At 62.1% G+C, this 56,334-nt stretch carries 57 protein-coding genes, 1 tRNA gene and 1 riboswitch (1 of these 59 only partly in view); of the genes, 30 read left to right on the forward strand and 28 right to left on the reverse strand.

Annotation, left to right across the window (positions count from 1 at the left end):
* On the forward strand, nt 1-254 hold a 254-nt coding region (locus tag H2510_RS20655), incomplete at its 5' end, for a hypothetical protein (RefSeq protein WP_222438958.1).
* A 34-nt stretch (nt 255-288) separates the two neighbouring features.
* On the opposite strand, the gene H2510_RS19760 is transcribed toward H2510_RS20655, so the two are convergent.
* Nucleotides 289-594 carry a GNAT family N-acetyltransferase gene (locus H2510_RS19760; protein WP_186629998.1) on the reverse strand — a complete coding sequence of 102 codons (306 nt, stop codon included), beginning with the start codon at nt 592-594 and terminating at the stop codon, nt 289-291.
* Nucleotides 595-727: 133 nt separating this feature from the next.
* Here H2510_RS19760 and H2510_RS19765 point away from each other — a divergent pair, with 133 nt between their 5' ends.
* Entirely contained in the window at nt 728-1,501 is a 774-nt protein-coding gene (locus H2510_RS19765; RefSeq protein WP_186629999.1) for a hypothetical protein, read from the forward strand.
* Between the two features lie 239 nt (nt 1,502-1,740).
* Nucleotides 1,741-2,049 (forward strand): homoserine dehydrogenase, encoded by a 309-nt coding sequence (locus H2510_RS19770; RefSeq protein ID WP_186630000.1) that lies wholly within the window; start codon nt 1,741-1,743, stop codon nt 2,047-2,049.
* Between the two features lie 7 nt (nt 2,050-2,056).
* Here H2510_RS19770 and H2510_RS19775 read toward each other — a convergent pair whose 3' ends face one another.
* Entirely contained in the window at nt 2,057-2,422 is a 366-nt protein-coding gene (locus tag H2510_RS19775) for an excisionase family DNA-binding protein (RefSeq protein ID WP_186630001.1), read from the reverse strand.
* 57 nt (nt 2,423-2,479) lie between these two features.
* Between H2510_RS19775 and H2510_RS19780 the strand changes: the two genes are divergently transcribed.
* Nucleotides 2,480-3,121 (forward strand): FMN-dependent NADH-azoreductase, encoded by a 642-nt coding sequence (locus H2510_RS19780; RefSeq protein WP_186630002.1) that lies wholly within the window; start codon nt 2,480-2,482, stop codon nt 3,119-3,121.
* 2 nt (nt 3,122-3,123) lie between these two features.
* Here the strand turns inward: H2510_RS19780 and H2510_RS19785 are convergent, their stop codons facing one another.
* The 4 genes from H2510_RS19785 to H2510_RS19800 all read right to left on the reverse strand — a co-directional run bounded on the left by H2510_RS19785 (nt 3,124) and on the right by H2510_RS19800 (nt 6,407).
* Nucleotides 3,124-3,849, reverse strand: a complete 726-nt coding sequence (locus H2510_RS19785; RefSeq protein ID WP_186630003.1) for an ABC transporter ATP-binding protein — start codon at nt 3,847-3,849, stop codon at nt 3,124-3,126.
* Nucleotides 3,846-4,586: an ABC transporter permease gene (locus tag H2510_RS19790; RefSeq protein WP_261393086.1), complete on the reverse strand. Its 741-nt coding sequence runs from the start codon at nt 4,584-4,586 to the stop codon at nt 3,846-3,848. Before H2510_RS19790 ends, H2510_RS19785 begins: the two co-directional genes overlap by 4 nt.
* A 70-nt stretch (nt 4,587-4,656) precedes the next feature.
* Complete coding sequence (locus tag H2510_RS19795; protein WP_186630005.1) at nt 4,657-5,670, reverse strand: ABC transporter substrate-binding protein; 1,014 nt, start codon at nt 5,668-5,670, stop codon at nt 4,657-4,659.
* Nucleotides 5,667-6,407, reverse strand: coding sequence for a TenA family protein (locus tag H2510_RS19800; RefSeq protein ID WP_186630006.1), 741 nt, complete (start codon nt 6,405-6,407; stop codon nt 5,667-5,669). Before H2510_RS19800 ends, H2510_RS19795 begins: the two co-directional genes overlap by 4 nt.
* Nucleotides 6,401-6,500, reverse strand: a riboswitch (TPP riboswitch). (Overlaps the previous gene by 7 nt.)
* 145 nt (nt 6,501-6,645) lie before the next feature.
* Here H2510_RS19800 and H2510_RS19805 point away from each other — a divergent pair.
* Nucleotides 6,646-7,053 carry a hypothetical protein gene (locus H2510_RS19805; RefSeq protein WP_186630058.1) on the forward strand — a complete coding sequence of 136 codons (408 nt, stop codon included), beginning with the start codon at nt 6,646-6,648 and terminating at the stop codon, nt 7,051-7,053.
* A gap of 42 nt (nt 7,054-7,095) precedes the next feature.
* Here the strand turns inward: H2510_RS19805 and H2510_RS19810 are convergent, their stop codons facing one another.
* Nucleotides 7,096-7,749, reverse strand: a complete 654-nt coding sequence (locus H2510_RS19810) for a hypothetical protein (protein WP_186630007.1) — start codon at nt 7,747-7,749, stop codon at nt 7,096-7,098.
* A gap of 88 nt (nt 7,750-7,837) precedes the next feature.
* On the opposite strand from H2510_RS19810, the gene H2510_RS19815 reads away from it, so the two are divergent.
* Both H2510_RS19815 and H2510_RS19820 read left to right on the forward strand, forming a co-directional pair.
* Entirely contained in the window at nt 7,838-9,397 is a 1,560-nt protein-coding gene (locus tag H2510_RS19815) for a carboxylesterase/lipase family protein (protein WP_186630008.1), read from the forward strand.
* A gap of 43 nt (nt 9,398-9,440) precedes the next feature.
* Entirely contained in the window at nt 9,441-10,958 is a 1,518-nt protein-coding gene (locus tag H2510_RS19820; RefSeq protein ID WP_186630009.1) for an ATP-dependent DNA ligase, read from the forward strand.
* Between the two features lie 17 nt (nt 10,959-10,975).
* Here the strand turns inward: H2510_RS19820 and H2510_RS19825 are convergent, their stop codons facing one another.
* From H2510_RS19825 to H2510_RS19835, 3 genes are all read right to left on the reverse strand, one after another.
* Nucleotides 10,976-12,358 carry an FAD-binding oxidoreductase gene (locus H2510_RS19825; protein ID WP_186630010.1) on the reverse strand — a complete coding sequence of 461 codons (1,383 nt, stop codon included), beginning with the start codon at nt 12,356-12,358 and terminating at the stop codon, nt 10,976-10,978.
* Between the two features lie 67 nt (nt 12,359-12,425).
* Nucleotides 12,426-12,938, reverse strand: coding sequence for a DUF3558 domain-containing protein (locus tag H2510_RS19830; RefSeq protein ID WP_186630011.1), 513 nt, complete (start codon nt 12,936-12,938; stop codon nt 12,426-12,428).
* 9 nt (nt 12,939-12,947) lie between these two features.
* On the reverse strand, nt 12,948-13,541 hold the full coding sequence (locus H2510_RS19835) for a DUF3558 domain-containing protein (protein ID WP_315901453.1): 594 nt from the start codon (nt 13,539-13,541) through the stop codon (nt 12,948-12,950).
* 124 nt (nt 13,542-13,665) lie between these two features.
* Here H2510_RS19835 and H2510_RS19840 point away from each other — a divergent pair, with 124 nt between their 5' ends.
* Entirely contained in the window at nt 13,666-13,977 is a 312-nt protein-coding gene (locus tag H2510_RS19840) for a hypothetical protein (RefSeq protein ID WP_186630012.1), read from the forward strand.
* On the opposite strand, the gene H2510_RS19845 is transcribed toward H2510_RS19840, so the two are convergent.
* The gene (locus tag H2510_RS19845) at nt 13,974-14,612 is read right to left on the reverse strand and encodes a Type 1 glutamine amidotransferase-like domain-containing protein (RefSeq protein WP_186630013.1); all 639 of its coding nucleotides are present in this window, start codon (nt 14,610-14,612) and stop codon (nt 13,974-13,976) included. The two genes, H2510_RS19840 and H2510_RS19845, sit on opposite strands and share 4 nt — an antisense overlap.
* Nucleotides 14,609-15,049 (reverse strand): HIT family protein, encoded by a 441-nt coding sequence (locus H2510_RS19850; protein WP_186630014.1) that lies wholly within the window; start codon nt 15,047-15,049, stop codon nt 14,609-14,611. Before H2510_RS19850 ends, H2510_RS19845 begins: the two co-directional genes overlap by 4 nt.
* 335 nt (nt 15,050-15,384) lie before the next feature.
* Between H2510_RS19850 and H2510_RS19855 the strand changes: the two genes are divergently transcribed.
* From H2510_RS19855 to H2510_RS19865, 3 genes are read left to right on the forward strand one after another with little or no spacing between them, the layout of a single operon-like run.
* Complete coding sequence (locus H2510_RS19855; protein ID WP_186630015.1) at nt 15,385-16,461, forward strand: Re/Si-specific NAD(P)(+) transhydrogenase subunit alpha; 1,077 nt, start codon at nt 15,385-15,387, stop codon at nt 16,459-16,461.
* Nucleotides 16,461-16,799 carry an NAD(P) transhydrogenase subunit alpha gene (locus tag H2510_RS19860; protein ID WP_084346471.1) on the forward strand — a complete coding sequence of 113 codons (339 nt, stop codon included), beginning with the start codon at nt 16,461-16,463 and terminating at the stop codon, nt 16,797-16,799. The genes H2510_RS19855 and H2510_RS19860 overlap by 1 nt, the downstream gene beginning before the upstream one ends.
* Nucleotides 16,799-18,220, forward strand: a complete 1,422-nt coding sequence (locus H2510_RS19865) for an NAD(P)(+) transhydrogenase (Re/Si-specific) subunit beta (RefSeq protein ID WP_088945496.1) — start codon at nt 16,799-16,801, stop codon at nt 18,218-18,220. The genes H2510_RS19860 and H2510_RS19865 overlap by 1 nt, the downstream gene beginning before the upstream one ends.
* 66 nt (nt 18,221-18,286) lie before the next feature.
* Here H2510_RS19865 and H2510_RS19870 read toward each other — a convergent pair whose 3' ends face one another.
* Entirely contained in the window at nt 18,287-18,991 is a 705-nt protein-coding gene (locus tag H2510_RS19870; protein WP_186630016.1) for a hypothetical protein, read from the reverse strand.
* A gap of 90 nt (nt 18,992-19,081) precedes the next feature.
* Complete coding sequence (locus tag H2510_RS19875) at nt 19,082-20,239, reverse strand: MFS transporter (RefSeq protein ID WP_186630017.1); 1,158 nt, start codon at nt 20,237-20,239, stop codon at nt 19,082-19,084.
* Nucleotides 20,240-20,568: 329 nt separating this feature from the next.
* Here H2510_RS19875 and H2510_RS19880 point away from each other — a divergent pair, with 329 nt between their 5' ends.
* Both H2510_RS19880 and H2510_RS19885 read left to right on the forward strand, forming a co-directional pair.
* The gene (locus H2510_RS19880; RefSeq protein ID WP_186630018.1) at nt 20,569-20,946 is read left to right on the forward strand and encodes a hypothetical protein; all 378 of its coding nucleotides are present in this window, start codon (nt 20,569-20,571) and stop codon (nt 20,944-20,946) included.
* 70 nt (nt 20,947-21,016) lie between these two features.
* A complete protein-coding gene (locus tag H2510_RS19885; protein WP_186630019.1) occupies nt 21,017-22,042 on the forward strand; it encodes a phosphotransferase family protein in 1,026 nt (341 codons plus the stop codon).
* Here H2510_RS19885 and H2510_RS19890 read toward each other — a convergent pair.
* The 5 genes from H2510_RS19890 to H2510_RS19910 form a co-directional block, all read right to left on the reverse strand.
* Nucleotides 22,039-22,503: a thioesterase family protein gene (locus H2510_RS19890; protein WP_186630020.1), complete on the reverse strand. Its 465-nt coding sequence runs from the start codon at nt 22,501-22,503 to the stop codon at nt 22,039-22,041. The two genes, H2510_RS19885 and H2510_RS19890, sit on opposite strands and share 4 nt — an antisense overlap.
* A gap of 6 nt (nt 22,504-22,509) precedes the next feature.
* On the reverse strand, nt 22,510-23,751 hold the full coding sequence (locus H2510_RS19895) for a benzoate/H(+) symporter BenE family transporter (protein ID WP_186630021.1): 1,242 nt from the start codon (nt 23,749-23,751) through the stop codon (nt 22,510-22,512).
* 83 nt (nt 23,752-23,834) lie between these two features.
* Nucleotides 23,835-24,647 carry a shikimate 5-dehydrogenase gene (locus H2510_RS19900; RefSeq protein ID WP_186630022.1) on the reverse strand — a complete coding sequence of 271 codons (813 nt, stop codon included), beginning with the start codon at nt 24,645-24,647 and terminating at the stop codon, nt 23,835-23,837.
* A gap of 34 nt (nt 24,648-24,681) precedes the next feature.
* Complete coding sequence (locus tag H2510_RS19905) at nt 24,682-25,347, reverse strand: HNH endonuclease family protein (protein ID WP_186630060.1); 666 nt, start codon at nt 25,345-25,347, stop codon at nt 24,682-24,684.
* A 115-nt stretch (nt 25,348-25,462) separates the two neighbouring features.
* Nucleotides 25,463-26,380 carry an NADP-dependent oxidoreductase gene (locus H2510_RS19910; RefSeq protein ID WP_186630023.1) on the reverse strand — a complete coding sequence of 306 codons (918 nt, stop codon included), beginning with the start codon at nt 26,378-26,380 and terminating at the stop codon, nt 25,463-25,465.
* A 184-nt stretch (nt 26,381-26,564) separates the two neighbouring features.
* Here H2510_RS19910 and H2510_RS19915 point away from each other — a divergent pair, with 184 nt between their 5' ends.
* The 7 genes from H2510_RS19915 (at nt 26,565) to H2510_RS19945 (ending at nt 35,596) form a co-directional block, all read left to right on the forward strand.
* Nucleotides 26,565-29,378 (forward strand): DEAD/DEAH box helicase, encoded by a 2,814-nt coding sequence (locus H2510_RS19915; protein ID WP_186630024.1) that lies wholly within the window; start codon nt 26,565-26,567, stop codon nt 29,376-29,378.
* Entirely contained in the window at nt 29,378-30,136 is a 759-nt protein-coding gene (locus H2510_RS19920) for an SWIM zinc finger family protein (protein ID WP_186630025.1), read from the forward strand. The genes H2510_RS19915 and H2510_RS19920 overlap by 1 nt, the downstream gene beginning before the upstream one ends.
* A 75-nt stretch (nt 30,137-30,211) precedes the next feature.
* On the forward strand, nt 30,212-31,717 hold the full coding sequence (locus H2510_RS19925) for a CoA-acylating methylmalonate-semialdehyde dehydrogenase (protein WP_186630026.1): 1,506 nt from the start codon (nt 30,212-30,214) through the stop codon (nt 31,715-31,717).
* Between the two features lie 6 nt (nt 31,718-31,723).
* A complete protein-coding gene (locus H2510_RS19930; RefSeq protein ID WP_186630027.1) occupies nt 31,724-32,863 on the forward strand; it encodes an isobutyryl-CoA dehydrogenase in 1,140 nt (379 codons plus the stop codon).
* Nucleotides 32,860-33,918, forward strand: a complete 1,059-nt coding sequence (locus H2510_RS19935) for an enoyl-CoA hydratase/isomerase family protein (protein ID WP_186630028.1) — start codon at nt 32,860-32,862, stop codon at nt 33,916-33,918. Before H2510_RS19930 ends, H2510_RS19935 begins: the two co-directional genes overlap by 4 nt.
* Nucleotides 33,915-34,823, forward strand: a complete 909-nt coding sequence (gene mmsB, locus H2510_RS19940; protein WP_186630029.1) for a 3-hydroxyisobutyrate dehydrogenase — start codon at nt 33,915-33,917, stop codon at nt 34,821-34,823. The genes H2510_RS19935 and mmsB overlap by 4 nt, the downstream gene beginning before the upstream one ends.
* Nucleotides 34,820-35,596, forward strand: a complete 777-nt coding sequence (locus tag H2510_RS19945) for an enoyl-CoA hydratase (protein ID WP_186630030.1) — start codon at nt 34,820-34,822, stop codon at nt 35,594-35,596. Before mmsB ends, H2510_RS19945 begins: the two co-directional genes overlap by 4 nt.
* A gap of 81 nt (nt 35,597-35,677) precedes the next feature.
* Here the strand turns inward: H2510_RS19945 and H2510_RS19950 are convergent, their stop codons facing one another.
* From H2510_RS19950 to H2510_RS19970, 5 genes are read right to left on the reverse strand one after another with little or no spacing between them, the layout of a single operon-like run.
* Nucleotides 35,678-36,211, reverse strand: coding sequence for a MarR family winged helix-turn-helix transcriptional regulator (locus H2510_RS19950; protein ID WP_136171401.1), 534 nt, complete (start codon nt 36,209-36,211; stop codon nt 35,678-35,680).
* A gap of 52 nt (nt 36,212-36,263) precedes the next feature.
* Nucleotides 36,264-36,854, reverse strand: a complete 591-nt coding sequence (locus tag H2510_RS19955) for a bifunctional 2-polyprenyl-6-hydroxyphenol methylase/3-demethylubiquinol 3-O-methyltransferase UbiG (RefSeq protein ID WP_186630031.1) — start codon at nt 36,852-36,854, stop codon at nt 36,264-36,266.
* Nucleotides 36,855-36,902: 48 nt separating this feature from the next.
* Nucleotides 36,903-38,048, reverse strand: coding sequence for a sulfotransferase (locus tag H2510_RS19960; protein WP_186630032.1), 1,146 nt, complete (start codon nt 38,046-38,048; stop codon nt 36,903-36,905).
* Between the two features lie 8 nt (nt 38,049-38,056).
* A complete protein-coding gene (locus tag H2510_RS19965; protein ID WP_186630033.1) occupies nt 38,057-38,839 on the reverse strand; it encodes an SDR family oxidoreductase in 783 nt (260 codons plus the stop codon).
* The gene (locus H2510_RS19970) at nt 38,836-39,996 is read right to left on the reverse strand and encodes a hypothetical protein (RefSeq protein ID WP_186630034.1); all 1,161 of its coding nucleotides are present in this window, start codon (nt 39,994-39,996) and stop codon (nt 38,836-38,838) included. Before H2510_RS19970 ends, H2510_RS19965 begins: the two co-directional genes overlap by 4 nt.
* 91 nt (nt 39,997-40,087) lie before the next feature.
* On the opposite strand from H2510_RS19970, the gene H2510_RS19975 reads away from it, so the two are divergent.
* The 4 genes from H2510_RS19975 to H2510_RS19990 all read left to right on the forward strand — a co-directional run bounded on the left by H2510_RS19975 (nt 40,088) and on the right by H2510_RS19990 (nt 44,937).
* On the forward strand, nt 40,088-40,984 hold the full coding sequence (locus H2510_RS19975; protein ID WP_186630035.1) for an IclR family transcriptional regulator: 897 nt from the start codon (nt 40,088-40,090) through the stop codon (nt 40,982-40,984).
* A gap of 94 nt (nt 40,985-41,078) precedes the next feature.
* A complete protein-coding gene (gene cysD, locus H2510_RS19980) occupies nt 41,079-41,990 on the forward strand; it encodes a sulfate adenylyltransferase subunit CysD (protein WP_186630036.1) in 912 nt (303 codons plus the stop codon).
* Nucleotides 41,990-43,831 (forward strand): adenylyl-sulfate kinase, encoded by a 1,842-nt coding sequence (gene cysC / locus H2510_RS19985; protein ID WP_186630037.1) that lies wholly within the window; start codon nt 41,990-41,992, stop codon nt 43,829-43,831. The genes cysD and cysC overlap by 1 nt, the downstream gene beginning before the upstream one ends.
* A complete protein-coding gene (locus tag H2510_RS19990; RefSeq protein WP_397517398.1) occupies nt 43,825-44,937 on the forward strand; it encodes a 3'(2'),5'-bisphosphate nucleotidase CysQ in 1,113 nt (370 codons plus the stop codon). Before cysC ends, H2510_RS19990 begins: the two co-directional genes overlap by 7 nt.
* Here H2510_RS19990 and H2510_RS19995 read toward each other — a convergent pair.
* Entirely contained in the window at nt 44,934-45,815 is an 882-nt protein-coding gene (locus H2510_RS19995) for a hypothetical protein (protein ID WP_186630039.1), read from the reverse strand. The genes H2510_RS19990 and H2510_RS19995 overlap by 4 nt on opposite strands.
* Nucleotides 45,816-45,865: 50 nt before the next feature.
* Nucleotides 45,866-45,938, reverse strand: a tRNA-Arg gene (locus H2510_RS20000).
* A gap of 119 nt (nt 45,939-46,057) precedes the next feature.
* Here H2510_RS20000 and H2510_RS20005 point away from each other — a divergent pair.
* Entirely contained in the window at nt 46,058-48,472 is a 2,415-nt protein-coding gene (locus H2510_RS20005) for a phosphoketolase family protein (RefSeq protein ID WP_186630040.1), read from the forward strand.
* A 19-nt stretch (nt 48,473-48,491) separates the two neighbouring features.
* Here H2510_RS20005 and H2510_RS20010 read toward each other — a convergent pair whose 3' ends face one another.
* Nucleotides 48,492-49,187, reverse strand: a complete 696-nt coding sequence (locus tag H2510_RS20010) for a DUF305 domain-containing protein (protein WP_186630041.1) — start codon at nt 49,185-49,187, stop codon at nt 48,492-48,494.
* Nucleotides 49,184-50,101 (reverse strand): DUF3105 domain-containing protein, encoded by a 918-nt coding sequence (locus tag H2510_RS20015; protein WP_186630042.1) that lies wholly within the window; start codon nt 50,099-50,101, stop codon nt 49,184-49,186. The genes H2510_RS20010 and H2510_RS20015 overlap by 4 nt, the downstream gene beginning before the upstream one ends.
* 222 nt (nt 50,102-50,323) lie before the next feature.
* Between H2510_RS20015 and argS the strand changes: the two genes are divergently transcribed.
* The 5 genes in view from argS to thrB are tightly spaced (at most 17 nt apart) and all read left to right on the forward strand, a layout consistent with a single transcriptional unit that may run on beyond the window.
* On the forward strand, nt 50,324-51,976 hold the full coding sequence (gene argS / locus H2510_RS20020) for an arginine--tRNA ligase (RefSeq protein WP_186630043.1): 1,653 nt from the start codon (nt 50,324-50,326) through the stop codon (nt 51,974-51,976).
* Nucleotides 51,973-53,394: a diaminopimelate decarboxylase gene (gene lysA, locus H2510_RS20025; protein WP_186630044.1), complete on the forward strand. Its 1,422-nt coding sequence runs from the start codon at nt 51,973-51,975 to the stop codon at nt 53,392-53,394. The genes argS and lysA overlap by 4 nt, the downstream gene beginning before the upstream one ends.
* Nucleotides 53,391-54,695, forward strand: a complete 1,305-nt coding sequence (locus H2510_RS20030) for a homoserine dehydrogenase (RefSeq protein ID WP_186630045.1) — start codon at nt 53,391-53,393, stop codon at nt 54,693-54,695. The genes lysA and H2510_RS20030 overlap by 4 nt, the downstream gene beginning before the upstream one ends.
* Complete coding sequence (gene thrC, locus H2510_RS20035; RefSeq protein ID WP_084346439.1) at nt 54,692-55,759, forward strand: threonine synthase; 1,068 nt, start codon at nt 54,692-54,694, stop codon at nt 55,757-55,759. The genes H2510_RS20030 and thrC overlap by 4 nt, the downstream gene beginning before the upstream one ends.
* 17 nt (nt 55,760-55,776) lie before the next feature.
* Nucleotides 55,777-56,334: the 5' portion of a homoserine kinase gene (gene thrB / locus H2510_RS20040; protein ID WP_186630046.1), read on the forward strand. 375 nt of this gene lie beyond the right edge of the window; 558 of the gene's 933 nt are visible here — the first part of the coding sequence; the start codon lies at nt 55,777-55,779; the stop codon falls past the right edge of the window.

Here is a 56,334-nt window from a genome sequence, read left to right on the forward strand (position 1 = left end):
TCAACCTTATGGTTGGGGGCTTCACTGCGTTCACCACTTTCGCGTTCAACGCCTCTGCGTTCACCGCCTCTTCGTTCATCACCTCTTTTTATTGCTGCCGCCGGCACTGCTTCGATGGCGCACCGAAGCTATCTGATCGTATGAATGGACCATTCAAGCGGTCGGTGGGGACACCATTGACGCGGTCGGTGGGGACACCATCGACACTGTTGCTGCCGCCGACACTGCTTCGATGGCGCACCGAAGCTATCTGATCGTACGAATGGACCATTGAAGCGATAAGTGGTCCTATTTCTTGCCGGGAGATTCGGACGACTGGAGTAGATCGTCGTAGCGACCTGCGCTCGACTCGATGAACTCCCGTACGAACCAGCATGCTGGGATTACGGAGAACCCTCCTGCGCGGCTGTCTTCGAGGACGTGTTCTGTCAATATCGCCGCGAGCCCGTTACCGCGATATTCGGGGAGTGTCACGGTGTGGTTGAACGTTCGTACGCCGTCTGCCTCTAGGTAGTCGGAGAATCCGGCGAGTGATTTCCCGAGATAAATCTCGAATCGATGCTGCTCTGGTAGGTGTTCGATGCGGTGTTCCATAGTGATCGATTGTGCACGGGTTCCTGTCGGGGTGGTTGGGCGACTAGGCTGAGGTGGACATACGAGTCGTGCGCGCCACCCGTCGTAGGCACTTCTCATCATCTGCACGGGTAGCAGACCAGAGGTGGCATAGGTGGAAGATGTATCGGAGCAGGGAATCAGGGCCTTCATCGGCGCTGTTGTATTGCGCGGCGGTCGGGCCGAACGGCTGACGACGTCGCGGCGTAATCCAGTTCAGGTTTGGGGTGTAGACGGTTCGAGCTGCGTCGTTCGGGTGCGGTCCAAGGCCGTAGGCGATTGGAAAGCTCGTCGTCAGGACGAGTCTCTGGCAAGTGACGACACCGGATCGTCTTACTGGGTGTTCGTCGATCTTGGTGCTTCCGAGCCGTCGTTTTTCATGGTGTCTTCCGAAGAGATGGCGGCTGATATTCGCGGCGAAGTCGACCTTTGGGTACAGGATTCGCCGCTTCGCACTCGAACTGGTCACCACGCTATTGCGGTGGGACGAGTCCAACACGGACATAACAAGTGGTCGCTGTTGGGTCTCCATGCCGCTGCCGATCCGAAGCTCGAAGAGGAAGCGCGCGCTGCTGCCGTTCACCGGGCCAAGCCGGCCGTGCGTCGTGGCCCGTCGAAGAAAGCAGTTGCGGCTGAGGAAGAGATCCCAGACCTGCGGGTCCGGGTCGTCGCCGATTTCGACGGTTACCGTCTCAGTGCCCGATTCGACCCGTCCAACAAGCGCCTCGAGATCATGCAGGGGCCGATGGAGGGTCGACGGTTCGACGATCCCACGCAAGCTGCCAGCGCCGTAGCCACACATATCAGCGGCGATATCGAGGTCAGGGATGGCTGGAAATTCTGGGAATTGGATACTCCAGAGCGGCTTCCGCTAGGGACTCTGCAGTAACGTACGCGAATCCGCTGATCTGGTTATTGTGATCGCTCACAACGATCTCAATAACCGGCATCGGGTCGTGTTTAGGTCGCTATCGTTGGGCGCAAGTCAGGTTTTAGCATTCGAATCTCGACACCCCCACTGATGCGATCTTTCTGATGGCGGAGTTTCGTCAGCACTGTCGTCGGTCCGGCCCGGCAATGTTTGTGGCGACAGTGGCGGGTTGTCGACCCGCAGGAGAGGTCAGCCCAGTGGAGCAGTCGTCCCTTCACGCATCACGTTTCGTGATTCTGGTAGCGCAGTTCGTCGACCATCGGATTACGGCCGACTACTTCTCTTCGCAATTCCGGAACCTGGAACGATCGGATGCCGAACACCTCGATCGGGATATAGCGACCGTTGTGGGCAAGCTGTCGGTGGACGTGGGGGCATATCGCGGAGACGTCAATCTTCTCGGTGTCGACTACATCGATGCAAACCAACTGTGGCGAGCATCAGGGGAAGCGTTTCGTGACCTCTTGACATTGCAGTCGGAGTTGCTCGGACGCCAAGCGGGCTGACACGACGCTAGGGTGTGAACTTCTCTCGATGTCGGATGAGGTCTTCCAGTCGAAAGCGTCGGTGGGTTCCGCGCATCTCGATGGTCAGTGACCCTGCGTCCGCGAGTTTGCGAACATATGTGTCGGATACTCCGAGAAGGTCTGCCGCCTGTGACGTGGTGAGCAACTCGCTGACCGGTCCGATGGTCACTGCGGTCCCTGACGCGAGTTGACGGAGTAGCTCCATCACGGCACGCCGACCGGACTCGTCGATATCGAGGTCGACTCCGTCCAATGCAAGGTGCGGAGTTCGTCCGTCCGCATCGGAGATCGACGAAGTAACTCGACGCGCGTCCGAAGACGAGAGCGCCGCTGCGATGTACCGGTGGTCCATGTCTGAACCCTACTGCGGCATATCCTGTTCGGTACCCCACGATCTCAGGAGTGCTTTATGCCGCAGTTGCTGCATCTCGATTCGTCCGCTGACTTGAATAATTCCGTTTCACGCGCGGTCACAGCACATTTTTCGGATGTGTGGCATGAGCAGAGTCCGGACCACTCGGTGATCCATCGCGATTTGCACCGAGATCCGTTGCCCCATCTCCCGACGTCGGCGATGCATTGGGCCCCACATCTGCGAACGCCGGACGAGGTCGTGGGGTCCGATGCCGAGGCACTACAGAAGACGTTGATCGATGAGGTGGTCTCGGCTGACGTCGTGGTGATCGGTGCTCCGATGTACAACTGGTCGGTTCCGTCGACGCTGAAGGCATGGATCGACTATGTCCACGTTCCCGGTGTCACCGTTCCGTTCGACGGCCCAACTCGTCCGCTCGAAGGCAAGCCGGTGGTAGTGGTGTCGAGTCGCGGCAACGAGTACGGGGCGGGGACGCCCGACTTCGGTACCGATCACGCCGTTCCGCTGTTACAACAGGTTCTCGGTGCCGCGCTCGGAATGGATCTGTTCGTTGTCGTCGTCGATCTGACGTTGGCGACCCGTGTTCCCGCGATGGCGCCCCTGGTTGCTCGGTCCAGAGACAGCTTGGACACCGCGTGGGTTACGGTCGCGGATCTGGCGGCACGGCTGGGCTGAGATCAGCAGCCGGGACTGCCGATCAATACCTCCATCAGTTCGGCTTCCAGCGCAGCGAAATGTGGTGTCGTGACGACGTCGAGCTTTCGTGGCCTCGGCAGCGATACCGTCACTTGCCGCCGTACATGTGCCGGCTTGTCGGATAGTACGATCACCCGATCCGAGAGATACACAGCTTCCCGTATGTCGTGGGTGATCATCAGCACGGTCCATCGGTAGTCGAGCCAGACGTCCTGCAGCCACGCTTGCATTCCGGTGCGGGTCAGTGAATCGAGGGCTCCGAACGGTTCGTCGAGCAGTAGCACCTCGCGTTCTTGAATCACCGTGCGCAGCATTGCTGCTCTCTGCCGCATGCCACCGGACAATTCGGAAGGCCTCGCCTTCTCGTATCCCTCGAGTCCAAAGGCGGGAAAGAGTTTCTGCGCCTGGATCCGCGCTTGCTTCTTGCTCATCCCGCGAACCTCGAGGCCGAGTGTCGTGTTGTCGAGCACGGTGCGCCACGGAAACAGCAGGTCCTTCTGTGGCATGTAAGCGCACGGGGGTGCCTCGACGATTCCGCTGTCGGGGGTGTCGAGACCAGCAATCATATTGAAGACTGTGCTCTTGCCCGAGCCGCTAGGACCGATGACGGAAACGAACTCTCCGGGTTCGACGTCGAAGCTGACTCCGTCGAGAATTGTCCGGTCGCCGTAGGACTTCGTGAGTCCGGACAGATGCACGGCCGTCATCGCGGCCGACTGTCCTGCGCCCATGGGGCGACGACGCGTTCGACGACGTAGGTCAGCAGGAAGAGCGTGACACTGATGACGGCGGTGACGAGCACCGCCGCCAGGACGAGGTCGGTGCGGAACGAGTTCTTCTGCTGGCTCATGTATATCCCGAGTCCGGCGCTGGCTCCTGCGTATTCGGCGAAGATGGCACCCACGACGGCGTACGTGATTCCGATACGAAGCGAGGTGAAGAAGCGCGGCATCGCAGAGGGCAGACGAATATATCGAAACTGCTGCCAGCGGGTTGCGCCCATGCTCGCCAGGAGTGCGCGCGCATCTCGATCGGCTGCCGCGAATCCTTCGATGAGGCCGATGGCCATGGGGAAGAACGTGGCGAGCGCGATCACGAGAATCTTGGGAAGTAGTCCGAACCCGAACCAGATGATCAGTAGCGGGGCAATAGCGATGATCGGAAGCGTCTGCGAGATCACGAACAGCGGCACCACTGCTCGTCGGAGCCATGGTGAGAAGTCGACTGCGACGGCAAGTATCCAGGCAACTACCAGGGATACTGCAAATCCGAAAACGGTGACTTGCAGAGTTGCCGCTGCGTTCTCGGCGATGGCGTCGCGCTGCGCCCAACCCTGAGCCACGATTCTCGACGGCGAGGGCAGTACCTGTGGTCGGATCCCGCTGAGCTGGACGTAGACCTGCCATCCGATAACGAGCACCACGACGATGGTGACCGACGGCATGGCCCAACGGATTGCAGCCCCGATTCGCGGTCTACGCTTCGCCGGCCGTTCGACAGCGCCGAACGCCGCGCTACCGAGCGCCGAGGTAGTCATCGGTGAAGTAGGTGGACCAGTCGGGCTCGGTGTCGACGGCGTTGCCGCCTTGATCGACCAGGACACCGTTCTCGTACAGGAATTTCGAATATTCGGTCCATTTGTCGAGGTTCTGTCGCCCGACTACTCCCGACTCGTCCAGCATGTAGCGGTCGGCGAGCATCTGCTGGCTTTCGAAGACCAATTGCTCGTCCGTGAAGGCTCCTGGATTCGCATCGATGATGTCCTGCGCGGCGCGGACCGGATCGTCTGCCGCGAGTTGGTAGCCGCGTTGAAGCGCCTGGACGAACTTCTTTGACTCGTCGGGATGGCTTGCCAGCCAGTTCTCGTTACCGTTGACCGTGAGGGCATACGCGTCGGGGAAGCCGTAGTCGGTGTAGTCGAAGTACTTCATCGGTGTACCGCTGTGCTCGGCCTCGATACCCTCCCACGCCAGGTAGGACACGGTGAAGTCCGCTGTGCCCGAATACACGGCCTCGTAGGCCGATGTTCCGAGCACGACGGTGTCGTACTCACCTTTGCCGCCGTCGTTTTGAATGACTTGGCGCAGTCCGGCCTTCTCGCCGGTATCACCGAAGCCTGCGTAGACTTTGCCGTCCAAGGCTTTCGGGCTCGGTATGTCTTCGCGGTCGGCTTTCACGCCGATTCCGGTGGCCCAGTGTTGCAGCGGGGCCAGTACCGAAATGATTTGAGCTCCGGCAGTTTTCGCGAATGTAGTCGAGCTCTGCGTGCTGATGCCGAACTCGGCGTTTCCCGCGTCGACCAGAGTGTCCGGGGAGGTGCTGTTGTACGGCAGAATTTCGACGTCGAGTCCGGCGTCGGCGAAGTACCCCTCCTGTAAAGCGACGTACAGCCCGGTGTGGTTGGTGTTCGGTGTCCAATCGAGTGCGAAACGGATGGTGTCGGAGTCAGTGGATTGTGCACACGAAGTCAGCGATGTGACGGTGGCGACGGCTACCGCGAGGGCACCTATTCTTCGGGAAAGTGTCACGGTGTTACCTCGGAAGCAGCAAGCTCGGAAGAGGAAGTTGGCCACGGTGTGGGGTGAAGTGCGCTGTCCCAGAACATCGATTCGTACCGCGTCGCGATCACGAATGCGTCGATCATGGCGCTTCGTTGAGTATCGGTAGCGAGCCGAGCGGCGTCGTCCACCAGGAGACGTGCACAGTCGACGACATCACGGAACTCATCGGAGTCGTATGTTGAAACCCATTGTGCGTAGGGATGATTCGGATCATGGTGGAGAACCCGTTTGGCCGATGCCGAAAGGCGAACGGCCACGTCGGCATAGATCCAGAAGCATGGCAGGATCGCCGCCGCAGCAACGGGATAGGGCTCGGTGGCAGCGGTTGCTACCAAGAACGAGACGTACCCGAGGCAGGTGGGTGAATGCGTTGCCCGCGCGCTCGTCGTGGGGAGCGCGTCACCGGAGAGCAGCGACTCGTGGAGCGTCGCCTCCTCGACTGCGCTCGCCGCGGAGGTGGCCCAAAAGGCGGCAGTAGCAGGGTCCGGCGCTTTCGATGCCAGAATGGCCAGCGCCTTCGCGTATCCCGCCAGATACAGGCGATCCTGTTCGAGATATGTCCGGAACGCGTCGAGCGGCAGGGTGCCCTCGCCCAGCAGCGTCAGAAATTCGAGTTGGTCGATCGAGTGACGCAACGAAGTCGTTGCGGTCCACATCAGATCCGTGTGGCGGACAGAGTCCATCGAGTTTACAGGCGCAGTCATCGCCTTGACATCCCTTCGTCAGCATTACCTGCATCAGGTTCGACGGGTGTGATCTCAGCATCCGTATGTACGGACGCACCCCGTGTCAGAACATCGCCGACCCTAGCACCCTTGGTCGGCGATGCAGTGTGAGCGGGACGTAGACCTCTCCGCGAGCAACCCTGTCGACTACGACCGAACGGCGAGGTGGTGGTCCGATCCTGTAATCGTGAGCACATCGGGCGCTTACGATGGCGGCATGAATGCACCGAGGAGATGGACTAAGTCAGCAGCGGTCTTGGGTTTCACGGCCGCGGCGTTACTCGCAGGAAGCGGAATTGCGACTGCCGACGAGTGGCCGCCGATACCGAATTACCCGAGCCCGAGCGTTCCGTTCGAGACAAAGGGATTCCTGACTCCGACCGATCCGGCCTATTGGAATCCCTTACTCGCCGAAAATCGGCTGACGTCGCCGTACGGAACGAGCACCAGGATCGTCTGCACCGCCTTCCATGGAGTGCTCACCGGATGCTGGCAGGCCGATGCGCAAGGTTACCCACACAAGTTGGTTGCACTGCCGTTCGACTTCCCGAACGTCACCGGGTCCTCGATGCCTGGTGGTGGCGCGCAACATTTCGTCTACCCAGGATTCATACCCGGTATCTGATGTGAGGTCGCGCGCTGGCGAAACGCTCTTTCGAAATTGCGTCTACTTCAGCTCGAATGCCTTGTCCGACACCGTGAAGCCATGGCCGACCTGATCCAGGCAGGTGACCCCGGACGACTCCTCGACTCGGCATTCGAGCCCATTGGAACGTCCACTTCCGGGTACGGCGAGTGTGAGCCCGTACGGCAGTTCCTTCGCAGGCCCGTCGAACCGATGAAAGCGCGGATCGCCCGAGCTGAGAAACCTGGCAGGGGATCCGGCAGTGATCTCGACGGTGTTGGGAGCCACCGAGGACTCCGGAGCACCACTTCCCGCCACCCGCGGGGCCGAGCGAGGGAACTCGCCGTGACACCCAGCGACCGAGGTCTCGGTGACGACGATCGCGCATTCGAACTTGCCACTCGGGCTGGTGAAGTAGAAGAACCCGGCAGTGCTCTTGTACTGGGACGGGTCGGCGGTCGGCGGGGGACTGATCGTCGTCGATTTGTCGGGGGTCGTCGACTCGGTTGTTGTCGGGGCAGCCGAGGTCGTCGGTGAGGGCCGAGTTGCGGGCGTCGTGCGGACCACCGACGGTGGGTCGGTGTCGACCGTGGCAAGCGGCGCCGTCGCGCTGCCGTCGACATCGGACCCGCATCCGGCAAGAACCAGGAAGGACGCGGCAGCAACGGCTGCGCCGTATGCGCGTAGTCGGTTCATCTTGCCAGCTTAAAGCGGACGGATCGATCTCAGGAATTGGTACCTTGACCAGGATCGGATGGGTCTACGTCGGATACGGAGGAATGCCATGACCGAAGTCGAGCAAGCCGGCATTTGGACATGTCAGGTACACACTCCGGACGGCGATGTGATCGGGTACCGCGACGGCACACACTTCGTGTGGAAGGGAATCCCATACGCGGCGGCGACCGACGGTGAACATCGCTTCAGGTCGCCCCGGCCCGTGGAACCGTGGGCAGGAGCCCGGGATTGTCGAAGTTTCGGTGATGTCGCACCCCAGGGCAAAGATAATCCGGTGCCGATCGACCCGGCGATCCCGATGTCGGAGGACTGTCTGTCGGTGAATGTCTGGGCCCCCGAGCCCGACGGTCGACCTCGGCCGGTGATGGTGTGGATTCACGGCGGTGCCTACTCGCTCGGGTCCTCTGCACAGAGCGTCTACGACGGCAGGAGGCTGGCCGAACTCGGTGACCTGGTGCTCGTCACCGTCAACTATCGCGTCGGTGCTTTCGGATTCCTCGACTTGTCGTCGTTCTCCACAGCGGAGACGGTCTTCGAGACGAATATCGGCTTGCGTGATCAGATCGCGGCACTCGAATGGGTGCAGCGTTGCGTGGAATCGTTCGGTGGTGATCCGTCGAACGTGACCGTGTTCGGCGAGTCCTCGGGTGGCGCGTCGGTCACGACACTGATGACCTCGCCGAAGGCCGAGGGACTGTTTCACCGCGCTATCGTGCAAAGTGCGCCCGCGACGTCGGTGTACGGACCGGAACGCGCGGCGGCCGTGGCCGCGAGATTCCTCGAACTCGTCGATATCACTCCGGATCGAATCGGGGAGTTGAAAACCGTCGACTTCATGCGTCTCGTCGAGGCGGGCGACACCCTGTGTTACGAGGTCCCGACGCGGGTGCCGGGCACGTTGGGGCTCGCGCCGGTTGTCGACGGAGATATCGTCCCGCGGTATCCCGTTGCAGCGTTCCAGAAGGGATACTCGCACCGCATCCCGTTGATCATCGGAACGAATCACGACGAGGCATCGATCTTCCGTTTGATGAAGTCACCGTTGATGCCGGTCACGTCGGACACCGTCACGGAGATGTTTCGTGCGATCGCGAACGATCACTCGGACCTGCCGGCGTTCCGGATCGCGGAAATCATGTCGGCCTATCCGGATCGATCGAAATCAGCTGGTGCACTTGCGATGTCGAGAGATGCCGGATTTCGAATGCCGACCATGTGGATCGCGGACGCGCACAGTAGATACGCGCCGGTCTGGATGTATCGATTCGATCATGCGACACCGATGCTGAAAGCTGCTCGTATAGGTGCGGGACACGCGACCGAGTTGCCTTATGTCTTCGGCAATTTCGGAACGTTGAACAGAGATCCGACATTCTGGCTCGGCGGCCGCAAGGCAGCGACGGCAGTATCGCTGCGTGTGATGAAGAGATGGGTCGCCTTTGCCCAGCACGGAGTCCCAGCCACCCTCGACGGTGCGAAGCATTGGGCGCCGTACGTCGAGCCGACCCGTTCCACACTTGTCATCGACGCCCAGGATTCTCTTGTCGAGGACCCGGATGCCGCTCTACGTGCGGCCTGGGGAGATCAGGTGCTCGGCTTCACCTGACTACGGTGGATTGAGGTGGGCTTCTTCTGGATACTCACCTCTGGTGCTGTTCATCCGAATCGTCGAGACTTCGTTGGCCGTGGGCGCCACTCGCTCCCGTAAAGCCAAGACCGACGCACTGAGGCTCTTGCTCACCGAGGTCGACCCATCGGAGATCGCCACCGTCGTGGCGTGGTTGTCCGGTGAATTGCCGCAGGGCCGAATCGGCGTGGGCTGGCGGACCTTGGCCGATATCGAAGGTGATCCGTCCGCCGCAGGCACACTCACTGTCGCCGAGGTCGATGCGAAGATCACGACGGTTGCCTCGACGTCCGGTCCGGGTTCGACCGCCCGACGTCGCGAGGTCCTGACGGATCTTCTTGCGCGGTCGACCAGTGACGAGCGAGTGTTTCTGGTTCGGTTGCTGACCGGCGAGTTGCGCCAGGGTGCACTCGAAGGTGTCATGACCGACGCAATCGCTGCAGCGGCAGGATTGAAAATCGACCCGGTCCGGCGTGCTTTCATGCTCTCCGGGAATCTATCGGCAACGGCGTCAGCTGCGCTCGCCGGAGGTGCGAGCGCGTTGGCGGCCTTCGAACTCGAGGTGGGTCGCCCAGTGCGTCCGATGTTGGCCTCGCCTGCGGAGTCCTCGGACGCGGCGTGGATCGAATTCGCCGGGAAGGTGAGTCTGGAGTACAAACTGGACGGTGCTCGCATCCAGGTCCACCGATCGGGTGAAGATGTGCATATCTACACCAGGACGCTGCGGGAGATCACGGACAGCGTGCCGGAGCTCGTCGAGTTGATCCGGGCGTTGCCGTGCACCAGCGTCGTACTCGATGGGGAAACCCTCGCACTCACCGACAGCGGGAGGCCGCGTCCTTTTCAGGAGACGATGAGTCGGTTCGGTGCCCAGAGTGCCCACGAGTTGCTTCTGCAGCCGTACTTTTTCGACTGCCTGCATCTCGACGGCGTGGATCTGTTGGATGAACCTCTCGAACGACGGCTGGCCGCGCTCGAGCAGGTTGCCCCCAGGCATCGGATTCCATCACTGGTACGCCCGGACGCCGACGCCGTGGCCGGGTACTTCGAGGAGGCGTTGGCAGCCGGACACGAGGGTGTGATGGTCAAGTCGTTGTCGGCGCCTTACGCCGCGGGCCGACGCGGCCGCACCTGGCAGAAGGTCAAGCCCGAGCACACGTTGGATCTGGTGGTGCTCGGTGCGGAATGGGGTTACGGCAGGCGGACGGGTCGGCTGTCCAATCTGCATCTCGGGGCGCGTGATCCAAGCGGTGGGGATCCCATCATGGTAGGCAAGACGTTCAAGGGGCTCACCGATGCGCTGCTGCAATGGCAGACCGAGGAGTTTCCGAAACACGAAAGTTCACGTGACGAGCACACCGTGTACGTGCATCCCGATCTTGTCGTCGAGATCGAACTCGACGGTGTGCAGAAGAGCAGCCGCTATGCAGGCGGAGTGGCGCTGCGATTCGCCCGGGTGCTTCGCTACAGACCCGACAAGACACTTGCGGAAGCCGACACGATCGATGCCGTTCGCGCGCTCCTTCTGCCGTCCACCTGAGCGAATACCGCGCTGTGTCAGAGGATTGCGCCGGGATTGAGAATGCCGCTGGGATCGAGGGCGGTCTTGATTCGCTGAGTGAGCTCCATGACGTCCGCTCCCACCTGGTCGGGTAGCCATGCCTTCTTCAGCCTGCCTACTCCGTGCTCGCCGGTGATGGTGCCGCCCAGGGTCAGTGCCAGGTCCATGATCGCTCCGAAAGCGATGTTGGCCCGACGTGTCATATCGACATCGGCAGGATCGAACACGATGAGCGGGTGAGTGTTTCCGTCTCCGGCGTGGGCAATGACAGCGACGAGTACGGCGTATTTTTCGGAGATTCGTTCGATACCCTCGACGAGATCGGGTAGCGCGGGGAGCGGAACACCGACATCCTCGAGGAGCAGACTACCGAGACGTTCGACAGCGGGAATCGCGAATCGCCGTGCAGCAGCGAAAGCCTCACCCTCGTCCGGATCGTCGGTGGTGAAGACTTCGGATGCACCAGCCTCGGTGCACGCGGCCGCCATGATCTCGATTTCATGCGCGCGGTCGTCACCGGGGGAGTCCGAACGGGCAATCAGCATCGCTGCGGCTCCGCGGTCCAGGCCCATGTTCATCGCGTCCTCGACTGCGCCGATCGACGCGCGATCCATGAACTCGAGCATCGACGGCCGTAGCGAGCGGGTGATCGCGAGGATAGCGGTGGTCGCGTCACGAACCGAGGAGAACGATGCAACGACGGTGCTGGCCGGCGGTTGGGCCGGAATGAGACGCACGGTGATCTCGGTGATGATGCCGAGAGTTCCCTCGCTGCCGATGAATAATTTGGTCAGTGACAGGCCTGCAACATCTTTCAGTCGCGGTCCACCGAGTCGTACCGCGGTGCCATCGGCGAGAACGACCTCGAGACCGAGCACATAATCGGCTGTCACTCCGTATTTGACGCAGCACAGACCGCCCGCGTTGGTGGCGGCATTCCCGCCGATCGAACACATCTCGAACGATGATGGATCCGGCGGGTACCAGAGCCCGTATTCGGCAGCAGCCTTCTTGACTTCGACGTTGAGTAGTCCGGGTTGGGTGACCGCGATGCGGGTGACCGGATCTACCGTGATGTCACGCATCAGTTCGGTGCTGAGCACGATTCCGCCGTCGACGGCCGTCGCGCCACCGGACAGCCCGGATCCAGCTCCGCGAGGAACCACCGAAATACGATGTGTGCTGGCCCATTTCATGACGTTCTGAACATCGACGGTGCAGGTGGCCCGGACTACCGCCAGCGGAGTTCCGGCATCCGGGTCCTTGGCCCAATCGCGGCGGTAGCCCTCCATCAGATCAGGATCGGTGAGCACCGCGCCGTCGGGTAACGACCGCTCCAACTCGAGCAGCCGCGGATCCAGTTCGATCGGTGCACTCATCGCTCATCCTCGTCTCGATCTCGGCTCTCGCTGTCGAGGGTATGGGTCGGATGGGGATCGCGAGTCGTTATTGATTGCGTTGCAGCGTCAGTTCGGCGAGCTTCGTCGCACCTACGCAGGGGTCGACGGCCCCGCCGCGATACTGCACCCACCAGGTAATGGTGCCGGTGTACGCGGCGGTGATCCCACACGATGCGCGATCACCCGGCCGGCGTGAGAGAAAAGCGTTCGTTCCGGCAACCGTGACGGGTTCGATTGCGTAGTTCAGCTGTTCTGCCAGTGCCCGCTCGCGACCGAGCGAATTGTTCTCGAACCAGGCGAATGTGACGTCGACCAAGCCTGCGGCCCCGGTGCCCGTCCACATGCAGACTGCGCCGTAGAAGTATTGGTCCACGACATCGGCTTGGACGGATTCGGCGATCTTGTCGTTCGGGACGGCCGTGCATTCCTGCAGCAGTTTGTCGAACTGTGAATCGCCGCCCAATCCGGCAGGAGTGGGGGTTCCTTCGATGGTGGTACTGCAGCCGGCAAGTAGCAATGTTGCTGTCACCGCGGCAATTCGCGTGCGAGTTCGGTTCATCGCTCGCACCTATTTCGCGTTCGCTACGGTTGCGCGGGCCAGGTCCTCGACAACCTCGCAGCTATCCCGAGGAGGTACTGCAAAGGCATAGTTCAGCGACCAATGCAGAAATCCGTCACCGGATTCGACTCCAGCTTCACATGAAGTGTCGGCACCCTTTGCGGTGAAACCAGAATGTCCGTCTACGTCGATGTCCGCGATCTCGCGACCGATCTGTGCGGCGACGGATCGTTCGCGGTCGATCGGGCTACCTCGATACCACGTGAACATGGCGTACGCGCCGGAATCGGACGCCTCCCACCTGCATCGGACACCATTTTTGGAGGAGGAGGCAATGCCGGGGACTCCGGTGATCGAACCCAACTGCTCGTCTGTCATCGAACCGCACTCTCCGACGAAGAGTTCCTCGGTGGCCGGTGTCGGGGCCGCCGTAGAACTGGTCGAATCGAGAGTGGATGCCGAGTTCTCCGCAGAACAACCGGTGGCAGCAAGGACCAGCACTGCGACACCGAACGGGATTCCGCGCTTCCACACGTGCAGAACCATACCGAGGCGGCAGATTCGACGCGGAGAGGACCTGGCCATTGGAGTCACATCTGTCACATCAGCCACTCTGTTACCTGATTGATGCAGCGACGACACGAAAACGGGTGGCTGTTGAGGCTAGCGTCCACCACTAGTGGTAGCTGCTCGGCGACTCGGCCGGGTACCAAGGAGGGTGAGAAACATGATGGATTCCACCAGCAAGTCCTGGACATTCATCGCCGCGATCTTCTCGTACGAATTCCAAGGCGGCGGAGTCGATTACGACACCATCGAGATGATCCATCGCGGCGACATTCAGGAGTGGATCGTTGCGCTCGAACTATCCGGACTCTTCGATCGAGCGGTCGTCGAACAAGTGGAGATCACGTGGAAGCGACAACCTCGGCTACTCCTGGACACTCTTCTCGTCGACGCGGACGAGATGACCCGCAAAAGATGCGATATGGCATGGGCGTCGCTCGACCGTCTCGCGCCCATCGCCCAGTCCGGTTAAAGAAGGATAGGTAGTTCGCCGTCGATCACGACGACCTGCTCGTCGGTCAGAGTCCGGTACGGGATGTTCTCTCGCTGATACTGCGAGACCATCTTCGGTCCGGAACCGTTGTCGTCGAGGATCGATCCGAAATGTGGAACTATCGCGAAATCGATCAGACCCAGCCCGTTCCACACAACTTCGGTGCCGGTGGCCGGTAAGACCTCGTCCGGATCGTCGGCCGCCTCGATTCCGCGCAAGGTGGTCGACACGACACACGCGCCTGCGCTGTAACCGCCGTAGGTGAGGGTCCCCTCGCGCACTCGACGTGCGATCGCGAAGTCCGCGCCGCTGCGTCTCAATTGCGCACGTAGGACAAAGGTGTTGCCACCGCGAACCCAGACGGTGCCGTAGCGATCGAGCTCCTTCGCCAGTTGCTCAGGGCGGTCGATGAACGAACGGAGGTCGAGTTCGTATGGATCGAATCCGAGCGCCCGCAGATCTCGTACTTCGGTGGTGACTGCCGACTGGCGGGCGGCGCTCGGCCATCCGTCGGCAGCTGAGGCGATGACAGCAACGCGTCCCGGCGTTCCCGTCAACGCGAGGAACTTCTCGACGTGATCACCGAATCGATACGACGCCAAAAACATTTTCATGGTCGACCCTCTCGGGACAAGCGAACGATGCCCTCCCTGATCGCGTCCGCGGTCTCCTCCGGTTTGCGCAACCGTCGAAAGACGAACCCTCCCGCGAAGCGCAATTTGTCACCCGTCCACCTGGGAACGACATGAAGATGGGTGTGGAAGACGGTCTGGAAAGCGGCCCGCCCATCGTTGACGACGAGATTGGCGCCGTCGGTATTCAGATCCGAACGTCGAAGTGCGCGTGAAAGTCGATGACCGGCTGCGAATAATGCCGCGCCGAGTGTTGGATCCAACGAGTCGAGATCAGCTGCGTGCAGTTTCGGGACAACCACGATGTGGCCCCTGGCGACAGGGCGAATATCCAGAAACGCCAATACGTCGTCGGTTTCGAACACGATCGTCGCCGGTAAGTCGCCTTCGACGATGCCGCAAAAAACGCACTCGATCATTGGGTCTACAGTAGGCGAGCCTCTACCTGTCGGGCACCTATGACGTCGATCACGTTGGGTGGCATACCCGCACGTCGCGATACATCGCGGTCGCTTCCGGGTGGAACTTACTGTGGCGTGGGTTACCTAAGATCTATCGACTCTGGCTATCATCAGAAACCTTGTGCCTTGTCGCATGGATTCGCCTCCTCGTCGCGCGGATGAAGTAACCATTCGACGAAACAGTAGGCGCCAATCAACTCACGAAAGTCGGAGATTTGGAAACATCGCAGAGCACTGAGAACAATCCGAGCACACCGGGCACCAGCGCTGAAGGAACGAGCACAGGTAAACCGGTGCGAGTGGGCGTAGTCCGCGAGTCCGGAGAGGGTGAGCGTCGCGTCGCGTTGGTTCCGAAAATCGTGGCGTCGCTGATCGGCAAAGGCGTCGAGGTGATCGTCGAGTCCGGTGCAGGCCTGGGCGCACTGATTCCGGACGAGCTGTACGTTTCGGCCGGCGCGACGATCGGGGACCCGTGGGGTGCCGATGTCGTCGTCAAGGTAGCACCGCCCACCGATGCCGAGGTCGCGAAGCTCTCTTCGGGTTCGACGTTGATCGGATTCCTGGCGCCGCGTAATGCGGAGAACAGTATCGGTGCGCTGAAGGCAGCGGGCGTGCAGGCGTTCGCCGTCGAGGCGATTCCCCGTATCTCTCGTGCGCAGGTCATGGACGCATTGTCTTCACAGGCGAATGTCGCGGGCTATAAGTCAGTGCTGCTAGCGGCGTCCGAGTCGACCCGATTCTTTCCGATGCTCACCACCGCGGCCGGCACGGTCAAGCCGGCAACAGTCCTGGTCCTCGGTGTCGGTGTCGCCGGATTGCAGGCTTTGGCGACAGCCAAACGTCTCGGCGGTCGTCCGACCGGGTACGACGTGCGCCCCGAGGTTGCCGATCAGGTCCGCTCGGTTGGTGCTCAATGGCTCGACCTCGGGATCGACGCAGCAGGCGAAGGCGGTTACGCCCGCGAACTGACCGAGGAGGAGCGTACTCAGCAGCAAGACGCCCTCGAAGAAGCAATCAAGGGTTTCGACGTCGTCATCACGACCGCGTTGGTGCCCGGACGTCCGGCGCCACGTCTGGTGACGGCCGCGGCCGTCGAGGGCATGAAGCCCGGCAGCGTCGTGGTCGACCTCGCCGGTGAGACCGGCGGAAACTGCGAGTTGACCGAGCCCGGTCAGACCGTCGTCAAGCACGCTGTCACCATCGCCTCGCCGTTGAACCTGCCTGCCACCATGCCCGAGCACGCAAGCGAGTTGTACTCGAAGAACATTTCGGCGTTGCTCGAACTCATGCTCGTCGACGGCAGCCTCGCTCCCGATTTTTCGGACGAGGTCCTCGCCGGTGCATGCGTGACACGTGAGAAGGAGAACTGATGTACACCCCGCTGTTGGCGAATATCGCGATCCTGGTGTTGTCCGGATTCGTGGGCTTCGCGGTGATCTCCAAGGTGCCCAACACCTTGCACACCCCGCTCATGTCCGGCACCAACGCTATCCACGGCATCGTTGTGCTCGGCGCACTGGTCGTGCTGGGCAAGGTCGAGGATCCCTCGATCGGTCTGCAGATCATCCTGTTCGTCGCCCTGGTGTTCGGAACTGTCAACGTGATCGGCGGATTCGTCGTCACCGATCGCATGCTCAGCATGTTCAAGTCCAAGCCTGTGCCCGCCGCAGTTGCCCCTGGATCCGTCGAGAAGGGTGCTGACTCCTGATGGACAATCTCGTCAACATTCTCTACATCGTTGCCTTCGGCATGTTCATCTACGGTCTGATGGGTCTGACCGGTCCGAAGACAGCTGTTCGCGGTAACCAGATCGCCGCGGTCGGCATGTTCATCGCAGTCGTCGCGACGCTGATCGCGATTCGGGATACCGAGAATTGGATCCTGATCATCGTCGGCCTCGTCGTCGGTGTCGCTCTGGGTATTCCGCCCGCACGCCGAGTGAAGATGACCGGTATGCCTCAGCTGGTGGCACTGTTCAACGGTGTCGGCGGCGGCACGGTCGCGTTGATCGCTTGGGCAGAGTTCCTCGACACGTCGGGGTTCTCGGACTTCAACCACGGCGAGTCGCCGACGGTGCACATAGTCATCGGTTCGCTGTTCGCAGCGATCATCGGTTCCATCTCGTTCTGGGGTTCGCTCATCGCGTTCCTCAAGCTCCAAGAAACACTGCCGGGCTCTCCGATCACGATCGGAAAGCTGCAGCAGCCGATGAACGCGCTTCTGCTCATCGGCGCCGTCGCCGCAGCGGTAGTTATCGGAATCAATGCCACCCCTGGTGAAGGTGTTTCCCAGTGGTGGATCGTTGCAGTCTTGGTGCTGGCGGGCATTCTCGGTCTGACGGTGGTGCTGCCGATCGGCGGCGCGGATATGCCAGTGGTCATCTCGCTGCTCAATGCGTTGACCGGTTTGTCGGCCGCGGCAGCAGGCTTGGCTCTGAACAACACGGCAATGATCGTGGCGGGCATGATCGTCGGCGCGTCGGGCACAATCCTGACGAACTTGATGGCCAAGGCCATGAACCGGTCGATCCCTGCAATCGTCGCCGGTGGGTTCGGTGGCGGCGACGCTGCTGCTGGACCAGCGGGGGCCGCTGGTGGCACCGCGAAGGCGACGTCGGCTGCCGATGCTGCTATTCAGATGGCATACGCAAACCAGGTCATCGTCGTTCCCGGTTACGGTCTCGCCGTGGCGCAGGCGCAGCATGCCGTCAAGGACATGGCCAAGTTGCTCGAAGCGAAGGGTGTCGAGGTCAAGTACGCGATTCACCCGGTCGCCGGCCGTATGCCGGGACACATGAACGTGTTGCTCGCCGAGGCCGACGTCGAGTACGACGCGATGAAGGAAATGGACGACATCAACGACGAGTTCTCTCGCACCGACGTCACCTTGGTGATCGGCGCGAACGATGTCACCAACCCAGCTGCTCGCAACGACCCGTCGTCTCCGATTTACGGGATGCCGATTCTGAACGTCGATCAGTCCAAGTCGGTTATCGTGCTCAAGCGTTCGATGTCCTCCGGATTCGCGGGCATCGAGAATCCGCTCTTCTTCGCCGAGGGCACCTCGATGCTCTTCGGCGATGCCAAGAAGTCGGTGTCCGACGTGACCGAGGAACTCAAGGCGCTGTAGCAGTTATGTAGCTGGAGCCCGAAAAACGACCGAGCCTCGAAGTAAGGCTCGGTCGTTTTTCTCGGTTCAGCGCAGCCGACGCTGTACTGCCATGGCTGCGGTGTCGAGCGGGTTGCACGCTTCCCTCTGGGCGGCCACGGGTGAGTACAGCATCACTGCGGACGCCGCAGCCCACCATCCGGCGACTATCAGCAGGGTTGTGGTGACGCCGACGATCGTCGCCGCTCCGCTGATGATTGCAGCGCTGCCGACAGCTAGCACTGCGACAGTTCCGAGGCCCCACACGATCGGTAGATGCCGGGTGGCGGCAACGAGGGTTGCAGCGCACATCAGTGCTGCGCACGCTGTCACGTAGCCGTTGGGGAGCGCGGAGGCAGGAACCCAGCCTGCCGCCCATGTCCGAACGGCAGCAGTGGTCAGCGAAGCACCGATCGTCAGTGTGATCACTGCGCCGATTCCGTAGTGAAGTTTGCGAATCAGTGCGACGACCGTCAGCGCAGCGACGGCAATCAGCACGGGTGTGATGCCGAAGGACTGGAGCACTTTCTCCGACGGGCCGACAAGTTCGGTCACGACTACGCGTGAGTGCGGGTAGGTGAATCCGAGTGTCGGTAATACGACCAGGGTGGTCAGCAACATCAGAGCTGCTGCTCCCGCCGCGATTGCTCGCGCAGTCGTGCCACGTCGGCGAAAGACTGCGTCCAGTTCCTCTTCGTTCGATTCCGCGTCGTTCAGTTCGACAAAGTCCATGCTGTCGGTGTTCGTGGTCATAGGCCCAGAGCCGCTTGGTCTGCACGATTCATGGCCACGACAATGCATCATGACCCTGAGCGCTCGATGTGAATTGGCCGTGAACGCCGTTCAGGTGCTCTTTATCCCGACGTGAGGCGAACGAACGGTTCCGGCGGTTGCGGCCGCCAGCAAGGTAAGGGTCAAGGGAACTGCCATCGCGGCCGTGAGCGGAACGACGTGCGACAACCAGCCGATGACGGCAGGACCGGCGAGGAACCCCACATAACCCATGCCGACGACGCGCGACATATTGGTCGCCGGCGCGCCTGACCCGAGGTTGCCTGCGCTGGTGAATATCTGAGGGATGCTCCCGGACAATCCGAGACCGAAGGCCGCCCAGCCTGCCAACGTGAGCGGTAGCGACTCGGACACGAGCACAAGGAGCACTCCCGCTGCGGCCACTAGGCTGCCGTAGCGAACGACGGCGACCGGGCCGAATTGCGCGCTGATGCGGTCGGCGCAGAAGCGGCCGACGGTCATCGCCGATGCGAAGAACCCGAACGCGAGCGCCGCGATCCCGTCCGAGGTGTCGAGATGTTCCTTCACCTGCAACGTGCTCCAGTCGTTTGCGACGCCCTCGGACAGAAACAGCGCGAACGCCAGTGCACCCAGGCCGAGTACTCGCGGAGAGAACCAGCCGAGCGGGGTCGCGTCGGGGTGATTCGGTGATGTCGAGGTGTGCGTCGCGCGCAGCAGAAAAGAACTGCACGACGCGATGGCGATCAGCCCAAGTAGCGCAGCGCAGCCCATCGACACCTCGATCGGAAGTTCGGCTTCCAGTGTCGCAGCACCAATCAGTGATCCGAGTACACCGCCTACAGAGAACAAGGCGTGAAAGGCCGACATGATCGGTCTCGGATACTTGCGCTCGACCTCGACTGCTTGAGCGTTCATTGCTACGTCGAGAGCACCGTTGCACATTCCCAACACGAACAGTGACGCGCCGAGAGTGACGACGCCGGTCGACAGCGCCGGCCCCATCAATGCAACGGCCAACATCGAAGCCGAAAGCATAACGAGTCGGTTACTGCCGAAGCGGTCGGAGAGGGGTCCGGAAGCCTGCATTCCGAGGATCGCGCCGACCGCAAGAAGCAGCAGCAACGATCCCAGCGTGGCGTGCGAGGTGTCGGTGCGGCGTTCGACAATCGGAATGTGCACGACCCAGACGGCAAAGAGGAAGCCGTTGACGGCGAATATCGTGAAAATTGCGACGCGTGCACGTCTCATGCGCGGAGATACGCCAACGGGAACATCGACCACGAAGCCCAACGTTACCTGGCGATTGTCGGTTCAGTCGGGCCCTGGTGCGCGGCAGACAGGGTTCGGAACACGTATTCGTTGCTGAGTTTGGTGCGGATTGGGCGGATGGTGTGACGCTGGTCACAACGCCTGATTTCGCCTGGCGGCGCCATGGGGCGAGAGCGTAGTTTCTTTCCATCGGCCATGAGCGGGTTTCGTTACAGATGGAGCGTAACGATCCTGAAACGGTCTCGACCAGGTCAATGTCTCTTGGGTCTCATCAGCATCACGAGGCGGAGCCGCTCGAAGGAGAAATCATGACGCTCGCAGACGTTCGCTATTCGGATGCTGTTTCTACGGCCAGCGGTGAGGCACAGACCCTTTCGCGAAGTCAGCTCGACATGATGCGTGCATTCTTCTGCTATGAATTCGAGGTTGCTCGACTCGATCGCACCTCGCTACCAGAGGCCACTCCCGAGGTTGTGGCCGAGTGGGTCGACGCCCTCGAGATGAGCGGGCTGTTCGCTCGAGCAGAACTGCGCACAATGGCAGATGCCTGGCTCCGTGAGCCCGAATCGCTTGTGTCTCTTCTGATCGGCGACGTCGACGAGATCGCTGCCCGCCGCGAGGTGGGTTCGACGGTAGAAAGCGTGACCTCCAGCGATGCCGATACAGATTTGATGCGCGCCAGCTGATCCCACCCCCGCTGTCGGGGTCTTGGCTACCATCCTCCCAACCGAGTAAGTGCTGGAGGGAAGGAAGCAAATGACCACAGCAGGTGTTGACGAACCCGCAGTCGCCGAGTGGATCGGAAGTCTGGGAATCGGTGCGGTGTCGCCGTTGAATTTCGAGCGCGTCGGCAACGGCCAATCCAACTTGACCTACTCGGTCAGTGATGCGGGCGGAAGTCGGTGGATCATGCGTCGGCCACCGCTCGGTCACCTGCTGGCGTCGGCGCACGACGTCGTGCGTGAGCATCGAATCATGTCCGCGTTGCAGAACACACCTGTTCCGGTACCCAAGATGCTGGCTGTATCGGATGATCCTCGGATATCGGAAGTACCTCTCGTACTGATGAGCTTCGTGGACGGCGTGGTCCTTGACTCCGTGAACACGGCAGAGCGGTTACCACAGGATGTTCGTAGAGCAGTCGGCCTCAACATGGTCGGGGCCTTGGCCTCCATCCATCGCGTGGATCTCGAGAGCGTCGGCCTTCTCGACCTTGCAAGCCACGGCTCGTACGCGGCCCGTCAACTCAAGCGCTGGACAAAGCAATGGGAGCAGTCCAAGTCTCGTGAGGTGCCCGCAATCGATTCCCTCGCCGAGCGATTGGCCGCAAATATTCCCGAGCAACACGAACTTTCGCTGGTACATGGCGATTTTCATCTCAACAACGTGATCGTGTCACCGACCAGGGGTTCGATCCTCGCCGTGGTCGACTGGGAGCTCAGTACGCTCGGTGATCCTCTCGCCGACCTCGGCGGGCTTCTGGCCTACTGGCCCGAGGCAGAAGACGCCGTCGAGGGGCCCTTCATGGCGTCCACTGCGGCAGGATTCCCGACGCGCGATGAATTGACCGCCGAATACGCGGCAAGGACGGGCCGTGACGTCACTTCGGCAGGATTTTGGCAGGTGCTGGCGCTGTGGAAGCTTTCGATCATCGCCGAGGGCGTCATGCGTCGGGCCGAGGCCGATGTCCGTAACCGCGCCGACGCCGGATCGCCCACGACTTCGTTGATCGACGACATCGTCGGGCGGGCCGTGTCCACCGCGGACGCTATCGGTATCTAGCTCGGTATCACCAGAGTGCGTGCTGCTGCTTCGATTTCGGTGGGAATCGGCACAGGTCGACGGGTCTGGGCGTCGACGTAGACGTGTACGAAGCGGCTGGTTGCAGCAAGCTGCAACTCGTCGCCTACGGCGTCACGAAAGAGGGCGAGCTTGTAGACGATGCTGCGTGTTCCGAGTTTTTCGACCGACAGTCCGACCTGGAGTCGATCGGGGAACGACAGTTCGCGGTGGTAGTTGCATGAAGTTTCTGCGACGACGCCGATCGCGGACAGTAGCCGAATGTCCAGGCCGGTCGTGGCCATCAGCCACCCATTCACCGCAGTGTCGAAATACGAGTAGTACGTGACGTTGTTGACGTGGCCATAATGGTCGTTGTCGTCCCACCGCGTACCGATGGGCCACAGAGCGGGGTATTCAGATGCCGGGTTGTGCTCGGCGCGCTGATCGGCGGAGGCAGTCATGCATGCTTACTCTATCGGCTTCCGCGCTAGAACCCAGCGCAGGATCAAGCCGACAACGAGAGCCCAGAATGCCGATCCGATACCGAAGATCACCACGCCCGAAGCGGCGATGAGGAAGGTGAGGATTGCAGCCTCACGGCCGGTCTCCGCTTTCAGAGCGCCGGCGAGCGATGCGCCGAGTGTTCCGAAAAGCGCAAGACCGGCAACCGTTTCGACGACGCCGGGCGGAGCAATCGCGACGAGGGTAGCCACGGCTGCCGAGCACAGTGCGAGTAAAAGGTAGAACCACCCTGCCGAAGAAGCTGCGATCCAGCGCCGTTTCGTGTCCGGATGGGCACTGGGTCCAGCTGCCAGCGCAGCGCTGATGGCGGCCAAGTTGATTGCGTGACCGCCGAATGGGGCACCGAGGGCGGTGCCGATTCCGGTGATACTCAAGACTGGTCGCCACGGGACTTGATAGCCGAACGAGGCCATCACGGCCACTCCCGGGATATTCTGCGACGCCATGGTCACGATGTACAACGGGAGCGCTATTCCGATGATTGCCTGCCATGTCCAGTGCGGCATCGTCGGATCGATTCGTGGAATCAGATCGAGTGCGCGGGGAATTCGATCCTGACTCGACACATCGATGGCGATGACGATCGCAGCCGCGCCGAAGGCGGCAGGAACCGCCCAACGCTGGGAGAATCGTTGCAGGACAAGCCATACCAGAATTACTGGAGCGATCGCCGCCGGGGTAGCAGCAAATGCTGTGACCGGTTGCAGGCACAACGGCAGCAGTACCCCGGCGAGCATCGCCTGGGCGAGTGATGTCGGAATCGCTTGGATCAACTTCCCCAGTCGGGGCCACAGCCCCGTTGCGACGATCAGGACACCCACCACGACGAAGGCTCCGACGGCTGCAGGCCAGCCGCCGACGACAGTTCCGGTGCCCGCCAGCAGCGCTGCGCCAGGAGTCGACCAGGCGAGCGTGATGGGCGCTCGATAGCGGCGCGAGAGATACACCATGCCGACACCTTGTGTGATCATGACGGCGAGGAGTCCTGAGGCTGCTTCGGTCGGCGTTGCTCCGACGGCCCGCAGTCCGGTGAGGACGACGGCGAACGAACTGGTGAATCCTACGAGCGCGGCGACGATGCCTGCGAGGATCGGCTGCACGCGACCCGCATCGGGCTCAGTAGTGGTGTCTGGGTGATCGGGCACGAATGTAGATGATGCCCTGTGAAATGCGATGTCGACCGACATTCGTCGATATGTTCGACCAGTTCGTACCGGCGCACCCCAACGCTGCTGGAGAGGCCGCAATGGCCGCGGAAGTGGAGAAAGCGTTAGCGTCGTGAGAACTCGGATGCACGGGCGATGAGATCGCTGGTAGGCCGAACACCGGTGTAGAGGAAGAATTGCTCTGCCGCCTGCAGTGCGATGACCTGTGCGCCCGTTACTACCGGCTTGCCTGCGGCACGCGCTGCGGCAATGAACGGCGTCTCCGACGGCATCGCCACGACATCGAATACTGCTTGCGCCGAATGGATTTGGTCGTCGGTGAACGGTGACGCGTCGGCATCGGATCCACCTTCCATGCCGATGGGAGTGACGTTCACCAGAAGTTCTGCAGCCACGGGCTCCGGCGCCCAGTCGTAACCGTATGCCTCTGCGAGCGCATTTCCGGTCTTGGAGTTGCGCGCGACGACGGTTCCCTTGGTGAAACCGGAATCGCGAAGTGCCGCGACGACAGCTTTCGCCATCCCACCGCTGCCGGTGACTGCGACCGTGAACTGGGATGAAAAGCCCGAAGCAACAAGGAGATCCGCGACGGCCTGGTAGTCGGTGTTGTAAGCGTGCAGGATGCCGTCTTCGTTGACGATGGTGTTCACCGACTCGATGGCGCGCGCCGAATCGTGCACCACGTCGACCAGCTCTATGACAGCTTCCTTGAACGGCATGGAGACGGCGCAACCACGGATACCGAGCGCACGGACACCCCCGATTGCCGCGGGCAGGTCGGTGGTGGTGAAGGCCTTGTACAGGTAGTCCAGGTCCAACTCGTCGTAGAGGTAGTTGTGGAATCTGGTGCCGATGTTGCTGGGACGCCCGGACAGTGAGATGCAGAGTGTGGTGTCCTTGGTCAACGAGCGAGTCATGATCCCAAGTCTATTCCGGCCGGCCGAAGCGGTATCAGCAGTTCTCGGCGACCGCGGCCAGGGCGCGCTGATCCGCCTGTGTGATGGGTAGCCCGTATTGCGCCGCCACGGAGAGATATTTCCCTGCGTAGAAGCAGTGATATGCCTTGTTCGGGGGCAGCCAGTGTGAAGGTGTGTCGTCACTCTTCGATTGGTTGTCGTGTCCGTTGACAGCGAGAAGGTTGAAATCGAGGTCGTTGGCGAATCGCACTCGCTTGTCCGGGAGCCACCCGTTGGCGCCCATGTCCCAGGCTGCGGACAACGGATACACGTGATCGATCTGAACCGCGCTGGCGTCCGATTTGCTGAACTTCACGACCTCACCCGAGTAGGGGTCGGCAAGAGAGCCTTCGAGGACCACACAGTTATGGGTGCCTTCCCGGAACACCAACGCGCTCATGCTCAGAGCCAGGACGTTGTTGCGGGTGTCGCAACCGTCGTGACCGCCGGGTCCGTCGTAGTCGTCGGTCCATGCCGGACCGAAGACACACCCTTCACTCTTTTTGCACCCGCGCTCGTAACCGAGGGCATCCGGCCTCGCGGCAACGACCTGCACCTGAGCGAGAAGTTCTTCGATCTGTACGCGTGTGGGGCTACCCGGAGCAGGAGGAGGAGGTGCGAAACCGGGTATCCCGCTATCGCAGGAACCGAATGCCGCCATCGCAAAAGTGGCCGCTACCAACAGCAGCGCGATACGCAGCTTCTTCACACACACCCAATCCTCGAACCACAGTTGACTCTCGAGAGTGTGCCGTATGGCACCGACAAAGGTGCAATCAGCCGACTTCCAGGACGACTTTGCCCGCAACATGCCCATCTTCTACGAGCGCCAGTGCCGTGCCTGCTTGCTCCAGAGGAAAAACATGATCGATACGCGGACGCAGAACTCCCGAGGCAACGAGTTCTGCCAGACGTGTGAAGGTGACCGCAGTGCGATTGCGCACCACCGAAGTGCCGCCCAATGAACCCGCGAGTGTCGGGTCGGCCACGCTGATGATCGGGGCACCAGGTTTCGCCAGCTTGGCCGCGGCTCTCAATGTGTCGCCCCCGACCAGGTCGAAAATGCCGTCAACTCCCTCCGGCACGGCAACCCGGATCTCGTCGGAGAACGTGTCCCCGGACTCGATGAACTTCGCACGCATACTCTCCACCCACTCACGCTTTGCCGAGCTCGCTACTCCGACCGCGGCGATTCCGTCGGCGTGAGCCAACTGCAGCGCCGAGGATCCGACGCCACCGCCCGCACCGAGCACCAGCAGAGTGTCCTTCTTGTGCAGCCCCAACTGATCGAGCGCGTCGTACGCCGTGCCGGCGGCGACTGCGAGTGTGGCGGCGGAGGTGAACGGAACGCTCTCCGGCTTTTGCGCTGCATTCGCTGCGTTCAACACGGTGTACTGCGCATAGCCGCCATGACCGGATGCCGTCGCGCCGAAGACGTGATCGCCGACCGAGAATCCGTCGACGTGTGGGCCGATCTGAACGACGGTCCCCGCCACCTCTCTTCCCAGAACCGCAGGCAGAGGCGTGCGAACAGTGTCCTTGCGGTTACCTGTCCTTACCTTCCAATCTGCCGGATTGACTCCAGCGGCATGGACAGCGACGAGTAGTTGTCCCGGCCCAGGATCGGCGATGGGAATGTCGAGAAAGTACTCGGTTTCGGGGCCACCGTACTCACTGAATCCGTAAGCGATCATCTACATACTGTGCCTTAATGTCCGGTTCTTCCGTTACCGAAGTCGCCTCGATTCGCCGATTGATCGGTCTCCGAATGGGCATGGTGTTCCGATCACGCACGGAACGGACGGGATCCCGTCGGAAATGGCTGCAACTGGAACACCACACCCAACTGCGCTGATACCTCCCTGCTTGGATGGACCAATGCTGCATGGTCTCTGGTCTCCAGGTTCGGGGCTGATGCTGTGGCAGGAAGAGGCGTCCGGCAGTGAGCCGGATCTTCCGGCCACGCACGCCCGGGCGGTGGCCCGGACCTTCCGTCACAAGGTCGAGGTCGCGTTCCCGCCTGCCGGTGCGGGCGACCCACGAGTGGTGCGAGTGCCTGCCCTTGCGCTGGCGCCGGTCGATGCTGCCGAGCTTCTACTGCGCACCCCGGCCTTGCACGCCGCGATGTCCGGGGACCTTCGGTATCTGGGGCATGTTGCGCGGGGAGTCGAGCGATGGGTGCGAGCCGGACGCGTCGTGCCTGCGCTGATCCTCATCGACGGGCATTGGTGGCCCAGGTGGCGTCTCGTCGGTGGGGAACGGCAGCGCGCGTGGCTCAGCGAGCTGGCTGTGACGATGCCTTCGGTTCAGTGCCACGGCAACAGGCCGAAGAAGTTGCTGGAGGACTTCCTCGAAGAGATCACCGATCCGATCGTGAGATCGATACTGGGAAAGCCTGATTCGGATCATCCGTTGTTGGCTGCCCTCGTTCGCGACGATTCCGTCGAAGACGGTACGACGCAGACCGCAACGTTGTTGGACAAGTGGCGGGCAAGCCTCACTGTCGACGAACCCGCGCTTGTGTTGCGTCTGCTGGAGCCGGACGACGAGGCCGCGGAGGCAGACGAGAGCGAAGGGGCGTTGTGGAAGCTGCAGGTGTGCCTGCGGGCCGATGGGGAAGCTCCGATTCCGGTGCCCATGAGCCGAAAGGTCGACGCGAGCCTGTTGAGCACGGCTGTACGCAAGCTCGGTGAGGCGGTCGCGGCGTACCCGCGGTTGCGTGACCTCCCGTCCCACCCTGGGACCCTGGATCTTCTGCTGCCCACCTCTGTTGTGATCGATCTCGTCGAACACGGCGCGAAAGCCCTTTCGGAGTCGGGGACGACCGTTCTGCTGCCCAGGGCGTGGAGTCGACTGGACCCGTCGATGCGACTGCGGGTCGATTCGCCTGCCGTGACGAAGGCCGCCGAGAATCGCGCCGTCGGGATGGATGAGCTCATTTCGTACGACTGGCAACTGCAACTCGGCGACATGGTGCTGACCGAGGCCGAGTTGAATCGGCTGGCAGTGTCCAAGGGCGACCTGGTTCGTCTTCGTGGGGTGTGGGTGCTGGCCGACGGAAGCCAGCTCGCCGCCGCCGCCAAATACGTTGCGCAGCATCATGGCGACGGAACCGAACTGGGCAAGTTGATGCGCGAAATGACGATCTCCTCGCCGCCGCCTGCACCCGTCGAGGAGATCACCGCCACCGGGTGGGCGAAGACGCTGCTGCAGCCCGACGCCGTCCCGGAGCGGATTCCGTTGCCAGCTGGGGTGAATGCTGTTCTGCGGCCATATCAGGAACGTGGTTTGGACTGGCTGACATTCATGTCTCGGCTGGGGTTGGGCGCAATCCTGGCCGATGACATGGGTTTGGGGAAGACGCTGCAGGTGCTGGCTCTGCTCGCGCACGAGAAGAGCCCGACGCCGACGCTGTTGGTCGCACCTATGTCGGTCGTCGGCAACTGGCAGCGTGAAGCCGCGAAGTTCACTCCTGACTTGCGGGTCCTGGTTCATCACGGTCCTGCGCGGTTGCGGGACGACGCCCTCGAGCAGGCGATCAATGAGCACGACCTTATTGTCACGACTTACGCCCTGATGGCCAAGGACCGCGCGCAGTTCGCGGCACGGACGTGGCGCCGGGTGGTTCTCGATGAGGCTCAGCACATCAAGAACGCAGGGACGGTTCAGGCCAAGGCTGCTCGCGCGATTCCCGCCGATCTGAAACTGGCATTGACCGGCACGCCCGTCGAGAACAGGCTGGACGAGCTTCGATCCATTCTCGATTTCGCGAACCCTGGAATGCTCGGTGCGCCTGCCGATTTCCGCAAGCGGTTCTCGGTGCCGATCGAGCGTGAGCAGGACGAGAGTGCGGTCACACGCTTGCGCGCGATCACCTCGCCGTTCATTCTTCGTCGCGTCAAGACCGATCCGACGGTCATTGCCGATTTGCCGGACAAGGTCGAGATGACGGTTCGCGCGAATCTGACGGCCGAGCAGGCGGGGCTCTACAAGGCAGTGGTGGACGAGATGATGGCTCAGATCGCGGACGCGAAGGGCATGAAGCGTAAGGGGGCAGTGCTCTCTGCCCTCACTCGCTTGAAGCAGGTCTGCAATCATCCCGCGCATTTCCTGTCCGACGGTTCGCCGGTGCTCAAGCGTGGTCAGCATCGGTCAGGCAAGGTCGGATTGGTGGAGGACATTCTCGATTCGGTTCTCGGGGACAACGAAAAGGTGCTGCTGTTCACGCAGTTTCGGGAGTTCGGTGAACTCGTCGCACCGTATTTCGCCGAGCGTTTCGGTACCGAAGTGCCGTTCCTGCACGGTGGCGTCAGCAAGACGAACCGTGATGCGATGGTCGAGAAATTTCAGGAGGACGGCGGGCCGCCGATCATGATGCTCTCCCTCAAGGCAGGCGGCACCGGTCTGAACTTGACTGCGGCCAATCATGTTGTGCATCTTGATCGGTGGTGGAACCCGGCGGTGGAGAATCAGGCTACCGATCGTGCGTTCCGAATCGGCCAACGCAAGAACGTTCACGTGCGAAAGTTGTTGTGCGTGGGCACCGTCGAAGAACGTATCGATGGGATGCTGGATTCGAAACAGGATCTAGCGGACCTCGCCGTCGGGACGGGTGAGAACTGGGTGACCGAGATGGACACCGGCGAATTGCGTGAGTTGTTCCGCCTCAGCGAAGATGCGGTGGGGGAGTGATGGCGGACTTCGGTCAGTACGGTAGACGTCGTAAAGTCAAGTGCGGCATAGAATCACAGAACAAGCGTGGAGCTTTCGGGCAGACCTGGTGGGGCCGTCACTTCGTCACCGCCATGGAAGAGCTGGCAGATCCGGGTCGGATTGCGCGGGGGCGTACGTATGCCAGAGGTGGTCAGGTGCTGACGCTCGGGGTTGAACGCGGTCAGATCTACGGCGAGGTTCAGGGAAGTCAGCTCGAACCGTTCTCGGCATCGGTGACCGTGGATCCGCTTTCACAGGGCGAGGTTTCGGCTCTGGTGGGCAGGGTGCGCTCCAATCCGGGGATGCTCGCGGAACTTGCGTCCAATGCGATCCCGCAGGAGCTTGCCTCGACGCTTCTGCCGCACGACAAGGGGCAGCTCGATTTCGATTGCACATGCCCGGATGACGGGTGGCCGTGCAAGCATGCGGCCGCGCTGATGTATATCGCGGCCGAGCACATCGATGCTTCGGCGGCGACGATACTGACGTTGCGTGGCGTCGATCTGGAAATGTTGATCGAGGATGTCGGGGAATCCGAGGTCGAGTTCGATCGTGAGGACTGGTTCGGCAACGAGATGCCGTTTCCGTCGTTGCCGCGTGTGGAATTTTCTCCGGCGATCGACGATCTCGACCCGCTGATCCTGCGCCGCGCCTTCCGCTCGGGCGGCTACGAGGAGTTCGAGGTCAGCTCCGCTGTCGCCGATCTCGTGGGCTTCTATCGGAGGTTGGGCGAGTAAGCCTCTAGACATACATGGATGTCCGACTATAGGATGACAACACATCATCTTCTCGTATCGGTTAGGACGGATCTCATGACTCGCGAGCTCTCGCACTTCATCGGCGGCAAGCACGTCTCCGGCACCTCGGGCAACTTCGGTGACGTTTTCGATCCGAACACCGGCGAGGTGCAGGCACTCGTGCCGCTGGCCAGTGATGCCGAGGTCGAGGCTGTGATCGCGGACGCAGAGAAAGCCCAGGTCGAATGGGCCAAGTGGAATCCGCAGCGTCGCGCCCGCATCCTGATGAAGTTCGTCGAGCTCATCAACCGGGACATGGACGAGCTGGCCCGGTTGCTCTCGAGCGAGCACGGCAAAACCGTCGCAGACGCCAAGGGCGACGTCCAGCGTGGGCTCGAGGTGATCGAGTTCGCGATCGGTGTTCCGCACCTGCTCAAGGGCGAATACACCGAGGGTGCCGGTGGGGGCATCGACGTCTACTCCATGCGTCAGCCGCTCGGCGTTGTTGCAGGTATCACCCCGTTCAACTTCCCCGCCATGATCCCGCTGTGGAAGGCCGGCCCAGCCATCGCTACCGGCAACGCATTCATTCTCAAGCCTTCCGAGCGAGACCCCTCGGTGCCGCTCAAGCTGGCCGAACTGTTCCTCGAAGCGGGTCTGCCGCCGGGCGTCTTCAACGTCGTCAACGGTGGCAAGAACGCCGTCGACGTTCTACTGAACGACGATCGCGTCAAGGCCATCGGCTTCGTCGGCTCCACGCCGATCGCGCAGTACATCTACGAGACCGCCGCCAAGAACGGCAAGCGTGCGCAGTGCTTCGGCGGCGCCAAGAACCACGCCCTGATCATGCCCGACGCCGATCTCGACCAGGTCGCCGACGCACTTCTCGGTGCCGCGTACGGCTCGGCGGGTGAGCGCTGCATGGCGATTTCGGTTGCTGTTCCGGTCGGTGAAGAGACGGCCGACGCACTGGTGGCCAAGTTGACCGAGCGTGTCAAGAACCTGAAGATCGGCCGCAGTGACGACGAGAACGCGGACTTCGGTCCACTCGTCGGTAGCGATGCACTGAAGCGAGTCAACGACTACACCCAGATCGGTGTCGACGAGGGGGCCGAACTCGTCGTCGACGGGCGCGGTTTCAAGCTCGCGGGTCACGAGAACGGATTCTTCGCCGGCGCAACACTGTTCGACAAGGTGACGACGGACATGCGCATCTACAAGGAAGAGATCTTCGGACCCGTCCTGATCGTCGTCCGCGCCAAGGATTACGAGGATGCACTGCGTCTGCCGTCCGAACACGAGTACGGCAACGGTGTCTCGATCTTCACTCGCGACGGTGACACCGCGCGTGACTTCTGCTCACGCGTTCAGGTCGGCATGGTCGGCGTCAACGTCCCGATTCCGGTGCCGATCGCTTACCACACCTTCGGTGGTTGGAAGCGTTCGGGATTCGGCGATCTGAACCAGCACGGACCCGATTCGATTCGCTTCTACACCAAGACCAAGACGGTCACGCAGCGTTGGCCTTCGGGCAAAAAAGAAGAGACTGCGAACCACTTCGTCATCCCGAACATGGACTGACCGCCGATGTTCACATTGACCGAGGACGAACGGGCGATCAACGAAACGGCACGCGACTTCGCCGACGAGTTCCTGGCTCCGAAAGCCGTCGAATGGGATCAGAACAAGCACTTTCCCGTTGACGTACTGCGCAAAGCTGCCGGCCTGGGTATGGGCGGAATCTATATCGGTGAGGATGTCGGTGGGTCGGGTCTGACGCGCGTCGACGCCGTGCGCATCTTCGAACAACTCGCCACCGGTGATCCGTCCATCGCGGCCTACATCTCCATCCACAACATGGTGACGTGGATGATCGACACCTATGGCAACGACGAGCAACGTCGTCAGTGGGTGCCGGGGCTCTGCGCGATGGACCAGCTCGGAAGCTATTGCCTCACCGAACCAGGTGCCGGATCCGATGCCGCAGCACTTACCACCAAGGCTGTGCGCGACGGCGACGACTACATCCTCAACGGAGTGAAGCAATTCATCTCCGGAGCAGGGGTATCCGAGATCTACGTCGTGATGGCTAGAACGGGTGAAGCCGGCCCCAAGGGAATTTCGGCAATCGTCGTACCGAAGGACTCCGCGGGCCTGTCGTTCGGGGCGAACGAGAAGAAGATGGGCTGGAATGCCCAACCGACCAGGCAGGTCGTCTTCGAGGATGTCCGTGTTCCGGCCGCCAACGTGCTCGGAAACGAGGGCGACGGTTTCCGCATCGCGATGAACGGGCTCAACGGCGGACGCCTGAACATCGCCGCCTGCTCGATCGGTGGCGCACAGAGCGCTCTCGACAAGGCGGTGTCCTACCTCGCCGAGCGCAAGGCCTTCGGCAATCGATTGCTCGACGCGCAGGCCCTGCAGTTCCGACTGGCAGATATGAAGACCGAGCTCGAAGCCGCCCGAACTCTGCTGTGGCGAGCTGCCGAGGCGTTGCAGACCGGCGCCGAGGACAAGGTCGAACTCTGCGCTATGGCAAAGAGATTCGGAACCGACACCGGATTCGACGTCGCCAACGCAGCGTTGCAGTTGCTCGGTGGCTACGGCTACCTCGCGGAGTACGGTGTGGAGAAGATCGTCCGAGACCTTCGTGTCCATCAGATCCTCGAGGGGACCAACGAGATTATGCGAGTCGTCGTGGCTCGCTCGATTGTGGGAGCAGCATGAGCGAACCCGAGGTGTTGTTCGACCTGCGCGGTGGCGTCGGCCGAATCACGCTCAACCGTCCGAAAGCCATCAACGCGTTGAATCACGCGATGGTGCTCGACATCGCGCCGCAGCTCGAGAAGTGGGCCGTCGACGACGAGGTCGAACTGGTGCTCCTCACCGGCGCAGGCGAACGTGGCTTGTGTGCCGGTGGTGACATCGTCTCGATCTACCACGACGCAAAAGAGGGTGGTAGCGGGTCGAAGGTCTTCTGGCGCGACGAGTACATCCTCAATGCGGCTATCGCTCGATTCCCCAAGCCGTACGTGGCAATCATGGACGGGGTGGTGATGGGCGGCGGTGTCGGCCTGTCCGCCCACGCCAACACCCGAATCGTGACCGACCGCTCGAAGATCGCGATGCCCGAGGTCGGTATCGGTTTCATCCCCGACGTCGGCGGGACGTTTTTGCTTTCCCGTGCACCGGGAGAATTGGGAACGCACCTCGGCCTCACCACCGCCCGAATGGGTGCAGGTGACGCCATCGCGGCAGGGTTCGCCGATCACTACATCCCATCCGACAAGTTGCCGGACTTCTACGCTGCACTCGAAACCGGAACCCTTGCCGATGCGTTGGCTTCGTTCACCGAACCGGCACCCACATCGAGTCTCGACGCGGCACGCAGCTGGATCGACGCCGCGTACAGCGCCGATACCGTCGAAGAAATCGTGGACCGCTTGCGGCGCAGTGAGGTACCCGACGCACACAAGGCCGCCGACGACATCGAATCGAAGTCACCGGTCGCCCTGAAGGTCACGCTGAAGTCGCTGCGGCGGGCCGCCGATGCCGCCTCGCTCGAGGAGGTGCTCGACGATGAATATCGGGTGTCCTCGGCAAGTCTGGATTCACATGACCTCGTCGAGGGAATCCGAGCACAGGTGGTGGAGAAGGACAGAAACCCGAAGTGGTCTCCGTCGACGCTCGCTGATGTCACCAGCGAGGACGTCGATCGCTATTTCGCCCCGTTGGGTGCCGCTGAACTGGGATTGAGCAACGAACTTGGAGGGCAGCGATGAGTGAGAACACGATCGGTTTCGTCGGTCTCGGCCATATGGGCGGACCGATGGCAGCGAACCTGGTGAAAGCCGGATACACGGTTCAGGGCTTCGATCTCGTCCCTGCAGCGCTGGAGCAGGCAACGAAGGACGGCGTGACCGTCGTCGAATCGGCCGTGGCTGCAGTGTCGAACGCCGATGTCGTGATCACGATGCTGCCCAACGGCAGACTCGTGCTCGATCTGTACAAGGATCTACTTCCAGTTGCCGCGCCTGGAACCTTGTTCATCGATTCCTCGACCATCGATGTCGCCGACGCACATGCTGCGCACAAGCTTGTCGACGACGCGGGCCACCGCGGTCTCGACGCTCCGGTATCGGGTGGTGTCGGCGGTGCGGCTGCGGGCACGCTGACGTTCATGGTCGGCGGGTCCGAAGAGGACTTCACCTCGGCTGCAGCTGTTCTCGACGTCATGGGTCGCAAAGTTGTGCATTGTGGCGCTGCGGGCAACGGCCAAGCCGCCAAGATCTGCAACAACATGATCCTCGGGGTGTCGATGATTGCGATCAGCGAGGCCTTCGTGCTCGGCGAGAAGCTCGGCCTCAGCAATCAAGCGTTGTTCGACGTCGCATCCACCGCGTCCGGGCAGTGCTGGGCGCTGACTACCAATTGTCCTGTGCCAGGACCGGTTCCGACCAGTCCGGCCAACAACGACTACACACCCGGGTTCGCGGCAGCATTGATGGACAAAGATCTCGGTCTTGCTGCCAATGCACTGCGCGCCAACGGTGTCCACGGCGTTCTCGGACTCAAGGCCGCTGAGCTCTACTCGGAGTTCAAGGAAACATCCGGTGGTGGAACGGACGTGGACTTCTCCGGCATCATCAACGACATTCGCGAACGTTCGACGGAGGAGAGCAAGTGAGTGACTACGAAACCATCCTGCTGGAGCGGCGAGGCCGCGTCGGGATCATCACGCTGAATCGTCCGAAGGCGCTCAACGCGTTGAATTCTCAGCTGATGCACGAGGTGGTGTCCGCGGTCGAGGACCTCGACGGAGACCGCGGTATCGGGGCCATCCTGATCACCGGCTCGGAGAAAGCCTTCGCTGCGGGTGCCGATATCAAGGAAATGCAGCCGAAGTCGTACATGGATGTTTATGCCGAGGACCTGTTCAGTGCCTGGGATCGACTGTCGGCAGCGCGCACGCCGATCGTCGCGGCCGTATCGGGATACGCGCTCGGTGGAGGCTGCGAGCTGGCGATGCTGTGCGATGTCCTGATCGCTTCCGACACAGCGGTATTCGGTCAGCCGGAGATCAAGTTGGGTGTAATCCCCGGAATCGGTGGGTCGCAGCGCCTGACTCGCGCCGTCGGTAAGGCCAAGGCGATGGAGATGGTCCTGACCGGGCGAAACATGAAGGTCGAAGAGGCTGAGCGAGCGGGGCTCGTCTCGCGAATCGTGCCCGCCGCGGACCTGCTCGACGACGCTATCGCAACCGCGACGACCATCGCCGAGATGTCGCTTCCGATTGCGATGATGGCCAAGGATGCGGTCAACCGCTCGTTCGAATCCTCGTTGGCCGAGGGCATTCGGTTCGAGCGTCGGCTGTTCCATTCGACCTTCGCGACCGAGGATCAGAAAGAAGGCATGTCTGCCTTCATCGACAAGCGTAAGGCGACATTCGTCAATCGGTGATCGATCCGTTCAGCCCTGCTGTCCGACAGTGACAGCAGGGCTGCTTCGTGCGCGGATACAGCGAAGCTGAGCGCGCTCCGGTCACCAGGCCGGTGACGACCCGATGTCCTCGAAGTCACCGGCTGTGCGCCTCAGTTCGGCAAGAATGCGCACCAGCGACGTCAGACGTTCCTTCGATAAACCAGGCTTGCTGAATACCTGTTCGTTGAGTTTTTCGGTGGCGTCGACGGCCAGGGTGCGACCCTCTTCGGTGATCTCCACCAACGTCGTTCGACGATCGCTCGGGTGCGGTGTTCGGCGCACGTACCCCGCCGCTTCGAGGCGGTCGACAGCGTTGGTGACACTCGTGGGGTGCACCTGCAATCGTGCACTGGCCTTCGCCATCGGCAGTGCACCGTTCTTCGTGAACGTCAACAGGGTGAGAAGTTCGTAACGGGAGAACGTCAATCCAGTGGGCTTGAGCGTCTCTTCGACTCGCGCGAGCATGATCTGCTGCGCCCGCATCAACGAAGTGACAGCGGCCATTCCGTCGGCGACGTCACCCCATCCATGTGCGGTCCACTGACGGTGGGCCTCTGCAATGGGATCGAGGGGAAGTGGCGATGGCGCTGGCATACCTTCATCCTCCCATGGGCGGCGGCGGCGATGCCGTCTCTACCCGTCGGAATCAGGCAAGCAGCGCAGGAGCCCTGGCTACGGTCACAGCCCAGTCCGCACTCTCGTGCCACGGTCGCAGATCCCACGTCGAGAAGCGGTGCTCGTGGAGTAAGCCGACCGACTCCAGGTCGGCGTCGAACTTCTCCACGGTGTACTCCCTGTCCGTGGCGAATCCGGCGACGAAGACTCCTCCGGGCTTCAGGTGCGCCGTCATCCGCTCGAGAGCCGATCGTTCCGTGCCCGGTGTCATGAAGACCATCACGTTGCCGGCGACCACGACGGCATCGAATGTCTCGCCGAGGTCGAGTTCGGTCAGATCGGCCTGATGAACCGTCAGGTCGGTGTGCTCTCGTGCAGCTTCGACGAAGACAGGATCGAGATCCACCGCGGTCACTCGATGTCCGCGCCGGGCGAGTTCGGCGCCGAGACGGGCTGTGCCACAGCCCGCGTCGAGGACCGAACTCTCCGGCGCCAGGAGTACGTCGACCATCCGCGCCTCGCCGTGTAGGTCGACGCCTCGCGCTTGAAGCCGCGCGAAGCGTTCGACGTACTTCCTGGACTCATCCTCGGAGTTGTCGATCTGCCAGCGTGTCGGAGCCATCCCGCCACCCTAGCGTTCACCGGAGTCGGGCATCACCGACCTGCGGAGTTACCTCGTCCCGAACCGGCGGTCGATGTCTTCGCCGTCGAGGCCGAAGTCTTCGAGCGTGTACTTGTGTGCCGGTCGCCGCTGCCCGCTTCGGCTTTCGGTGTGCATGGCGTCCATGGCTGAGCGTGCATTCTCGGAGAGATCGAGTCCGAAGTTCTGGTATACCTGCTCGACTGTGCGGAGGGGGTCGGCGACGAAGTCGTGATAGTCGACGTCGTAGAACTGCGCTGAGTTCGCACCGGACCTCGCAGTGGAGAAAGTGTTGAGTCCACGCTCCCACAGATCGACCTGGGTGCGCCCGATGACGTTGCCGCGGAACAGGTCCGACCAACCCTCGGTGGCGTGCTCGGCGAGGCTGCACATCGACGGCATGATCGTGCGGGGTTCGCGGTGGCATTGGATGACCAGTGCATCCGGGTAGACCTGTAGCAGCTCGTCGAGAGCGAACAGGTGGCTCGGATTCTTCAGAACCCAACGGCGATCGGTGTCGTTCATTCCGATGAGCTGGAGATTCTTCCGGTGTCGCTGGTAGGTCGAGAGCCAGCTCTGTTCGGCCAGCCATGTCGAATACGTCGGGAGATACGCGAGGCATTCGTAGGCTACGGAATGGACCGATTGCCGCAGTAGCTGCCAGCATTCCTCGACTTCGGCTGCGGACATGTAGTGCACGCCCATGAACTCGGGGTGTTCGACATGGTGTTGCGCAAACCCTTTTTCGATCTGCGCGAACAGCGGATTGGATTCCCAGGTCTCACGCGGTGGCCGAGGTTGCGGCATCTCGGTCAGCCACATCTCCAAACCCTGGTGCGACGGGTCGGCGGTGAGCAGTCGATGCAGCGCAGTCGTGCCGGTGCGAGGAAGACCGGTCACGAAGATCGGCCGCTCGATCGTGACGTCGGCGTGCGTCGGATTCTGCTTCCATGCGAGCTCGCTGAGTGAACGCGCGACCAGCGCGCCGCGCAGGAAGTACCGGCTCATCTTGGATCCGAGTGCGGTCAGTTGTGCATCACGGTTGTACGAGTCGAGCAGGACACCGAGGGCTTCGACATAGTCGTCGGATCCGAAATCTTCGAGCCCGGTGAACTTGGTGGCAGAGGCGTGTAGATCTTCGACGGTACCGACGTTGGTGCGTTCGGTGCTGGTCATGTGCGCTCCTAGTGGTGGTATTCGCCGCAGTTGACGTCGAGGCATTGGCCGGTGATCGCTCGAGCCGACGGGGAAGCGAGGAATACGACGGCGTCGGCGATCTCGTCGGGTTCGGGCAGCCGTCGCAGGTCCATCGTTGCTGCAGTTTGCTCGTAGATCTGTTCGCTGCTGATGCCGTATTTCTTCGCCATGTGGTCGAAGTAGCCTTTGAGCGATTCTCCCCAGATATAGCCGGGCGCAACAGTATTGACCCGAATTCCCTGCGGACCCAGCTCGCTGGCCAGAGTTTGCGACATGGCGAGCAATGCTGCTTTGGCGATCTTGTAGCCGCCGTACTTGGGCTGCGAGTGCCTAATTACGGCCGAGTTGATCATGACGATCGAGCCGGTCGACTCTGCCAACGCCGGGGTGAACAACTGCGAGAGGCGCAGCGTTCCGAACAGTGACAGTTCCAAACCCTGTCGGATGACGGCAGGGTCGGTGTGGGCGAGGTCTTTCATCGACGGTATCGCGAAGGCGTTGTTGACCAGTACGTCGACGTGGCCGAACTCCGCGACTGCACGGGTGACCAGTGCCCCCGAAGAAGCTTCGTCGGTGATATCGGTCGGGACGGTGATCGCCGTTCGGCCGAGTTCGGCAATTTCTTTGCCGACCTCGAGAAGGTAGCTTTCGGTGCGTGCGGCCAGCACCAGATCGGCACCCGCGGCGGCGCTGCGTAGTGCGATGGACCGGCCGAGGGATGGTCCGACACCGGAGACGACGACAACTTTGCCGTCGAGTTGTCCCGTCATCCGAGCATCCTTCGTCCGACAGCGTCGCGACGGGCGGCGATGCGCAGGGCAAAGTCCTCCGGTGAAATCTTGTTCGCGTCGTAGTGCGGTAGATGCGAGGAAATGTCGTCGAAGTCGACTACTTCTACGGTAGGTCCATCTGCCGCGGTCATCTCGCGAGAGACTCGTTGCCATCGAAACTGTGCGTAACCGCGGGCATGACCTGTCGTTTCGATCCAGTTGGTCACCTGCGGGTTTCGTTCGCTGACCACCATCCTGATGTAACCGTCCGGATCGGTCTGCGCCTGCTCTGCAGTCAACGAAGTTTGGTGGTTGATGTAGTCGAGGGAGATGTACCACATGCTGCCCAGCTGGAACCCTTGATACGGTGCGTCGGACACGGGCACCGTGATGATCATGGCCTGGTCCTCGCGCAGTTCGTAGTGACCGGCCGAAGAATACTGGGTGCTCAATCCTCCTGGCGTGAGCCGCGGTTCGGTGAGGGTGTTGACGTCGAGATTGAGGTAGAACCACTGCGGGAACTGCAAAAAGGTGTGGATACGGCCGAGGAGCATCTTGCCGGCGGTGGAGTAGCGTTTCGCCACAGATTCTTTCGTGGGCGGCGCGGGGGATTCCCCTGAGGTGCCTGCTCGATGGATGGTGAGCGTGCCCCGGGCCGCAGACCAGTCGTTGTAGACCTCGCGGACAACCAGCATCGAGGAACCCTCGCCGAGGGTGAAGTGGTTGGGCAGGTCGGAAGGGCGACCGAAGTGCACTTCGAACGAGCCGTCGTCGGCGATGTCGATCGAGCGATCGTCGAAGGCGGTCAAGCTGTCCGGGACATCGACGGGGGAGTAGTCACCCTTGAGTATCTGGAAGCTGAGATCGGTTGTGGTGCCTCGTGTTCCGCGCACGATGTATTCTGCATCGTCACGAATGTTGGCATGAAAGTAGAGCGTGTCGGGGTTGTCGAGGCCCATCTTCGTGTACGGGCCGGTCGAACTCGCGAAGAATGGAAATTCCTTGTCGTACGCCCAGGCCATCTGAATGGATGCGCGGATACTGCCGGCGAGGTAGTCGTATCCCTCGAGCAGGTCCTGTTCTGTTCGTATGTGCGGAGCGTCTTCGATAATCTTCTCGGCCGCTGCGATTGCTTCTGCGAGTGAATCGGTGAGCACACCCATCTCCTCGTGCTTAGTGGTACAAATATGTACCGATGTGGTAGAACGAGATCTGTATCGACAATAGAACGTGTTCTAGGAAGGGTCAATGAGTAGTCGCAACTCGCCACCGACGGACCGAGTCGTCGCGGTCCTGGACTTCATGGTTGCCAGGAGTGACCGACGGTTCGGACTCTCTGCGCTGGCACGTGAACTCGGCCTGAGCAAGCCCACCTGTCTGGGCATCCTGACCTCACTGGTCGGCGCTGGATATCTGGTTCGCGACCCTGTTTCGGTCACCTACGGCCTCGGTCCCGCGCTGATCGCCGCCGGGCGTGCGGCGCAGCAGGGGTTCGCGGTCGGCCCGCTCGCGCGCACGCACCTCGAAGCTCTCAGTGCGCGATACGACACGACGTGCACGGCTTCGGGCGTGGTCGGTGATCGCATCACCATCCTCGAGTTGACCTGCCCCGACGGGCGGCAGGCTGCCGTGAAGGTGGGGCAGGTCTATCCGTTCGCGCCGCCAGTAGGGCTCATGTACGTGCTGTGGGATACCGACGAGCGGCTCGATTCGTGGCTGGGTCGTGAACCGACACTGCCGGTCCGGATGGACGTCGCTCATCTTCGCCGCGTGGTCGACGAGTGCCGCAGAACCGGGTATCTAGTCGAGACGTTGACGGCTGTGGGGCAGAGGCTGCACACCGTCATGGCGGGTGTTGCCGCACATGATCTTCCGGGGGAGGTTCGCGAACTCCTCGGTGAGATGGTGTCCGGTCTGGGTGAGCGGGTGTACCTGGGCGCGGAGGAGGCTGGTGCCGACGCTGCGCACGAGGTCAGTGTCATCGCGGCTCCGACGTACGACGCGCAGGGTCATCAGTCGTTGGTGCTGACTCTGCATGTCGGAGCGTCGATTTCGGGCGAGGACATTGCCGAGCGTGGGCAAGCGCTCGCTGCTGCTGCCTCTGCGATCACGGCGGAAGTAGGCGGTCGTGCGCCGACCCGTTGACCAATACTGAAACACGTTCTATTCTTCGATCACGGATTTGAACCGCGCCGGTCCAAATATGGACCGATGCGTTGTGATCGGAGGGCCCTCACCGATGTCGACCTCGTACGAACTCACGCACCTTGCTGCGCTCGAAGCGGAAGCCGTCCACATCTTCCGCGAAGTCGCCGCTACCGCCGAACGTCCGGTGCTGCTGTTCTCCGGTGGCAAGGACTCGGTGGTGATGCTCCATGTGGCAGCCAAAGCCTTCTGGCCCGCCCGACTCCCGTTCGCCGTCATGCACATCGACACCGGTCACAATTTCGACGAGGTCCTGTCCTTCCGCGACCGCGCGGTCGAGCACTTCGGCGTCAACCTGACCGTGGCCAGCGTGCAGGACGACATCGACTCCGGACGCTCGATCGAGGAGAGCGGGCCGGGGGTCAGCCGAAACCGACTCCAGACCGCGACCCTGCTACGTGCGATTTCCGAGAACTCGTTCGATGCAGTGTTCGGTGGTGCCCGTCGGGACGAGGAGAAGGCGCGTGCGAAAGAGCGTGTCTTCAGCTTTCGTGACGAACATGGCCAGTGGGATCCACGCCGTCAGCGCCCGGAACTGTGGCAGTTGTACAACGGCCGTCACCGGCGAGGCGAGCACTTTCGGGTGTTTCCGCTGTCGAACTGGACCGAACTCGATATCTGGCAATACATCGAGGCAGAGCAGATCGAACTCCCACACATCTATTACGCGCACAATCGCACGGTCGTGCCACGAGCCGGAATGCTGCTGGCAGTCTCGAGATTCGTACCGGTGCTGCCAGGGGAAGAACCCTTCGAGGGGACGGTCCGCTTTCGTACCGTCGGCGATGCGACCTGCACCGGGTGTGTGCAGTCCTCGGCCGCCGATGCGCACGACGTCGTACTGGAAGTCGCGGCCAGCAGAATGACCGAGCGTGGCGCGACGCGGGCCGACGACCGTATTTCGGAGGCCGGAATGGAAGACCGCAAGAAGGAAGGTTACTTCTGATGTCGCAACTGCTTCGAGTAGCTACGGCGGGAAGCGTCGACGACGGCAAATCGACACTCATCGGTCGGCTCCTCTACGACTCGAAGGCGATCTTCGAGGATCAGTTGGAGGCCGTGGAGAAGACCAGTCGTGAACGTGGCGGCGACACAGTCGATCTCGCACTGCTCACCGACGGACTGCGCGCCGAGCGGGAACAGGGCATCACGATCGACGTCGCGTATCGCTACTTCTCCACGCCGAGAAGAAAATTCATCATCGCCGATACGCCGGGGCACCAGCAGTACACCAGAAACATGGTCACCGGCGCTTCCACCGCCGATCTTGCGCTGATACTCGTCGATGCGCGTCACGGGATCCTCGAACAGACGAAGCGACATGCGTTTCTCTCGTCGTTGCTCGGTATCCGACATCTCGTGTTGTGCATCAACAAGATGGATCTCGTCGACTATTCGTGCGCTCGGTACGAGGAGATCAAAGCGGAGTTCCGCGAATTCGCGATGAAACTCGAAGTACCCGATCTAACATTCGTACCGATGTCGGCCATCGACGGGGACAACGTCGTCCATCGCACCGCGCAGATGCCCTGGTACGAGGGGAGCTCGCTTCTGCACCACCTCGAGGACGTCCACGTTGCTTCCGACCGCAACCTCATCGACGCCCGATTCCCGGTCCAATATGTAGTTCGGCCGAAACACAGCTCCGGCGAGCATGCCGACTTCCGGGGGTACGCAGGCACCGTGGCCAGCGGAGTGTTCAAACCCGGGGACGAAGTCGTTGCGCTCCCCTCCGGATTCGTCACCAGAATCGCAGCGGTGTGGGGGCCGGGTGGAACGCCGGTCGACGAGGGGTTCGCGCCGTCGGCGGTATGTATCGAACTCGAGGACAAGGTCGACGTCGGACGTGGGGACATGCTGTGCCGTCCCAACAATCGTCCGCTCGTCGGAACAGAGCTCGATGCCATGGTCTGTTGGCTCGCCGAGGGCGCACAGTTGCGCAGTGACGACCGGTACGTGCTGATGCACACCACGGCGTCGACACCAGCGAGGGTGGAAAAGCTGGACTACCGGCTCGACGTCAATACTCTGCATCGTGACGAAGCTGCACAATCGTTGAGTATCAACGACATCGGCCGAGTGCAGATCCGCACGCACAATCCGATCCTGTTCGATCCGTACCGACGCAACCGAGTCACCGGCAGCTTCCTGCTCGTCGACGAGTCGTCCGGAGCCACCGTCGCCGCCGGGATGATCACCGGCCCCACGTTGTCGGCAGCGAAAGTCGTCTGGCATTCGTCCCGTGTCGCCCGCGAGGAGCGTGCAACGCTCGGCGCCACGATCTGGTTGACCGGCTTGTCGGCTTCGGGAAAGTCGACCGTGGCAGCGGAACTGGAACGGTTGCTGGTGGCGTCGGGGCGACCGGCGTATCGGTTGGACGGAGACAACCTGCGTCACGGGCTCAATTCCGATCTCGGGTTCGATGCAGCCGACCGCACCGAGAACGTACGGCGAGTGGGGGCAGTCGCCCAATTGATCGCCGACGCCGGAGTGGTCGCGATCGCCTGTCTCATCAGTCCGTACCGCGAAGACCGCGACGAGGTGCGGAAGGTGCACGAGAAGGCCGGACTGCCCTTCTTCGAGGTGTTCGTCGACACTCCGTTCGACGTCTGCGCAGCGCGCGACCCGAAAGGTATGTACGCCAAAGCTATTGCTGGTGAGATCACCGGCTTCACCGGGGTGGACGACCCCTACGAAGCGCCCGAGCACCCCGAGTTGGTGCTTGCCGCTTCCGACGGTGATCCGGCAGCCCAGGCTGCTCGGATCGTGGAATTGTTGGGATCGTGAGCGCCCTACACTCGGCCGAGGACGATGCACGATTCGCTGCCGACCTCGCCGAGTCCGCGGGCCGATTGCTACTCGAGATTCGTGAGCGCGAAGGACGAACTACCCAGGGTCGGGAACTCGGCAGGCTCGGCGACACCGAAGCCGACGCCCTGATTCTGGGCCGGTTGGCAGGTGAACGCCCCAGCGACGCAGTACTTTCCGAAGAGTCGGCCGATGATCTACGCAGGCTGGATGCGGCCCGTGTATGGATCATCGACCCACTCGACGGCTCCCGCGAATACGGCATCGACGGTCGAGCAGACTGGGCAGTGCACGTGGGCCTGTGGGAAAAAGACAAGGGGATGACAGCGTCGGCAGTCGCCCAGCCTGCGCTGGGCGTCGTCTACTCGACGGCCGACGTCACCGGCCCGCCGCCGCAGTCGGGTAGGCCCACACTTGTGGTCAGTGACTCTCGGCCGCCCTACTACATGGACGATCTCGCCCGCGCGGTCGATGCCGACGTCGTGACCATGGGTTCGGCAGGTGCCAAAGCCATGGCAGTCGTACGCGGGGAGGTCGACGCCTACGTGCATTCCGGTGGACAGTGGGAGTGGGACTCGGCAGCTCCCGTCGGCGTCGCACTCGCAGCGGGTTTGCATTGCTCCCGTATCGACGGAACACCGTTGCGGTACAACCAGTCCCACCCGTATCTTCCGGACTTGCTGATCTGCAGGCAGGAGCTCGCGCAACAGCTCCTGGCGGGAATTGCCACCTACGCCACGCGTGAGGTGGATTCCGGTCGCGTCGCGATGGCACGTGAATACATCAAGGCTCTGCTCAGTCACGATGCCACCAAGGTCCGTCTCGCCGACGGGTGTCGACGTGTGGAGAACGGCCAGCAGACCGGTGACACCGGAGCGTTCATCAGGGACGAACTCGAGAACGGCGCCCAGTACACGCCGATCATCGGCATCGGCGAGGTAGAGATCCGCGAATGGGGAACCAGCGTCGTGGCACGCTTCTCCCTCGAATTCGACGGCGGTATGTCGGTGGCAGTGACCGAGCACTTCGACATTCCGGCCGGCGATATCGTCGCCATCACGGCGATCATCGAACCGGTAGGTTAGCGGCCCAGACCGTCCAGCGTGCTGCGTAACTCGGCAGTTCTCGCTTCGGCACCGGTGAGGACTCGTCGTAGGCGTCGTGCTTCGCGATCGGCCGACTTCTCGGTTGTGCGGGCTGCGGCCTCTTCGACCTCGGCGTCGTGGAGTTCGGCACGTAGGCGGGCCAATCGCTCCTTGATCGCGGAAAGGTCCGAGGACGCGGCTTCCGCCGCCGCATCGGCAGCGTCGACGGCCTCGCGGGCGGCCTCTTCGTCCTCCTGGGCGTCGGTGAGCTGTTCGCGGGCTTCCTCGAAACGCTTGTGGGCTTGCGCGAGGGCCGCGTCTTCACGTGACTTCGCTTTCGTTTCCGCTTGTGGTTCCTGGGGGGTGTTCTCGGGCTCGGGTGCCAGGGTGAGCACTGCGGGCCCGAAACCGCTGTAGGACTCCGCAGTCACGACGCGGCCTGCCTGCACCCGTGCGCCGATCTCGGGGTCCGCGAGCGCGGCGCCCAGTGTCTGTCCGACTTCTCGTGCCGCATTCTCCGTGCTCGGGTGGCCGTGTTCGCGAGCAATCTCCACGGCCCGACGCGTCAGCGCGCGAATCGACTGTGCGCGCGCGGCGGAAAGTTCCTTGAGTTTTTCGGCCGATGATCTTCGTTGCGCCTCGCGCAAGCTGTTGCCGATATCGAACAGTTCGGCAATGTCTTCGGGTTCTTCGCGTACGAGGAGGTTGACCATCCATGCGACAGTCGTGGGTTTACGGAGCTTGCCGATCGAGGCGGCGAGTTTTCGGTTGCCGGATTCCTTGGCCGCTGCAACCGCGGCTGTGCGCGCGGCGACGAAGTTTTGTGGATCGACGGCACACAGTTCGGATGCGGTGTTGTCGAGTTCGGTATCGGCCACGACCCATGTTTGCATCAAGGGTGGCAATAGGAAAGCGTGTGACGCAGGTGTGCCCCCGGCAGGATTCGAACCTGCGACCTTTCGCTCCGGAGGCGAACGCTCTATCCCCTGAGCTACGGGGGCGCGCCGGACATGTGTGTACTGAAAATCCGGCGTGCCTGTGGGCGGGTCCAAGACTAGCGCATCCCATCCGTCACCTGAAATCACCCTCGTGTTGACCTAGAAGGAGGACAGTCTGTGGCATGCACGTAGACGAAAGGACCCACGTGAGCGATCATGACTATTCGAGCGAAGATCTGGACCTCGATCTGAGGTGGTGGGCAGCTGCCAACTACCTGACCGTGGCCCAGATCTACCTGAAGGACAACACGTTGCTGCGTGAGCCTCTCACCGCGGCGCACATCAAGCCGCGTTTGCTGGGGCACTGGGGGACCAGCCCGTGCCTGTCGATGATCTACACCTTGCTCAACCGAAACATCAAGGACACCGGCGCGGATTGGCTGTACGTGACGGGCCCCGGCCACGGCGGGCCGGCACTCGTCGCGTCGACCTATCTCGAGGGGACGTACTCGGAGATCTATCCGCATATCTCGCGGGACACCGAGGGTGTGCACCGTCTGTGCCGTCAGTTCTCCTCGCCCGGTGGCATTCCCAGTCATGTGAGTGTGCAGACGCCGGGCAGTATCCACGAGGGCGGCGAGCTCGGGTATGCGCTCGTACATGCCGGTGGTGCAGCGTTCGACCGGCCGGATCTGACGGTGGCGTGTGTGATCGGCGACGGTGAGGCCGAGACCGGCCCTCTTGCAGGCTCGTGGAAGTTGCCGGCGTTTCTCAACCCGCGCCGCGACGGTGCCGTGCTGCCGATTCTGAATCTCAACGGAGCAAAAATTGCAGGGCCCACGGTATTCGGACGCACCAAAGACGCGGACATCGTCGACTTCCTGCACGGTCAGGGTTGGGACCCGGTCGTCGTTTCCGGTGATGATCCCCGCCTCGTTTTTCCAGCCCTCGAAGAGGCAATACGAAACTCGCACAGCAAAATTCGCGCCATTCAAGATGCAGCACGATCAGGCGGTGCCCCCGCCCAGGTGCGATGGCCGGCCATCATCGTGCGCACCCCGAAGGGGTGGACAGGGCCGCACACCGTCGACGGGGTCCTGGTAGAGGGGACCTTCCGGGCCCACCAGGTGCCGCTGTCAGGAGTGCGGAGCAACCCCGCACATCTGGCGCAGCTCGAATCCTGGATGCGCTCGTACGAGCCGGAGGCCCTGTTCGACGCCGACGGCGCTCTCGTTCCCGAACTCGCTGCATTGGCACCGTCGGGGGACAAGAGAATGGGATCGACGCCGTACGCCAACGGTGGCAGACTCCTTCAGCCTCTGCGGATTCCGCCGCTCGAGAAGTACGAAATCGCGATCGAATCACCCGGAGCAGGTTTTCACGAGACGACCCGGGTCCTCGGTGAACTCATGCGCGACATCTACGCCGACAACAAACGCCCCGACGGTGGTGGCAACTTCCGACTGTTCTGCCCGGACGAGACGTCGAGCAATCGGCTGGCTGCGGTGTTCGAGGAGACCGATCGATGCTGGCAGCTGCCGACCGAGGAGTGGGACGACCATCTTTCGGCGGATGGTCGCGTCATGGAGGTGCTCAGTGAGCACCTCTGCGAGGGCTGGTTGGAGGCATACGTTCTCGCAGGCGGGCACGGCATCTTCGCCAGCTACGAGGCGTTCGCGATGGTAAGCGTGTCGATGATGATCCAGCACGTGAAATGGCTACAACATGCAGCCGACCTGCCGTGGCGTGAACCCGTCGCGTCACTGAACGTTCTGTTGACCAGTACGTGTTGGCGAAATGATCACAACGGGTTCTCGCACCAGGGCCCAGGAATGATCGATGCCGTCATCCCGCTCTCACCTGCGGTCGTTCGAATTTGGCTGCCGCCGGACTCGAACACGTTGCTGTCGATTTCCGATCACTGCCTGCGCAGTCGTGATCATGTCAATTTGATCGTCGTCGACAAACAGCCCCATCTGCAGTATCTGACCCTCGAGCAGGCCAACGCACATTGCGCGGCGGGAGCGTCGATCTGGGAGTGGGCGGGAACCGAAACCGACTCCGACGGCGCCCCGAACGAGCCCGACGTCGTCCTCGCCGCGGCGGGGGATGTTCCCACGCAGGAGGTACTTGCGGCGGCGGAGATCTTGCGTGAATGGGTTCCGTATCTGCGGGTTCGGATGGTCAACGTCGTCGATCTGATGGCGTTGATGACTCCGGACGAGCATCCGCACGGCTTCCCGGAGGACAAGTTCGTGGGTCTGTTCACCGCCGACACCGACGTCGTATTCGCATTCCATGGTTACCCACGCGCAGTCCACGAGCTACTGCACGGCCGCACCGGCGCGGGTCGCTTCCACGTCCGTGGGTTCAACGAACAGGGCACCACTACAACGCCGTTCGACATGGTGGTTCTCAATAAGATGAGTCGGTATCACCTCGTACTCGAGGCGTTACGGCGATCGCGTCGAGTACCAGAAAACGGCAGTGAGCTCGTGAAATTCTGCAATGCGCAATTGGTTCGGCATGCGAGCTACATCGTCGAGCACCTCGAGGATATGCCCGAGGTGACCGACTGGACGTATTCCGCACGCTGACGCGAGCCGAAGGTTCGACTTAGTTGAAAGGGAGTGGTTCGGCGCCACGCTCGGCGAGCATCTGCTTCATGAGCGTGGCTTCACCCTCCTGCGTCGAGATCATCGACTGTGCGAGCCGAACCAGCGCAGGCGTCTCCGCGTGATCCGCGGCGTATTCCATCATCGCGAGCCCACCCTGATGATGTCGCAGCATCAACTGCAGGAACATCACGTCGACGGCTGGGCCGGTCGCCTTCCGCAACGCGGCCAGCTCGTCGTTCGTTGCCATGCCCGGCATGGCTGCCATCGAGCCGGTTTCAGCAGGCTTCATCGATGCCATCGAATGGCCGTGCTCGTCACCGGACATCCAGCCCATGTAGCCGTCCGGGCCCACGGGGGAGCGGTCCCAGACCGCGAGCCAGCCTTGCATCTGACCGACCTGGTTCTGCTGGGAAGTCAGCATGTCGAACGCCAAAGTCTTCACGCGCTGATCCTCGGCGTTGGTCAACGCGACAGCGGACATGTCTATCGCCTGGTTGTGATGCACCGACATGTCCTGCGCGAAACCGACATCGACCGAGTCGGCGGCAGGAACCGAGTCGTCCCCGCCGAGAAACGTAGTGCGCGCGAGGAAGCCGAGTGCGAAACCGACCGCAATCGCGGCGACGATGCCGAGAATCAGCAATGCCGTCTTCTGGCTCCGTACGGCCCGGGGCCGCTCCTCTACCGACGTCATGGTGTCGGAGCCTGCTGCTGCAGTTCAGGGGGCAACTGCAGATCGCTCGGAAGTTGCAGACCGGCCGGTAGACCCGCGGTGCCCGCACCCGACATCTCACTCGCGTCCGGAGTGATCCCTGCACCATCCATCGGCACAGCCTCAGCACCGGGCGCCGACGGATCGAACGGCGGTGGATTGTCAGGATCGAACGAACCTGGAATGGTCGCGCAGCTCGCGCCGACCTCCGGGTACGCGTAGCGGTTCAGACGCAGCGCTGCGATGAACTGGCCGATCCGCTCGTCGTCGACACTGTCCAACTTGAGCTGGTGGCCCCACGACTGCAAAGAGACCGGCGTATCCATCCCTGGGTACGGCGACATCATCATGTACGACTCGCCGTCGACCTTGTCGGCCAGCTGAGAAATTTCGTCCTCGCTCAGTTCATCGGGGTTGTATGTGACCCAGACGGCGCCGTGCTCGAGGCCGTGCACTGCGTTTTCTGTGCGGATGGCTTCCGGATAGACGACGCCGGTGCAGGTAGCCCACACCGCATCGTGCGGACCACCGAACGGCGGCAACTGGTCGTACGCGACGCGTTGCTCGGGAGAGACGTGCAGCGCAGCGGGGTAGTCCATCTTCACTACATCGGCGATCGACGACGAGGGGTCCTGGTTGCTTTCGCTCGGCGCGAACTTCTGCGCCTCGGCCTGGTCCTGATACTTGGGGAAGAGGTTGACGGCCAGGATCGCGACCAGGCCGACGACGACGACCACGGCACCGATGGTCAGCCAGGGAACCTGCGGTCCACTCTTGGCCAATCCACCTTTGACGGCTGGTATGCCCCTGTTCTTCTTTTTTGCGCCTTTGATGGCCTTGTTGGCTTTGGCGGCCGACTTCTTGCCCTGACCGCCGCTCTCTTCACCCGTGGGCATCGCTGTCGTCGCTCTTTCCGTTGTGGGGCGTGTGCCGGAGCACACAAAGCTGGCAGGCTCCACGACAAGATGGCGACCGTTATCGCAGAGCGCCACTACTGTACGTTCTCCGCTCCGAGCGGACCCTTCGAGGGAGCTGCAGCGGTGACGGTGGTCTCGAGTAGGTCTGGTGTAGGTACTGGCTGCGAACCAGCCGTGCTCCAGACCATAAGATGGTTACCTGTGACTCCCGCCGACCTTGCCGAACTGCTACGCGCGACCGCCGCGAAGGTGCTTGCCCAACGCGGCCTCGACGTGTCCGTGTTGCCCCCGACGCTGACGGTCGAGCGTCCGCGGAACCCTGAGCACGGCGATTACGCCACCAATGTTGCTCTCCAGGTTGCCAAGAAGGCGGGCGCGAATCCGCGTGACTTCGCCGGATGGCTCGCGGAAGCACTTGCCGCCGAGTCCGCTATCGCCAGCGCCGAGGTCGCCGGGCCCGGGTTCCTCAATATCCGGCTTGCCGCCGATGCCCAGGGCGCGATCGTTGCGCAGGCCCTCGCCGAGGGCGCCGCCTACGGTAACGGCACCTTGCTCGACAACATCAAGGTCAACCTCGAATTCGTCTCCGCCAACCCGACAGGTCCGATCCACCTCGGTGGTACCCGGTGGGCCGCCGTCGGTGACGCCCTCGGCCGGATTCTTTCGGCACAGGGAGCCGAAGTGGTGCGTGAGTACTACTTCAACGACCACGGCGCGCAGATCGATCGTTTCAGCCGCTCGCTCATCGCGGCAGCAAAGGGCGAACCGGCACCCGAAGACGGGTACGCGGGTGCCTATATCGGTGAGATCGCAGCAGCGGTACTGGCCAAGAACCCACAAGCACTCGCCCTGTCCCCGGACGACGCGGCCGAGACATTTCGGTCCATCGGCGTCGAGCTGATGTTCGATCAGATCAAGAAGAACCTGCACGAGTTCGGTGTCGACTTCGACGTCTACTTCCACGAGAACTCGCTTTTCGAATCCGGCGCCGTCGAGCGGAGCGTGGAGTACCTGAAGAATTCCGGCAGCCTGTACGAGGCCGATGGAGCATGGTGGCTCAAGAGCACCGACTACGGCGACGACAAAGATCGCGTCGTCATCAAGAGTGACGGCAACGCCGCGTACATCGCCGGCGACATCGCGTACTTCCAGGACAAGCGCCGCCGTGGGTTCGATCTGTGCATCTACATGCTCGGCGCCGATCACCACGGGTACATCGGTCGACTCAAGGCCGCTGCGGCTGCCTTCGGTGACGATCCGAACACGGTCGAGGTGCTGATCGGTCAAATGGTCAACCTGGTGCGTGACGGTGTCGCCGTGAAGATGAGCAAGCGCGCGGGCACGGTCATCACGTTGGACGATCTCGTCGATGCCATCGGCGTCGACGCGGCTCGATACGCCCTGGTCCGGTCTTCCGTCGACTCGAGCATCGATATCGACTTGGAACTGTGGGCCAGTGAGAGCAGCGAGAACCCGGTCTATTACGTGCAGTACGCGCACGCCCGGCTCGCATCGCTCGCTCGCGGCGCCGTCGAATTGGGAGTCACCGCTGAAAACCCGGATCTGAGCCTGCTCACGCACGAGCAGGAAGGCGAGTTGATCAGGACCATCGGCGAGTACCCGAGAGTCGTCGCCAGTGCCGCAGACTTGCGTGAACCACACCGCATCGCCCGCTACCTGGAAGAATTGGCTGGTGCTTACCACCGTTTCTATGGAGCATGTCGTGTACTTCCACAAGGAGACGAGGAGCCAGGCCCAGTGAATACCGCACGTTTGGCGTTGGGTAGTGCAACCAGGCAGGTGCTGGCCAATGGGCTTGCTCTGCTCGGGGTCAGTGCACCGGAGCGAATGTGAGCGCACATCCCGCCGGACCGAAGCATGCCGCAACCCTGATCGGGGACACCGTGACCGAAAAGCCCGCAACTGCATCGGACATGACGAGGCTTCCCGCGCATGTCTATCCGCGCAACGCCGAACGCGCCGACGACGGCGTTGTCTCCCTGGCCGGAGTGCCGGTCACGGAGTTGGCAGCCGAGTACGGAACCCCGTTGTTCGTCATCGATGAAGACGACTTCCGTTCGCGTGCAAAGGAAATGGCTGTCGCGTTCGGTGATCCCGCACGCGTTCACTACGCGTCCAAAGCGTTCTTGTGCGGGGAAATTGCGCGCTGGGTCGCCGACGAAGGGCTCTCGCTCGACGTGTGTTCCGGCGGCGAGCTGAGTGTCGCCCTTGCCGCGGGGTTCCCGGCCGACCGAATTGCCATGCACGGCAACAACAAGTCCGTCGCAGAACTGACTGCCGGCGTCACCGCCGGTGTCGAGCATGTGGTCCTCGATTCGATGATCGAGATCGATCGGCTCGACGCGATCGCCGGTGAGTTCGGCGTCGTTCAAGATGTCCTCGTCCGCGTGACTGTCGGAGTCGAGGCGCATACGCATGAATTCATCGCAACTGCCCACGAGGATCAGAAGTTCGGCTTCTCGCTAGCGGACGGTTCGGCCCTCGAAGCTGTCCGCCGAGTGTTCGCGGCAGGCAACCTCCGGCTCGTGGGACTACACAGCCATATCGGGTCGCAAATCTTCGAGGTCGACGGATTCGAACTGGCTGCACACAAGCTGATCGGCATGCTGGCAGAGGTGGTCTCCGAATTCGGCGTGGACAAGACCGCCCAGATTTCGACGATCGACCTCGGTGGCGGCATGGGTATTTCATATGTACCGAGCGATGACCCGCCACCGATCGATCAGCTCGCAGCCAAGCTGAAGTCGATTGTCGCGACCGAATCCGCTCGGGTCGGTCTGCCTGTTCCGAAGGTCGATGTCGAACCCGGTCGCGCCATTGCAGGTCCTGGCACTGTAACTCTGTACGAGGTCGGAACCATCAAGGACGTCACCGTCGATGCCACGACGCGCAGGCGCTACATCAGCGTCGACGGTGGAATGAGTGACAACATCCGTACCTCGCTGTATCAGGCGGAGTACGACTGTCGGCTTGCCTCGCGAGACAGTGAGGCCGAGGGGGTTCTGGCGCGTATCGTCGGAAAGCATTGCGAGAGTGGCGATGTGGTGATCAAGAATACTTGGATGCCGAGTGATGTCGGTCCGGGTGATCTGCTGGCGGTAGCTGCGACGGGTGCTTACTGCTACTCGATGTCGAGCCGCTACAACCTGCTTACTCGACCTGCCGTGGTGGCAGTGAAAGACGGAAAGTCCCGCCTCGTTCTGCGCCGGGAGACATTGCAAGATCTGCTCAGCTTGGAGGTGCAACCATGACATCGAAGAAGACCATAGGCATCGCGGTGCTCGGACTCGGGAACGTCGGCAGCGAAGTAGTACGCATACTGACCGAGAACGCCTCGGATTTCGAAGCGAGAGTCGGTGTTCCCCTGGAGATCCGGGGTATCGCCGTACGTCGAATCGACGGAGATCGCGGGGTCGACCCGGCTTTGCTCACCGATGACCCTTCCGCGCTGGTGGATCGTGACGACGTCGACATCGTGGTCGAGGTCCTCGGTGGGATCGAGGTACCGCGCAAGCTGATCCTCGCCGCGCTGGAGAAGGGCAAGTCGGTGGTGACCGCCAACAAGGCGCTGCTGGCGGAATACACCGGAGAGTTGGCAGACGCAGCCGAGAAGTCGCGCGCCGACCTGTACTTCGAGGCTGCGGTCGCCGGTGCCATTCCCGTCGTCCGTCCGCTCATGCAGTCCCTCGCAGGCGACCGTGTCAACAAAGTGGCCGGAATCGTCAACGGCACCACCAACTTCATCCTGTCCGCGATGGACGAGACAGGTGCGGACTACGCCGAGACATTGGCCGAGGCAGGGCGGTTGGGCTACGCCGAGGCGGATCCCACCGCCGACGTCGAAGGCTACGACGCGGCATCGAAGGCAGCCATCCTTGCGTCGATCGCATTCCATACTCGCGTGACGGCAGGCGACGTCTACCGTGAAGGCATCAGCAAGATCACCTCGGCCGACCTGGAGATGGCGCGCTCGCTCGACTGCACCATCAAGCTGCTCGCTCTCTGCGAGCGCATCACCACACCCAATGGCCAGGACCGAATCTCGGCGCGTGTGTATCCGGCATTGGTTCCGCTGGACCACCCGCTGGCCACAGTGAACGGCGCGTTCAATGCCATCGTCGTCGAGGCCGAGGCTGCCGGACGTCTCATGTTCTACGGGCAAGGTGCCGGCGGCGCTCCGACCGCGTCTGCCGTTCTCGGTGACCTCGTCATGGCTGCCCGAAACAAGTTCTACGGTGGCCGTGGCCCGCTGGAATCCAAGTACGCAAAGCTGAAGATTGCTCCCATGGGCGACATAACCACCAGGTACTACGTCAACATGCAGGTGGCCGACCGCCCAGGTGTGCTGGCCACCGTCGCTGCAGAATTCGCCAACCACGATGTGAGCATCTCGACCGTGCGTCAACAGGGTTCGGGCGACGGCGCCTGCCTGGTCGTCGTCACTCATTTGGCGTCGGATTCCGCGTTGTCCAAGACCGTGTCGGCGTTGGAAAAGATGGACGTCGTCACCTCCGTTTCAAGCGTTCTCCGATTGGAAGGCACCACCGTATGAGCGTCCACACCCCCTGGCCAGGCCTGATCGAGGCGTACCGTTCTCGCCTCGCGATCGGTCCCGACTGGAAGACCGTGACGCTGCTCGAGGGCGCAACTCCGCTCATCCATGCAGAGCGACTGTCCGAGCTCACCGGTTGCGAGGTCCATCTGAAGGTCGAGGGCTTGAACCCGACCGGGTCGTTCAAGGACCGCGGTATGACGATGGCCGTCACCGACGCGCTTGCGCGCGGGCAAGAAGCTGTTCTGTGCGCCTCGACCGGCAACACCTCGGCGTCCGCTGCGGCCTACGCAGCAAAGGCCGGCATGGGCTGCGCGGTCCTCGTCCCCCAGGGGAAGATCGCCATGGGCAAACTTGCCCAGGCAGTCATGCACGGCGCGAAGATCATTCAGGTGCAGGGCAACTTCGACGATTGCCTGGAACTCGCGCGCAAGACCACCGCAGAGTTTCCGACGATCGGACTCGTCAACTCGGTGAACCCTGTTCGCATCGAAGGCCAGAAGACAGCGGCATTCGAGATCTGTGACGCAATGGGAAATGCTCCCGACGTCCATGTGCTGCCGGTAGGCAACGCAGGCAACATCACTGCGTATTGGCGCGGCTACTCGGAGTATTTCCGGGACGGCCTCACCACGGTCAAGCCGCGGATGCTCGGAGTGCAGGCCGCAGGTGCGGCACCGCTTGTACACGGAGCGCCCGTTGCCGAGCCCGAAACGATCGCCACTGCCATTCGTATCGGGTCCCCGGCGTCGTGGAACGGTGCAGTCTCGGCCAAAGAGGAGTCGGGCGGTGCATTCCGTGCCGCTACCGACGAGGAAATCCTCGAGGCTTACCGTCTCGTGGCCAAGACCGAAGGCATCTTCGTCGAGCCTGCGTCCGCGGCGAGCATCGCGGGCCTGATTGCGGCGCGTAAGGAAGGTTGGCTCGACAGCGGCCTGACCGTCGTCTGCACGGTCACCGGCAACGGACTGAAGGATCCCGACACGGCTCTGGCTGGAATGCCTGTGGTCGAGCCGATTCCGGTCGATCCGGTAGCTGTCGCGTCGGCCCTCGAGCTGGCGTAGTGGCGAAGACTCAGCCCATGACGACAACACTCCCGCAGGGTTTGACGGTGACGGCCCGGGTTCCCGCGTCCAGCGCGAACCTCGGACCCGGCTTCGACACCCTGGGAATCGCGCTGGGACTCTACGACGAGATCTCGGTGACGACGACGGCGTCCGGGCTGAGCATTCGCGTTCAAGGTGAAGGCGCGGACGACGTGCCTTGGGGTCCTACCCATTTGGTGGTGCGAGCGATCGAGCGGGGACTCGAAGCCGCCGGGGTGTGGGCAGACGGTCTGGATGTGGTGTGCACCAACGTGATCCCGCACTCGCGAGGATTGGGATCTTCGGCGTCGGCCGTCGTCGGGGGTTTGGCCGCGGCCAACGGGCTCGCTGCCAAGCTCGATCCTGCCCTGACTTTGAGCCTCGATCAGCTCGTGCAGCTGGCGTCGGAGTTCGAGGGCCATCCTGACAATGCATCTGCCAGCATCCTCGGCGGTGCGGTGGTGTCGTGGAGCGAGCCGGCGAGCGCGAGCATCACTCAACGAAAATATTCGGCCGTCCGGTTGGCGGTTCATCCGGACATCCACGTCGTCGCG

This window comes from Rhodococcus sp. BP22 (genome assembly GCF_014281965.1).
GTDB lineage: Bacteria > Actinomycetota > Actinomycetes > Mycobacteriales > Mycobacteriaceae > Rhodococcoides.

What these genes read in the sequence shown, in the direction of transcription:
- H2510_RS19825 (WP_186630010.1), bottom strand. Translation starts at nt 12,358, where the DNA reads ATGAGTGCACCGATCGAACTGGATCCGCGGCTGCTCGAGTTGGAGCGG.
- H2510_RS19850 (WP_186630014.1), bottom strand. Translation starts at nt 15,049, where the DNA reads ATGATCGAGTGCGTTTTTTGCGGCATCGTCGAAGGCGACTTACCGGCG.
- H2510_RS19890 (WP_186630020.1), bottom strand. Translation starts at nt 22,503, where the DNA reads ATGACTGCCTCCGCCGATCAGCGCGCCGAGCACAACCCGGCATCTGAA.
- H2510_RS19815 (WP_186630008.1), top strand. Translation starts at nt 7,838, where the DNA reads ATGACCGAAGTCGAGCAAGCCGGCATTTGGACATGTCAGGTACACACT.
- H2510_RS19965 (WP_186630033.1), bottom strand. Translation starts at nt 38,839, where the DNA reads ATGACGGGACAACTCGACGGCAAAGTTGTCGTCGTCTCCGGTGTCGGA.
- H2510_RS19950 (WP_136171401.1), bottom strand. Translation starts at nt 36,211, where the DNA reads ATGCCAGCGCCATCGCCACTTCCCCTCGATCCCATTGCAGAGGCCCAC.
- H2510_RS19895 (WP_186630021.1), bottom strand. Translation starts at nt 23,751, where the DNA reads ATGTCGGTCGACATCGCATTTCACAGGGCATCATCTACATTCGTGCCC.
- H2510_RS19915 (WP_186630024.1), top strand. Translation starts at nt 26,565, where the DNA reads ATGCTGCATGGTCTCTGGTCTCCAGGTTCGGGGCTGATGCTGTGGCAG.
- H2510_RS19955 (WP_186630031.1), bottom strand. Translation starts at nt 36,854, where the DNA reads ATGGCTCCGACACGCTGGCAGATCGACAACTCCGAGGATGAGTCCAGG.
- H2510_RS20010 (WP_186630041.1), bottom strand. Translation starts at nt 49,187, where the DNA reads ATGACGTCGGTAGAGGAGCGGCCCCGGGCCGTACGGAGCCAGAAGACG.
- H2510_RS19805 (WP_186630058.1), top strand. Translation starts at nt 6,646, where the DNA reads ATGAATGCACCGAGGAGATGGACTAAGTCAGCAGCGGTCTTGGGTTTC.
- H2510_RS20030 (WP_186630045.1), top strand. Translation starts at nt 53,391, where the DNA reads ATGACATCGAAGAAGACCATAGGCATCGCGGTGCTCGGACTCGGGAAC.
- H2510_RS19975 (WP_186630035.1), top strand. Translation starts at nt 40,088, where the DNA reads ATGAGTAGTCGCAACTCGCCACCGACGGACCGAGTCGTCGCGGTCCTG.
- H2510_RS19840 (WP_186630012.1), top strand. Translation starts at nt 13,666, where the DNA reads ATGATGGATTCCACCAGCAAGTCCTGGACATTCATCGCCGCGATCTTC.
- H2510_RS20005 (WP_186630040.1), top strand. Translation starts at nt 46,058, where the DNA reads ATGCACGTAGACGAAAGGACCCACGTGAGCGATCATGACTATTCGAGC.
- H2510_RS19875 (WP_186630017.1), bottom strand. Translation starts at nt 20,239, where the DNA reads ATGAGACGTGCACGCGTCGCAATTTTCACGATATTCGCCGTCAACGGC.
- H2510_RS19910 (WP_186630023.1), bottom strand. Translation starts at nt 26,380, where the DNA reads ATGATCGCTTACGGATTCAGTGAGTACGGTGGCCCCGAAACCGAGTAC.
- mmsB (WP_186630029.1), top strand. Translation starts at nt 33,915, where the DNA reads ATGAGTGAGAACACGATCGGTTTCGTCGGTCTCGGCCATATGGGCGGA.
- H2510_RS19785 (WP_186630003.1), bottom strand. Translation starts at nt 3,849, where the DNA reads ATGACGGCCGTGCATCTGTCCGGACTCACGAAGTCCTACGGCGACCGG.
- H2510_RS19760 (WP_186629998.1), bottom strand. Translation starts at nt 594, where the DNA reads ATGGAACACCGCATCGAACACCTACCAGAGCAGCATCGATTCGAGATT.
- H2510_RS19880 (WP_186630018.1), top strand. Translation starts at nt 20,569, where the DNA reads ATGACGCTCGCAGACGTTCGCTATTCGGATGCTGTTTCTACGGCCAGC.
- H2510_RS19860 (WP_084346471.1), top strand. Translation starts at nt 16,461, where the DNA reads ATGTACACCCCGCTGTTGGCGAATATCGCGATCCTGGTGTTGTCCGGA.
- H2510_RS19935 (WP_186630028.1), top strand. Translation starts at nt 32,860, where the DNA reads ATGAGCGAACCCGAGGTGTTGTTCGACCTGCGCGGTGGCGTCGGCCGA.
- cysD (WP_186630036.1), top strand. Translation starts at nt 41,079, where the DNA reads ATGTCGACCTCGTACGAACTCACGCACCTTGCTGCGCTCGAAGCGGAA.
- H2510_RS19800 (WP_186630006.1), bottom strand. Translation starts at nt 6,407, where the DNA reads ATGACTGCGCCTGTAAACTCGATGGACTCTGTCCGCCACACGGATCTG.
- H2510_RS19790 (WP_261393086.1), bottom strand. Translation starts at nt 4,586, where the DNA reads ATGCCGTCGGTCACCATCGTCGTGGTGCTCGTTATCGGATGGCAGGTC.
- H2510_RS19920 (WP_186630025.1), top strand. Translation starts at nt 29,378, where the DNA reads ATGGCGGACTTCGGTCAGTACGGTAGACGTCGTAAAGTCAAGTGCGGC.
- H2510_RS19905 (WP_186630060.1), bottom strand. Translation starts at nt 25,347, where the DNA reads ATGGCGGCATTCGGTTCCTGCGATAGCGGGATACCCGGTTTCGCACCT.
- H2510_RS19865 (WP_088945496.1), top strand. Translation starts at nt 16,799, where the DNA reads ATGGACAATCTCGTCAACATTCTCTACATCGTTGCCTTCGGCATGTTC.
- H2510_RS19810 (WP_186630007.1), bottom strand. Translation starts at nt 7,749, where the DNA reads ATGAACCGACTACGCGCATACGGCGCAGCCGTTGCTGCCGCGTCCTTC.
- H2510_RS19830 (WP_186630011.1), bottom strand. Translation starts at nt 12,938, where the DNA reads ATGAACCGAACTCGCACGCGAATTGCCGCGGTGACAGCAACATTGCTA.
- H2510_RS19775 (WP_186630001.1), bottom strand. Translation starts at nt 2,422, where the DNA reads ATGGACCACCGGTACATCGCAGCGGCGCTCTCGTCTTCGGACGCGCGT.
- H2510_RS19900 (WP_186630022.1), bottom strand. Translation starts at nt 24,647, where the DNA reads ATGACTCGCTCGTTGACCAAGGACACCACACTCTGCATCTCACTGTCC.
- H2510_RS19845 (WP_186630013.1), bottom strand. Translation starts at nt 14,612, where the DNA reads ATGAAAATGTTTTTGGCGTCGTATCGATTCGGTGATCACGTCGAGAAG.
- cysC (WP_186630037.1), top strand. Translation starts at nt 41,990, where the DNA reads ATGTCGCAACTGCTTCGAGTAGCTACGGCGGGAAGCGTCGACGACGGC.
- H2510_RS19960 (WP_186630032.1), bottom strand. Translation starts at nt 38,048, where the DNA reads ATGACCAGCACCGAACGCACCAACGTCGGTACCGTCGAAGATCTACAC.
- H2510_RS19870 (WP_186630016.1), bottom strand. Translation starts at nt 18,991, where the DNA reads ATGACCACGAACACCGACAGCATGGACTTTGTCGAACTGAACGACGCG.
- H2510_RS19930 (WP_186630027.1), top strand. Translation starts at nt 31,724, where the DNA reads ATGTTCACATTGACCGAGGACGAACGGGCGATCAACGAAACGGCACGC.
- H2510_RS19780 (WP_186630002.1), top strand. Translation starts at nt 2,480, where the DNA reads ATGCCGCAGTTGCTGCATCTCGATTCGTCCGCTGACTTGAATAATTCC.
- H2510_RS19885 (WP_186630019.1), top strand. Translation starts at nt 21,017, where the DNA reads ATGACCACAGCAGGTGTTGACGAACCCGCAGTCGCCGAGTGGATCGGA.
- H2510_RS19925 (WP_186630026.1), top strand. Translation starts at nt 30,212, where the DNA reads ATGACTCGCGAGCTCTCGCACTTCATCGGCGGCAAGCACGTCTCCGGC.
- thrC (WP_084346439.1), top strand. Translation starts at nt 54,692, where the DNA reads ATGAGCGTCCACACCCCCTGGCCAGGCCTGATCGAGGCGTACCGTTCT.
- H2510_RS20015 (WP_186630042.1), bottom strand. Translation starts at nt 50,101, where the DNA reads ATGCCCACGGGTGAAGAGAGCGGCGGTCAGGGCAAGAAGTCGGCCGCC.